This is a genomic window from Streptomyces sp. NBC_00258 (assembly GCF_036182465.1).
Taxonomy (GTDB): Bacteria; Actinomycetota; Actinomycetes; order Streptomycetales; family Streptomycetaceae; genus Streptomyces.
The window spans coordinates 10,388,092-10,443,838 of record NZ_CP108081.1 but is presented as its reverse complement, the minus strand read 5'-3'; the positions used below and the strand labels follow the sequence as shown (position 1 = coordinate 10,443,838).

Below are 55,747 nucleotides of genomic sequence, written 5' to 3'. Positions count from 1 at the left end.
GACGGCCATGGCTCCGGCGAACTGCGCGTCGTCGATGACCGGGTCGATGGTGGCCAGCAGCCACACGATGGCGCCGGTGAGGGTCAGCAGGGCCAGCCGGACCACCCGGCGCGGTCCGGCCGCCCGCCCCAGCCGGGAGGCGATCATGGAGGCGGCGAGCATGGTGACGGACACCGGGAGCAGCCGCAGCCCTGTCTGGAAGGCGTTGAACCCCTGAACCACCTGCAGGTACAGCGGGATGGTGAAGAACAGCCCCAGCAGGATGAGGTTCTGGCTCAACAGGGCCATCAGGCCGGAGCGCAGCGGGGGCTTGCGCAGCAGGGTCAGGTGTACGAGGGGTTCGTCACCGCGGGTCTCCCGCCGCCTCTCCCAGTGATGGAAGAAGGCAAGCACGGCGACTCCCGCGGCGATGACGAACAGCGTCGGCGCGAAGCCGAGCACGGTGAAGGGCGGGTTGCGGGGCTGCACCCATCCCCACGAGCCGCTCTGCAGGACGCCCAGGACGCCGAGCGCGAGCCCGGTCGCCGAAAGTGCGGCCCCGACCCCGTCCAGGCGGGGGCTCGGACCGGTTCTGGGTTCTTCCGTGATCGCCCGGTGGAAGCAGAGCACGATCAGCACGACCACGACCTCACCGGCGAACACCAGCCGCCAGGTGAGGTACGTCGTCACCCAGCCGCCCAGCAGCGGGCCGACCGCGATTCCGGCTCCGGCGAGTCCGCCGATGACGCCGTACGCGACGGCCCTGTCCCGCCCGCGGTAGGCCTCGGCCACGAGGGCCGCCATGGCGGGCAGCACCAGCGCGGCGCCGAGTCCTTCGATGACCGACCAGCCCAGCGCGAGAACCCACAGGTTCGGGGCCACGGCGGTCAGGGCCGATCCCGTGGCGTAGACGACGAGCCCGAACAGGAACAGGCGACGGCGTCCGAAGATGTCTCCGAGCCGGCCTCCTATGATCATGAAAGCGGCCATGACCAGTGCGTACAGCGTGATGACGGCCTGGATCGCGGTGACCTCGGTGTCGAAGTCCTCCACCAGCTGGCTGATGGACACGTTCATGACGGAGGTGTCCAGGACCATCAGGAACTGGGCCGTGCCCAGGACCATCAGCGCCCGCCAGTGCCTCAAGGTGCCCACCTCGCCCAGTCGGCCCGAGCCCCGGCGGAGTCCACCGGGCAGCGGCCGGCCGATGTCCTGCCGCCACCCCCATCGCACCCGAGGAAGCCGCCCCGCGCCTCACCCCGCACGGGCGAGCCGGACACCTCGCCGAAGCCCCCGGCCGGGCAGGCCACGAAGACGCAGCCACGGGCTCAGAGCAGCCGCAGCTCGCGTGCGCGGTGCACCGCGTCGTGGCGCCGGTTCACCGCCAGCTTCCGGTAGACGCTCTTGAGGTGGGTCTTGACCGTGTTCACCGACACATACAGATCGGCGGCGATCTCCTCCGTCGACATCATCTGGGCGAGCCGTTCCAGTACGTCGTGCTCGCGTCCGCTCAACTCCTCCACGACCGGTGCCGGCGGCTGGTCTCCAGGGCGGGCCCGCGGCGCGTCGCACGGCGGCGGTCCGGGGGTGAGCCAGCCCGCGGCCAGCCCGCGCAGCGGCACCGTGCCCAGTAGGGGCCGGATCCACGGCCCGGCTTCGAGGAAGGGGCGCCGCAGCCGCTCGCGCCGAGCCTCGTGGAGGGCATGGGCGACGAGTCTGCGCACGGTGGCGGAGTCCCCCGCGAGGTCCGCGGCCCGGGCCCGCACCAGCGAGGCCCGGACGGTCACCGCGGGGCCGATACGGCCCTCGGGGCGCACCTGGTCGAGCAGCCCGAGCGCCTCGACGGCCCGGCCCGCGGCGAGCTGGGCCCGCGCGGCTCCCACGACACACGCCGGCTGGTCGCCGGGCACCCCTTGCAGCAGGTCGGCGGCAGTCCCCGGCCGGCCCTCCGCCAGGTGTGCGGCCGAGGTCACCAGTGCCTTGTGCGCCTCCGACCAGGGTGAGACCACACCGGCGGGGACGGCCGGTTCCGCCGCTTCGAGCGCCGCGTGCGTTTCGCCGCGGGCCAGGAGCAGCCGCGAGGTGGCGAGGGCCCGCCCCGCCCGCGTCACCGGGTCCCGCATCGCGTGTTGGGAGTCGGCCGCCGCGTCGAGAAGGGCCTGGGCCTGGTCGAGTTCGTTGCGGTCGACGGCGACGGCTGCCAGGACGAGCAGCTCGATCCCTGAGCCGGACTCCTCCCTCAGGCTGAACCGCTCGGTCTCGGTGATCGCCGCCAGGGCCTTGCGTTCCGCCCGGCCGGGCCAGCCGTTCAGATAGTCGATCAGGGCCAGATGACCGAGGGACTCCTCGCGCGGAAGCGCCGTCGAGGCTCCCCCGGAGCAGGCGACCGCCGTGTTCAGGGCGTCATGTGCGTCCTCGAAGCGCCCGGCCCACAGCCGCGTCGAGCCGAGATGGGTCGACAGCAGGGCGGCGAGTTCGGGGTGCGCGTCGAGGAGCTGGGCGGGCACCTCCTGCTGGAGTTCCCCGGCCCTCTCCGCCGCCGTCTCCGCCCTTGCGGGAGAACCGGTCAGCCGGGCGGCCAGGGTCTCCAGCAGCGCGCAGCTCAGCCGGGCCGCAGCGAGGCCGGGTGGGCCGTCCCCCGCCGGCGTCCGCTCCTCCCCCGCCAGGCTCTGTTCGGCGTGCCGCAGGTGGGCCAGGCCATGGTCGAGATCGCTCCGTGCCAGCTCACGGGCCGCGCGGACGAGATCCGTGGCCGGGCTCGTGGCTTCGGGGCCCATCCCCGAGAACAGCTCGGCCAGATGGTCCGAGCGGAGACCGGTGAAGAGCTGACCGATGGCGAGGTCGTCGACGAGGGCACCGGCGGTGAACTCCCAGTCGCCCGCGGCGGCACCGTGGCCGAGCGTCTCCGCGAGGGATCCGGAGTCCCGCAGCCATGTCGCGGCCCGTCTGTGGAGTTCGGGCTCCAGGCCCGGAGAGCGCATCCGCAGATGGGCATGGAGGATCTCCCCGAACAGGGGGTGGAGTCGGTACCGGGCGTGCCCGAGGTACTCGACGAACGCGTTCTCACGGTGCAGTCCGTCCAGGATGGACTCGGCATCGGTGCGCCCGGTCAGCGCGTTCGCCAGCTCGGGCCCGAAGCGATCGAGAACGCTGACCCGCAGCAGGAGGTCCTGCGCCTCGGGGGTCTGCCGCTTGAGCACCTCCGCCAGCAGGAAGTCGGCCACCGTGGTGCGATCGACCTCGAACTCCTTCAGATACGTCTCCGGATCCGGGCTCTCCTGAGCGGCCAGGGCGCACAGCCGCAGTCCGGCGGCCCATCCCCGGGTGCGCTCCACGAGGGCCCGCGCGGCGGACACCGGAACGCGCAGCCCGTGCAGTTCCAGCAGCGCGGCCGCCTCCTCGGGGGTGAAGGCCAGCTCCGCGGCCCTGATCTCGGTCATGTCGCCGACGGCCCGGTAGCGGTGCAGTGGCAGCAGGGGTTCGGTGCGGGTGACGAGGATCAGGCGCATGCCCCGGCCCGCGTGGTGCAGGACGAACTGCAGCTGCTCCGCGATCTCCGGCGCCGTGACACGGTCGTACTCGTCGAGCACCACGATCACTGGCCGGTCCCGGTCGCTCAGGCCCGCGGCGAGGCGCGTCAGCAGCGTCTGGTCCACGCGGCTCGCCTCAGCCGGGGAGCCGACCTCGGCGGGCGGGGGCACACCGGAGGCGCTCAGGGCCTGGAGGAAGTACGCCCAGAACATGCCGCATCCCTGGGCCGTGGCGTCGTTGGTGAGCCAGGCCACGGACCTGTCCTCGCGCGCGGCCCAGTCGGCGGCCAGCATGGTCTTGCCCGCGCCCGCGGCCCCGCTGATCATGGTCAGCGGTGTCCGCAGAGCCTGGTCGAGGTGCCTGACCAGCCGCTCCCGGCGCAGGAACGTCGCGGGACGTGTCGGTATCGCGAACCGCGTGTGCAGGAACGGGTCTCCTTGGGGATCGGCGCACGACGTGGTCGGTTCCGGACCGTTCTCCTCCAGCCCAGCCATGGCGCTCACCACCACTGTTCGTCAGGTCACGGGCAGCGCTCCCCCTCAGCATCCCGCGGTTCCTCCGCATGTGCGCGCCAAACGGACGCCAGTGCTGTCTCCGGGGGGGGCGGCGACTGCATCCGCTGCCGAGTCCTGTGGGTTCGTACGAGGAACGTGCCCGCCCGCCGGCGCCCGCCCCGGTCATCCGTCGGGATGACGGCCGCGGTCTGGCCAGGCGCGTGAAGACCCGCGGGGCGTTCTCGGGGCGCTCCTCCGTCGGCCCGATCCCCTCGGCGACCGGGCCGACGTGATTGGTGTAGGCGGACATCTCCTCGACGGCGTACGCGGCCGGGCCGGGCTGTCCCGCCGACGCGAGCGCGCGGACGTACGGGAAGCCGCGCGGCGAGCACGTGCCGGCCGTCGGCCGACGGGCTGTCGCCGTGACCGCGCCGGAGCGGTCCGGCTTCACGGCCGTGGCCTGAACTCCCCGCCTGAAAAGGTCACTTACCACCGTCCCCGGCTCCACGCTCGTTACGATCCCGGCGTGTGCGCAAACATCATGGTCGCTGAAGACGACACGAAGCAGGCCGAACTGGTGCGCCGTTATCTGGAGCACGAGGGACACACGGTGACGGTCGTGGAAGACGGCCGTACGGCTCTTGAGCAGGTTCGGCGCAGAGAACCCGACCTGCTCGTCCTCGATGTGATGATGCCCCGGGCCGACGGCCTCGACGTGGTACGGATCCTGCGCGCCGAGGGCCGTGAAGTGCTGGTGATGATGCTGACGGCCCGCAGTACCGAGGACGATCTGCTGCTCGGCCTGGACCTCGGTGCCGACGACTACGTGACCAAGCCGTTCAGTCCGCGTGAGCTGGTGGCCCGGGTGCGTACGCTCCTGCGCCGCAACCGGAGCTCCGACGGGTCGGCCACCGCCGCCCCTGACCCCTCGTCCGCCGCCGGGGACGGGGCGCTGTCGGTGGGCACGCTCAGAGTCGATCCGGCCCGGCACGAGGTGTCGGTCGGGGGGACGCCGGTCGTGTGCACGCCCGGCGAGTTCCGCATCCTGGCCGCGATGGCGGCGGAGCCCGACCGGGTCTTCACCCGGCAGCGGCTCCTGGAGGAACTGCACGGCTTCGACAAGTACATCAGCGGCCGCACCGTCGACGTACACGTCATGAATCTGCGCAAGAAGATCGAGCGCGCCCCGCGGCGGCCGGACCGGCTGCTCACCGTTTTCGGCGTCGGCTACAAGCTGACGGATCCCGCGAGGACGAACGCGAGGAACGAGCGCCATGCGTCGTCGTGACGAGCGGGCGCGGCTGCCGCTCCGCAAGAGCCTGCTCGGGCGGCTGCTGACCGTGTCGGCACTGGTGGCCTCGTGCTCGGTCGCCGCCACCGCCTGGCTCGCCGTGCAGACGACCTCCGGCGCGATCCGCCAGGAGCAGGGCCAGAACCTCAGCGCCGACGCCGAGATCTACAACACCCTGCTGGGTTACGCGGCGACCCACCCGAGCTGGGAGGGCGTCGACGGCACCGTGCGCGAACTGGCCGGGAAGTCCCAGCGCCGGATCGTGCTGACCACCCAGGACAAGCGACCGCTCTTCGACTCCTCCGACGACTCGAACGGCACCTCGCCCGCCGCCCCGCTGCCACCGCAGGCCTCGGCGGTCGTCGACCCGCTGTCCGTCGACACCGTGCTGGTGCCCGACACCGCCTCCGCGGGCGCGGACCGCGTCGATCCACGCGCGGTGGGGCCGTTCCTGCTGCCCGCGCAGGAACGTACGCTCCTGCGGAAGGCCAGCGCCGACAGCGCGGAGTGCCTCGGTGCGGCGGGCATCGCCGCGGACATCGTCGAGAGCCCGAGCGGGCGGTCCCGCGTCCAGTTCGTGAGCAGTGAGACCGACCGCTCCATGGAAGTGAAGTGCCTGACGTCCTACGCGGCCGGTCCCACGCCGACCGAGAAGAAGGCCCTGCGCGCGCTGAACCAACTGACCGACGCCTGTCTGAAGCGGCAGGGCCGCACGGGCGTGAAACTGAACCTGGACCTGTCCTGGGACCGGGGATACGGGTCGGGAGGCACGGACACCGGCCTACCGGCCGCGCTTCCCACGACCGGCCTCAGCAAGCAGGAGGCGGATGCCCAGCAGCGGGCCGCGGAGCAGAAGGCGGTCGAGGAGAAGGCTGCGCTGGCGAGGGCGACCAAGGAGAGGGCGACCGACGACGGGCGCCTGCCTCCGGCTCACAGCAGCAAGCACGACCGGGCAATAGCCGCCTGTGTCGGCAGCGCCCGCCGTGAACAGCTCACGTCCTATGTCGCGGCGCCCGCGCTGCTGTTCATCGACAGCACCGAGGCCGCCGGCGTGCCCGGTTTCGATCTCTCACCGGCCAACACCGCACGCATCGCCGGGGTCACGGCCCTGGTCCTCGCCCTCACCGTCGGCGCCTCGGTGATCGCCGGAGCCCGGCTCGTACGTCCGTTGCACGCGCTCACCGGCGCCGCCCAGCGGATGCGGGACGGCATGGACTCGGCGCCCGTGCCGGTCGGCTCGGACAACGAGATCGGACGGCTGGCGGCGGCCTTCAACGACATGGCCGCACACCGGGCGCGGCTGGAGGAGCAGCGCAAGGTGATGGTCAGCGACGTCGCCCATGAACTGCGTACCCCGCTGAGCAATATCCGTGGCTGGCTGGAGGCGGCACAGGACGGTCTGGCCGAACCTGACCCGGCGTTCGTCTCCTCGCTGCACGAGGAGGCGGTACAGCTTCAGCACATCGTCAACGATCTGCAGGACCTGGGGGCGGCCGACGTGGGCGCGCTGCGCCTGCATCTGGAGCCGGTACGTGTGGACGACCTGCTCGGCCAGGTCGCCGCGGCGCACCAGGGTCTGGCCGAGACCGCGGGTGTCACCCTGGCGGTCTCCGCGGCGCCGCCCGACGCCCCTGGACCACCACTGCTCGACGCCGACCCCGTACGGCTGCGGCAGGCCACGAGCAACCTGGTCTCCAACGCCGTACGCCACACACCGTCCGGTGGCAGGGTGACACTGCGCTCGTACGTGACCGACTCAGGGGACCAGGTGGCCGTGGAGGTGTCCGACACCGGCAGCGGCATCCCCGCGGACGACGTCCCCCATGTGTTCGACCGCTTCTGGCGGGCGGAGAAGTCCCGCAACCGGAGCACCGGCGGCAGCGGCCTCGGCCTGGCGATCGTCCTCAAGCTCGCCGAGGCCCACGGTGGCACGGCGAGCGTGGTGAGCACGGAGGGACAGGGCTCGGTCTTCACCCTGTGGCTGCCGGTCACGCGGGACGAGACGGCTTCCACGGCCCCGGAAGGGACCACGAAGGAACGCGGAATTCAGGGGGCCGGGGAGACCCCTGGACAGCCCTGATGCGATGACCATGACCTTCTGACAGCTTCTTCACAAGTGGGCGCAAGTGTGGGGCCATGCCCGGAACCTGGTGCGGCTCGCCAACCAGGTACCACCAAGGCCGGGCTGGAACTGGAGCGATACATGTCCCGCCATCTCACCCTGCGTTTCGCCGTTCTGACCGCCGTCGCGACCGGCGCGATGCTCGTCCCGGTCGGCGCGGCCGTCGCCGACGACCCGACCCCCACTCCGACCGCGGCGACCGGAGAAGACAAGACCGCGGCCGAGAAGAAGGCCGAGGACGCCAAGAAGGCGAAGGAACTCGAAGCCAGGAAGGCCGCGGCTGCCAAGGACCTTCCGAAGGGCGGCGTCGCCGCGGGCGAGGCCCCGGCCGAAAACACCGGAACCGCCACCCTCGTGGGTTCGGCCACCGGCGCTCTGCTGCTCGCGGGCGCCGGCACCATCGTCCTGCGCCGCCGCGCCGCCGGACGCCACAACGGCTGACGATCGGCACAGCCCCACCAGGCACAACAGTGGCGCCGCCCTCCTCCGGGCGGCGCCACCTCGTATGCGCCTGGTCCCGCAGTCGTTCAGGTCCCTTGGTTCCGCTGGTTCTGCTCTGGAGTCCGTTGTGTCACCTGCACCCCATCCGGTAGGGGGCTTCGGCACCCTGCCGGCCCTTGCCCGCCTCGCCCTCGTCGTACCCGTGGTCCTCACCGTGCTCACCGGCTGTTCGTCCGCTCCCGACAAGCCTGCCCCGGCCTCCCCGAACACCCCTGCCGCCGCCGGCACCGCCTCACCGGGCGCTCCGGAGGCCACGGAGCCGGCCGTCCCCACCGAAGTCGCCATCCCCTCGATAGGGGTCACTAGTTCCCTGATGGAGCTCGGTCGCAACACGGACGGAACCGTGGAGGTCCCCCCGGCCGAGAAGGGCATGACCGCCGGTTGGTACATCGGCGGCTCCGTGCCCGGTGAAGTCGGTCCCGCCGTGATCATCGGCCACAACGACACCCGCTTCGGCAAGGCCGTCTTCCACGACCTCAAGAAGATCGCCAAGGGCGCGGACATCACCGTCACCAACGACCGCGGGGAATCGGCGCACTTCACGGTCACGGACACCGAGAGCGTCAGCAAGGACTCCTTCCCCACCCAGAAGGTCTACGGCCCGACGAAGGACCGCGCCCTGCGACTGGTCACCTGCGACGGAGACTTCGACGCCCAGGGCCACCCGGTGAACAACCTCGTCGTCTACGCGACGTCGGCCTGAGCCGTGAGCGTTGGTAGCGTCGGCGTGTGCCGTGCCGGCCGGTGCGGTGTGCCGCTCGACCGAGAGAGACCTTGATGTCCCCGACGATTCGCAGGGCAGTGATCCCCGCCGCCGGACTCGGCTCTCGTCTGCTGCCGCTGACGAAGGCGACACCGAAGGAGATGCTCCCGGTCGGCGACAAGCCGGTCATCGAGCACACCGTGCGCGAGCTGGTGGACTCCGGCATCACCGACATCACCATCGTCGTGTCCGGCGGCAAGAGCCTCATCCAGGACCACTTCCGCCCGAACCCCGCCCTCGTCGAGCAACTCCGCGCGGACGGCAAGACGAGCTACGCGGACGCCGTGGAGGAGGTCGCGGAGCTGGCCCGTCAGGGCCACATCACCTACCTGGACCAGTACGGCCCGTACGGCAACGGCACCCCGGTACTGAACGCCGCCCGCGCCTTCGGCAACGAGCCGGTGCTCGTGCTGTGGCCCGACGACGTCTTCGTGGCCGAGGTCCCCCGCGCCCAGCAGCTGATCCGCGCGTACGAGCAGACCGGCTGCCCGGTGCTGGCCCTGATGCCGATGGACCCCACCGAGTCCCAGCGCTATGGCGTGCCCATCGTCAAGGAGGACCTCGGGGACGGCCAGCTGCGCATCACCGGCCTGGTCGAGAAGCCCGATCCCAAGGCCGCCCCGTCGTCGTACGCGGCCATCGGCGGTTACGTCGTGACCCCCGGCATCATCGACGAGCTGCGTGAGCAGACCCGCCGCTGGTACGAACACAGGACCGGCGAGGTCTATCTGACCGACGCCATCAACGCCTACGCCTCCACCCGCGCGGTGTACGGACAGGTCATCAAGGGCCGCTGGTACGACACCGGCAACCCGGCCGACTACCTGGTCGCCCAGATGGCGTTCGCCCTCTCCCACCCCGAGTACGGCCCCGTCCTGCGCGGCCTGGTCGCCGGACTCGATGCCGACCGTCCCGTCGGCCGTGAGGCGGAAACCAGCGACTGACCGGACGATCTCGATCACCGTGTCGGTGGTGCGGTCCAGGTGGCTGCGGCCGTCGTCCGGCCGGGCCTCCGGGCTGATGTAGCCGGTCGGCCCGGCCTCTGCCCGAAGATCGAACACCGCCGGCCACCGTCACGGATGCCATGGCTCGCACACCCGTTTCGCAGTGAAGACCGGGCACACGGTGCATCCGTGACGGTGGAGTGCCTTCTCGGCCCCATGAAGACGCCTGCTCCGCCGTTCGTCGGACCCTTGCGCGCTCCGGCGGAGACATGGGGGCCGAACGCACCCTTCGCCGCAGAACTATGGTGTCCCACCACATGTGCTGTTGACCTGCACGTTCCTACGGTGTGCCGACACGTACCCGTCCCCACCGAAGACCGGAAGTGGTGCACATGGCCTCCGCAGCAACCGCTCCCCCACCCCCCGCCAGCCTCAAGCGCATCGTCGCCGCGAGCCTGATCGGCACCACCATCGAGTGGTACGACTTCTTCCTGTACGGATCCGCCGCCGCGCTCGTCTTCAACAAGCTGTTCTTCCCGGGTTCCGACCCGCTCGTCGGCACGTTGCTGTCGTTCCTGACGTACGCGGTGGGCTTCGCCGCGCGGCCGCTCGGGGCACTTGTCTTCGGGCACTACGGCGACCGGCTCGGGCGTAAGAAGCTGCTGGTACTGAGTCTGCTGCTGATGGGTGGGGCGACCTTCGCGATCGGGCTGCTGCCGACGCACGCGACCATCGGTACGGCGGCGCCGGTGCTGCTGACCGTGCTGCGCCTGGTGCAGGGCTTCGCGCTGGGCGGGGAGTGGGGCGGCGCGGTCCTGCTCGTGTCGGAGCACGGGGACGCGCGGCGGCGCGGCTTCTGGGCCTCGTGGCCGCAGACCGGGGCGCCCGCCGGGCAGTTGCTGGCGACGGGCGTGCTGTCGCTGCTGACCGCCGTCCTGTCGGACGCCGCCTTCACCTCCTGGGGCTGGCGCATTCCGTTCCTGCTGTCGGGTGTGCTGGTGATCGTAGGTTTGTGGATTCGTCTGTCCGTCGATGAATCGCCTGTCTTCAAGGCGGCCCTCGCACAGGCCGAGACGCGCAAGGCGACCCAGGACGGGGCCGCCGAGAAGCTGCCGCTGGTGTCCGTGCTTCGCCACCACTGGCGGGACGTCCTGATCGCCATGGGCGCGCGCATGGCGGAGAACATCAGCTACTACGTGATCACCGCCTTCATCCTCGTGTACGCCACGACCTCGGCCGGACTGTCCAAGCAGACGGCGCTGAACGCGGTGCTCATCGCCTCCGCCGTCCACTTCGCGGTCATCCCGCTGTGGGGCGCGCTGTCCGACCGCGTGGGCCGTCGGCCGGTGTATCTGCTGGGCGCGGCCGGTATCGGTCTGTGGATGTTCCCGTTCTTCTCGCTCATCGACACCGGGAGTTTCGGGAACCTGATCCTCGCCGTGACCGTGGGCCTGGTCCTGCACGGGGCGATGTACGCGCCGCAGGCCGCCTTCTTCTCGGAGATGTTCGCGACCCGTATGCGCTACTCCGGCGCTTCGATCGGCGCCCAGTTCGCGTCGGTCGCCGCGGGTGCGCCCGCGCCGCTCATCGCGACCGCGCTCCTTGCGGACTACGACAGCTCCACGCCGATCTCCCTGTACGTGATCGGGGCGGTCGTGCTGACGCTGATCGCGGTGGGCGTGGCGAAGGAGACCCGGCACCGCGACCTCGCGGATGTGGAGGCCGACGCCGGCCCCGAGGCAGAGGACGCAAAGACATCCGCCCGCGCCGCGGACGCCCATCGCGTCTGAGCCGGTGGTCCCGGACCGGCCCCCGTGCGCCCGCGCGTACGGGGGTCACCCGCATGTGGGGCGCTCAGTGCTGTCCGGTGGACGTCAACCGGTGCAGCCGCAGGGCGAGTTGGATCTCCAGCGTACGGGCCGGGCTCTGCCAGTCAGGGCCGAGCAGGCGGCCCACCCGCTCCAGGCGCTGCGCGACCGTGTTGACGTGGACGTGCAGCTCGTCCTTCGTGCGCGCGGGGCTCATGCCGCAGGCGAAGTAGGCGTCGAGGGTGAGCAGGAGATCGGTGCCGCGCTTCTCGTCGTACGTGACGACCTGGCCGATGGTGCGCTCGACGAAGCCGGAGATGTCCCTGCTCCCGGCGAGCAACAGCCCCAGGAAGCCGAAGTCCTCCGCGGCGGCGCCGTCTCCTGTACGGCCGAGCAGCCGCAGCGCTTCGAGGCATCGCTGCCCTTCGGCATAGGCCTCGGCCACGGTGTCCGGGCGGGCGGCGAGGTCCTGGACGGGCGCGGAGGCGCCGACGGTGACCGCCTCGTGCACGGCGGTACCCAGTTCCTTGGCCGTGCGGCGGGCCAGCTCCGTCGCGGTGTCGCCCGGGCGCAGGGGCAGCAGCAGAACGGTGCCACCGTCGCGTGCGGCGGCCAGTCCGTGCCGGGTGGCGGCGAGGTGGGAGGCGGCGGACCACAGTCTGCGGCGGGCGGCGGCCTCGTGGTCGGCGTCGGCGGCCGTGGCGTCGAGGCGGGAGGCCAGCACCACGTGGGTGGCGTCGAGGTCGGCGTCCAGGCGGGCGGCGCGCTCGCGCAGCAGCCGGGGATCGCGGTCCCGCGCGTCGAGCAGATCGTCCAGCAGCTCACCGCGGACGCGCTGTTCGGCCTCGGAGGCCGAGCGCCGGGCGAGCAGCAGGAGCGAGGTGACCATGGCCGCCCGCTCCAGAGTGCGCTGGTCGACGGGGTCGAGTCCCGGATGGCCGCGCAGCACCAGCGCGCCGAGCAGCTCGCCACCGGCGGTCACGGCCGCGACCCAGTCGTCCCCGTGCCGGACGGCGTGTCCCTCGGCACGTGACACCTCCAGGGCATCACCGGGTGCGGTGCCGGCGTCCGCGAACTGCACGCTGCCGTCGAGGATCTCGGAGACCGCGGCCGACACGTCGTGGACCCCGCCGCCGCGCAGCACGAGCTCGGCCAGCCGGTCGTGGACGTCGGAGGCCCGCTCGATCACCCCGCTGCGGTCACGGATGATCTCGTTGGCCCGCTCCAGGTCCGCCAGTGCCTCGCGGGTCTCGGTGAGCAGGTTCGCGGTGTCGATGGCGGCGGCCGCGAGAGCGGCGAACGAGCCGAGCAGCGCGATCTGTTCCCGCTCGAAGACCCGCGCCCGGCGGTCGGCGGCGAACAGGACGCCGATGACGTGCGGCCCGAGCATGAGGGGCACGCCGAGGATCGCCACCAGGCCCTCGTCCCGTACTCCCGCGTCGATGGTCCGGGTGTGCTGGAAGCGGTCGTCCTGGAAGTAGTCGTCGGTGACATAGGGGCGGGCCGTCTGGGCGACGAGTCCGCCGAGACCCTCCCCCATGCCGAGCCGCAGCTGCTGGAAGCGTGCCGCGACCGATCCCTCCGTGACGCGCATGTACGTGTCGCCCTCGGCCGGGTCGTTCAGGCTCAGGTACGCGACGTCCGTGCCCAGCAGGGAGCGGGCGCGCTGCACGATCGCCTGGAGCACGGCGTCGAGGTCGCGCAGCCCCGCCAGGTCGTGGGCCGTCTCGAAGAGTGCGGACAGCTCGGCCTCGCGTCTGCGGCGCCCCTCCATCTCCGAGCGCACACGCAGCGCGAGGAGCTTGGCGCGCTCCAGAGCCGCGATCCGGTCGGGCGGCAGCCCGTCCGCGCGGGCGAGCAGCACCGGCTGCTCGTACGCGTCGGCGGACGCGCCCCGGGCCAGCAGCTCCAGGAACGGCGCCTCGGCGCTCGCCTCGGAGCGCTCGGCGGACTGCAATTGATCGCGAGACATGTCCACCAGGATTACCCGTCGCACCGACAGCCTGACCAGCCCTGTGGACAACTCCTGCTCAGTGCGCGGTCCAGCCGCCGTCGAGGACCAGTGAGGTCCCGGTGACGAAGGACGCGGCCGGGCCGCACAGGTACGCCACGGCCTCGGCGACCTCGTCCGGTTCGATGAGGCGCTTGACCGCGCTGTCCTGCAGCAGGATCTCGCCGAGCACCCGTGCCTCGGGGATGCCGTGGGCGGCGGCCTGGTCGGCGAGCTGTTTCTCGACCAGGGGGGTGCGCACATAGGCGGGGTTCACACAGTTCGAGGTGACGCCGTGGGGGGCGCCCTCCAGGGCCGCGGTCTTGGAGAGGCCCTCCAGACCGTGTTTCGCCGCCACGTACGCCGACTTGAAGGCGGAGGCGCGGAGCCCATGGACGGACGACACATTGACGATGCGGCCCCACCCCTGTCCGTACATGTGCGGGAGCGCTCCGCGGATCAGCCGGAACGGGGCCTCCAGCATCACGGTCAGTACGGTGTGGAAGGTGTCGGGCGGGAACTCCTCGATGGGGCGCACCAGTTGGAGCCCGGCGTTGTTGACGAGGATGTCGGTGCCCGCCGCGGCGGACTCCGCGGCGTCCAGGTCGGTGAGGTCGAGGACGTGCGGCTCGACCGTGCCGGCGAGGCCGCGGGCCTGTTCGGTGAGGGCGTCCAGTCCGTCGGCGTCCCGGTCGACCGCCCGCACCTTGGCCCCGGCCGCGGCGAGCCGCAGTGCGCACGCGCGGCCGATGCCACCCGCGGCGCCGGTGACGAGGGCGGTACGGCCACCGAGGTCGAGGGACGGGGCGTGGGTGCCTGCGAGGGCGCTGGGCGCGGTCATGCCCCGACCCTAGGCACGGGCCAAGACCCGACCGATGTGGGCGCAACCCACACTTCGCGCTCAGGTCATGGGTTCGAACCACGTGGGCTCGTCGGACAGCGCCTGCTTGATCCGGAACAGTCCGTGCTCGGTCAGCTCCGGCAGCGCGTCCACGTCGAACCAGCCGACCTCCAGCGATTCGTCGTCGTTGACACGGGCCTCACCGCCGACGGCCCGGCACCGGATGGTGATGTCCATGAACTGGCAGACGTCGCCGTTCGGGTACGTGGTCGGCGTCAGGGCCTGTACGAGCACGACGCGCTCGGCGACACACCGGACGCCCGTCTCCTCGTACACCTCCCGGACGGCACAGACCGCGGGCTGCTCCCCCGGGTCCGTCATTCCGGCGATGACGGCCCACTTCCCGGTGTCGGCCCGGCGCCCCAGCAGCACTCTGCCCTCGTCGTCGAAGACGACGGCGGTGACGCCGGGGAGCCAGAGCAGTTGTTGGCCGGCGGTGGCCCGGATCGTACGAATGAAGTCAGGAGTAGCCATGGGCCGACCCTAACGGCCCGGTTTGGACGGCCCGGCGCATTCCGGACGCGTACAAGCAGCGCACTACCGGCGTACGGCTACGCGTCACCGGCGCGTCGACCGCGCACCCCGGCCGTCACGGCCCAGCCGAGGCCGCCCGCCGCGATCAGTACCAAGACCATTTCCGGCGCGATTCCGACCCGCGTGGCAGGCGTCTCGGAGGAACGCAGCGGCACCTTCTGGACGAGGGAGTCCGCCACGAACATGCCGGTCCGCTGGGTGATCTTCCCGTCCGGCATGATCACGGCGCTGACGCCGCTGGTCACCGGGACGGTGACGGTGCGGCTGTGCTCGACGGCGCGGATCCGGGACATCGCGAGCTGCTGGTAGGTCATCTCGCTGCGGTCGAACGTGGCGTTGTTGCTCGGCACGGAGATCATCTGTGCGCCATGGGTGACGGTGTCGCGCACGGCCCAGTCGAAGGCGGCCTCGTAGCAGGTCGCGAGGCCGACCCGGGTGCCCGCCATGGTGAACACGCCCGGTTTGGTGCCGCGGCTGAAGTCCTGGCGCACCATGGACGTCCAGTTGTCGTTGATGGCTCCGATGAGCGACCGCATGGGGAGGTACTCGCCGAACGGCTGGACCTGCCGCTTGTCGTAGGTGGCGCCGGGGCCCTTCTGCGGGTCCCAGAGGATCTGCTCGTTGTAGAGCTTGCCGTTCTTCTCGACGACACCACCGACCGAGATGGGGGCGCCGATCGCCTTGGCCGCCTTGTCGATCACGGCGTAGGCATCGGGGTTGCGGAACGGGTCGATGTCGGAGGAGTTCTCCGGCCACAGCACGAAGTCGGGCTGGGCGACCTTGCCCGCCTTGATCTGCCCGGCGAGACGCTCGGTCTCCCGGGCGTGGTGGTCGAGGACGGCGCGCCGCTGGGAGTTGAAGTCGAGGCCCGCGCGCGGCACGTTGCCCTGGATGACGGCGACGGTCGCGGTTCCGTTCTCGGCCTTGTCGCTGACCAGGGGCCGCGCGGCGAAGGCTCCGAGCACGGGGAGCAGGAAGCTGAGCAGCGCCACCGCGGCGGCACCGCGGCGTACGGCACCGGTGCGCCGCGTCTCGACGGCCAGGCGGACGATCTCGTACAGGCCGAAGCCGCACAGGACGACCGCGAATCCGAGCACCGGAGTGCCGCCCAGCGCCGCGAGCGGCAGGAAGACGCCGTCCGCCTGCCCGAAGGCGATCTTGCCCCAGGGGAAGCCGCCGAACGGGGCACGCGCGCGTGCCGCCTCGCCGGCGATCCACAGGGCGGCGGCCCACAGGGGCCAGCCCGGCAGCTTCGACACGGCCGCGATGCCGGCGCCGACGAGCGCGACGTACACCGCCTCGATGACGACCAGCGCGATCCACGGCCCGGGTCCGACCTCGACACCGGTCCAGACGAGCAGGGGCAGCAGGAAGCCGAGACCGAAGAGGTAGCCGAGACCGAGGCCCGCCTTCCAGGTACGGCCGCGCAGCAACCAGCCGAAGACCGCGAAGGCCGGCAGGGCCAGCCACCACAGCGTGCGCGGCGGGAAGCTGACGTAGAGCAGCACTCCGGAGAGTGCCGCGATGGCGGCCGGAGCGAGCCGCCGCATCAGCCGGACCACGCGCGAAACGGGCCGGGCCTGCGGTTCGAGCTGTTCCGGCTCGTCCACGGAAGTTGCTGTGACGGTCACCCCCGGAGTGTACGGCGGGTGGTCACGGCGCCGACAGCGCGGCCCTGATCACCTGCCCGGGCACTCCCCTCCCACCTGCTGCATCGTTTCTGCGCAACTCGTCCACAAACCGGCGCATCACCCGTTACGGTGTGCCGGAGCCTCTGACGTACGGGCCGTGGCAGGCCGGCCGGGCGGTCGGGGCCCTTCACAGGCCGGGGGCGACGGGGTGGGGTCCACAGGAATGGCGTCGGCGGCCGGTGCGGCGTCGGCTCACGAGAGACGCAGCGCGTCGGACGCGGTGGGCGTCGTCGTGCTGGGAGCCTGCGCGGCCTGGTCCCTGATCACGGCCGCGGCACACGGCGGACGCCCCGAAGGTGTGCTCCTGGCGGTGCTCGCCGTCGCCGCCGGTTACGCCTCGGGGCGGATCTGCGGAGAGCTTCTGCCGGTCGCCGCACCCTGCGCGGGCGCGCTCGCCGGACTCGGTCTGGCGGTGGCCTCCCCGCACACCACCCAGGGAACGCAGGTGATCTCGCCGCTCGGGCAGACCGGCGCCACCGCCGCGCTGCTGGCCGTCTCCGCGGGGTCCGCGTGCTGCGCGGCCTGGGCGGCCCGCCCGCCGGGACTGCGGCTCGTGCTGCGTCTGGTGGCCGCCGGTATCGCGGCGACCGCGGCCGTCCTGGGGTCGACGTCGGGCTTCGCGGCCTGTCTGGCGGTGCTGCTGTGCTCCCTGGCCGCCGACCGTATGCGGCACCGCGGTCTGGGGCTCGGCGGCCTCGCACTGGCCGCCGTCATGGTGACCGGGGCGACCTGGGCCGTCACCGAGAACGTGCTGCCGGACGGGCTCACCACGTCTCTTGAGGGGCAGCTCACCCCGCACCGCGTGCTGCTGTGGCAGGACGCGCTCGACATGGCGGGCCGGGAGCCGGGGCTGGGCGTAGGGCCCGGTCGGTTCTCGGAACTGAGCCCGACCGTCACGCAGTCGCTGCTGCCCGACGGCAAACCTCACTCGGCGCCCTTCCAGCAGGCGGCCGAACAGGGCGTGGTCGGCGTGGCCCTGCTGGCCGCGGTGTTCTGCTGGGTCCTGTACGCGCTGTGGCGGTCGCCGCGTCCGACGCCGGTCGTGCTCACGGCGGGTGCGGCCCTGACGGCACTGGCCGCGATCGCCGCGGTCGGCAACGCGCTGAGCTTCACCACGGTGACGGCGGGCGCGGGCCTGCTCGCGGGCCTCGCCACGGCACGTCCGATGCTCGAAGAGGTGCCGCAGAACGCGATGGAGCCCGGTGGACGTGCCCGAAAGGACCCTCTGTCGCCGTGAGGGCCGCGGGGCGCCGAAGCCCTTTCCGCGGTCAGCGGGGCGGGACCTGTCCCTGGGTCAGCGGGTCGTGCCCGAGGCGGCCGCCTTCAGCCGGCGACGGATGTCCCGTACGGCCGCTTCCGCGTTGTCCACGGTGATCGTGAACGTATGCCCGTCCCCGAGCCTGAGCACCAGGCCCTCGCCGCGCCGGACGACCACGGCGGTCCCCTGTTCGGGCCGCCAGCGGTAGCCCCATCCGCCCCACTGCCGCGGCGTCACCCGGGGCGCGAAGTCGGCGTCGATGATGTGCGACAGCGGGATGCGGCGGCGCGGGAGGCCCATGTGGCCGCAGCGCACCTCCAGACAGTCCTTGTCGACCTTCACGGCGACGTGCACGAACGCGAGGGTGCCGAAGAGCACCAGGAGTCCCGCGGCGATGCAGCCGACCACGGACATGACGAGGGGGGCGACGCCGGACGTCCAGGTCGAGTCGACGGCCAGCTCGATACCGAGCGCCAGACAGGCGGCACCACCACTCGCGAGCAGCCACTGCACACGATTGGAAGCGCGGCCGTGCCAGACCTCGGGGTGCGGGGCGTCGGCAGCGCCCGGTTCGCCGTGGGGGTGGTCCCTCATGCCAGAGAGCGTACTCAGGTTCCGCAGTGGGGGCACCAGGTTGCGGGCTGTAACTGCTCCGGGTGGACGCGAAGTGTCCGCTTCGTGGCGGGAGGCTCAGCGGGCGGGGCTCATCGCCTGCAGCAGACGGCCCTCGTCGTACGTCAACGCGGTCTCGGGCAGCGTCCCCTGGTGTCCGCCGAGCAGCACGGTGAGGCTGCCGTGGGCGGGCGCATCCGGGGCCGGGTGCTCGCCGATCCGGCGTAGCGCCTGGGCGGCCACCGCGCCTGCGGAGCCGTGCAGGACGAGCGGGGCGGCACCGGGCCGCTGCACGGCCGCACGGATCCGCTCGCCGACCAGTTCGTAGTGGGTGCAGCCCAGGACGACGGCCCTTACATCGTCGGGGGTACGTGCCGCGGCCGCGGCGATCGCGGCGTCGATGCCCGCCTGGTCCGCGTGCTCCACGGCGTCGGCCAGTCCGGGGCAGGGGACTTCGGTGACGGTCACCCCGTCGGCGAACTCCCGGATGAGGCCACGCTGGTAGGGGCTGCCGGTGGTGGCGGGCGTCGCCCAGATCGCGAAGGGTCCGCCGCCCGCCGCGGCCGGCTTGATCGCCGGAACCGTGCCGACGACGGGCACCCCCGGCTCGAGGCGGGCGCGAAGCGCGGGCAGGGCGCGCACGGAGGCGGTGTTGCAGGCGACGATCAGGGCGTCGGGCCGGTGCGCGGCAGCCGCCTCGGCGACGGCGAGGGCACGAGCCGTCACGTCCTCGGGTGTGCGGGGTCCCCACGGCATGCTGCCGGGGTCCGAGGAGAGAACGAGCTCCGCGTCGGGCCGCAGACGGCGTACCGCGGTGGCCGCCGCGAGCAGTCCGATTCCGGAGTCCATGAGCGCGATCTTCACCCGGTCACCATAGACGATCCGCCTCGACGGGCCGCCGGGGTGGGGCAGACTGCGACGGGTGAGCGCCCTTGTGTGGACCGCCGTCGGATCACTCGCCGCCTGGCTGTGGCTGCTCCTGGGCCAGGGCTTCTTCTGGCGTACGGACATGCGGTTGCCGCCGCGCCGGGAGCCGGACGACTGGCCGTCCGTGTGCGTCGTCGTACCGGCGCGGGACGAGGCCGCCGTGCTGCCCGACAGCCTGCCCTCGCTTCTCGCGCAGGACTATCCGGGGCGGGCCGAGATCTTCCTCGTGGACGACGGCAGTTCGGACGGCACCGGGGAACTGGCCCGTGAACTGGCGCGGCTGCACGGCGGGCTGCCGCTCACCCTCTCCTCGCCCGGGGAGCCGCCCTCGGGCTGGACCGGCAAGCTCTGGGCCGTACGCCACGGCATCGGCCTGGCTCGCGCGCGTGCACCCGAATATCTGCTGCTGACGGACGCCGACATCGCGCACGCGCCGGACAGCCTGCGGAAGTTGGTGGCCGCGGCCCGCACCGGGGACTTCGATCTCGTGTCCCAGATGGCCCGGCTGCGGGTGGAGAGCGTCTGGGAGCGGCTGGTGGTACCCGCGTTCGTGTACTTCTTCGCGCAGCTGTATCCGTTCCGGTGGATCGCTGTGAAGGGGTCGCGGACCGCGGCCGCTGCGGGCGGCTGTGTCCTGCTGCGTACCGAGGCCGCCGAGCGGGCGCGGATTCCGGACGCAGTCCGGCACGCCGTGATCGACGACGTCGCGGTGGCGAGGGCGGTGAAGGGCTCCGGAGGGCACATCTGGCTGGGGCTCGCGGAACACGTCGACAGCGTGCGCCCCTACCCGCGCCTGCACGATCTGTGGCGGATGGTCTCGCGCAGCGCGTACGCCCAACTGCGGCACAACCCGCTGGTGCTGGCCGGGACGGTGGCCGGTCTCGCCGTCGTGTACCTGGTGCCGCCCGTGGCGCTGTTCGTGGGCCTCGCGCTCGGCAACGCCGGGGCGGTGGTGGCCGGTGGGCTCGCGTGGCTGCTGATGACCCTGACGTACCTGCCGATGCTCCGGTACTACCGCCAGCCGCTCTGGCTCGCCCCGTCGCTCCCCGTCACCGCGTTCCTGTACCTCCTCATGACGGTGGATTCCACGGTGCAGCACTACAGGGGGCGGGGTGCGGCCTGGAAGGGCCGCACCTACACCCGTCCCGACGCGGCGCCCGAGCAGCACTGAGCGGTCGCGCGCGGGACCGGACGGCTCCTGTCGGTCACTTCCTGCCGGGCGTCCAGTTCATGCCCCACCCGTACGCGTAGTCGACGGTGCGCTGCGGGCTCACGCCGCGGTCGGGGACGAGGAAGCGGGCCTCGCGCTGGACGACGAGGTCGCTGCCGGTGTTGGTGATGAGAGCGAGCGCGCACACCGTCGAGGGGACCGTGCACTCGCCGAGCGAGAAGTCGACGGGCGCTCCGTTGAGCGGCTGCAGGGTCACCGTCGCGTCCAGGTCGGCGAAGGAACGCGCCCCCGCGTAGATGGTCACGAAGATGAGGACGCGGCGGAAGTTCCGTGTGTGGTCGAGGTTGATGCTGAGGTTCTCGCCGCTCGTCGACGCCCCGGTGCGGTCGTCGCCGTCGAGATGGATGAACGGCGGCTGATGCAGGGCTCCGAAGGCGTTGCCCAGGGCCTGGACGACTCCCTTGCTTCCGTCGGAGAGCTCGTACAGGGCGCACAGGTCGAGGTCGAGGTCCGCGTGCATGGCGACGGCCCGGCCCAGCTTGGCCTGCCATCCCGAGAACTGCTTGCGCACCTGCCAGTTGAGGTTCACTCGCATCACACCGGAGGTGCCGCCCTGCTTGGTCAGCGAGACGGACGGGGCCTCCTTGGTGAGCGTGACCTTGGTCAGGCGTACCGGGGCCGTGGGCGGGGCGGGCGGTGCGGGCGGCGGTGTCACCGGCGCGGCCGTTACCGGCGGGACGGTGACCGGAGGGGCCATGGGGGCGGACGGCGGGGCCACCGGGGCCGGGGCCGCCTGCTGCGGTTCGTCCACCGAGATCCCGAAGTCGGTGGCCAGTCCTGCGAGACCGCTGCTGTAGCCCTGTCCCACGGCGCGGAACTTCCAGGCGCCCTGGCGCCGGTAGAACTCCCCGAGTACGAAGGCCGTCTCGACACTCGCGCCCTCGCTGTCGAAGCGCGCGACCTCCGTGCCCTGCTGTGCGTCGAGAACCCGGATGTAGAGCCCGGGCACCTGCCCGAACGTGCCGCCGTCCGTGGACGCGGCGAGCACCACCGTCTCGATCCCGGGTTCCACGCGCGCGAGGTCGACGATCAGCGTGTCGTTGAACTGGCCGTCGACCTTCCGCTTGCCCTCGTGCCGCACCGCGCCGGAGGAGTGGTTCGCCTGGTTGTAGAAGACGAAGTCCCCGTCGGAGCGGACCTTCCCGGAAGCCAGCAACAGGGCCGAGGCGTCGGCGTCGGGTACCCCCGGTCCGGCCCGCCAGCCCAGCTCGACACGCAGTCCGGTCGTCGGCACCGGAACGTTCGATCCCTTAGGCATTGACATGTCCGCCCCCATCGGGTGTCTCCGCGCACGACAGCGCCTCGTCATGTTCAGTTCATTCGGTTCGTTGAGCCGTTCTGCGCCAACCTAATCCCCCGAGCGGCGAACGCCCATCACCCGGTGCGGGAGATCAACCGCCAACCCACGAGTAACCCACCCGGAACTCGGCTTTTACATGAACCGAGCACCGGACGCCGCCCCTTTTCACCAAGTTCGCTCGCATTGACGATCCCACGTCACTGCCGACACGGAAAACAACCCTCTTATCGGTCTCCCCAACCAGCACATCGTGGGCTTAACTTATGTGCCATGACCTCCCCCCGCTCCACCTATGGCGGCGGTTACTACTCCGCCTCCTTCCCGGACACTCCGATCTACGACTCTCTCGTGGCCGAGCGGGGAACCCCGCAGATCGCCCCGATCCGGGTCCCCGCGGCCTATGACACGGGCAGTCACCTGCCCGCGCTGCCGTCAGCACTGCCCGCACTGCCTGCCGCGCCCTCCCAGCAGGCTCCTTCGTACGCCTACCCGCAGGCCCAACAGCCCTCGCCGCTGCAACAGGCCGCGCCGTACATCCCTCAGCAGGCCGGTGCGCCGCGCGCCTACCCGGGCCCGCAGGCTCCCCAGCCGCAGCGTCCGATGGCCGGCGGTACGGGCTACGAGGCGATGCGCCCCGCCGCCCCGCGTCCCGCCCCGGCCCCGTACCAGGAGCCCTACAACAACCAGCAGTACCGCGGTTACTGAGGAAAATCGGCCGAGGTCGTCCGTGTCCGCTGGCACGATGACCTCATGTCGAAGTCGGTGCTGCACTCGATCCACGTCTATCCGCTGAAGGCGGCCGGGGGGCATGCCCTGCGCGAGGCCGTCGTGGAGCCGTGGGGTCTGGCGGGTGACCGACGCTGGGTGCTGATCGACGAGAACGACAAGGTCGTCACCCAACGTCCACAGCCGCGCATGGCGTTGTCCGCCGTCGAGCAAGGGCCCGACGGCGGTATTTTGCTGTCCGCGCCCGGCCGTGAGCCGCTCGCCGTCCGCGTGCCCGAGCCGACCGGGACGACGACGGTGGAGATCTGGAACGACAAGGTGGAGGGTGTCGCCGCCGACGCCTCGGCGCACGCCTGGTTCAGCGACTATCTCGGCATCGGCGTGCGTCTCGTACACCTGGACGACCCTGCCGTCCGCAGGCCCCTCGACCCGGCGTTCGCCCGGCCCGGCGAGACCGTCAGCTTCGCCGACGGCTATCCCCTGCTGCTCACCACGCTCGGCTCGCTCGACGCCCTCAACGCGCTGATCGCGCAGGGCGACCGGCCCGGCGAGGGCCCGCTGCCCATGAACCGCTTCCGGCCGAACGTGGTGGTCGAGGGCACCGCCCCCTGGGCCGAGGACGACTGGTCCCGGATCACCATCGGCGAGGTCACCTTCCGGGTCGCGAAGATGTGCGGGCGCTGCGTCGTGACCACCACCGACCAGAACACCGCCGAGCGCGGCAGGGAGCCGCTGCGCACCCTCGCCCGCCACCGCCGATTCGGCGACAAGCTGGTCTTCGGGCAGAATCTCGTGCCGGAGTCCCCAGGTTCGGTCCGCGTGGGCGATCCGGTCAGGCTCCTCGAATAGGCCCTCGCCGTGGGAACACCGACGCCCGGCATGCCCGTTGAGCCTGTGTGAGAAGTTCATGAGAGGCCGGGTGCGAGGGGTGACTTCGCTCTCTCTTCGCCGGCACCGCGCGTGAACGACTCCGGTGGGGGTTATCACGGACGCGGAAGGGGGTCGGGACGTTGCGGGCCATCAGGGGACTCTGGCGCTGGCGGCACAACCCGCTGCGGCGTACGACGGATCTCGCCGAGGCGTGGCTTGCGCTGGGGGCGCTGCTGCTGATCCTCGTGGCGGCACCTCTGGTCGGTGTCCTGATCGGCGGGCTCGCCCAGGACGCCCTGCAGCAGTCCGTACGCGAGCAGCGGCTGGACCGCCATCCGGTGACGGCGACTGTCATCAAGAAGGCGGACCGTACGCCGCTGGACCCCGATCCCGAGACCTCCTCGGGGCGTGACTCGCACACTCGTGTCATCGCCGACTGGAAGGCCCCCGACGGCACCGCGCGACGCGACACGGTCATGGCGGCCCTGAACTCCCCCCAGCGCGGCGACCACTTCACGGTCTGGACGGACCTGCACGGCCGAATAGTCGGCCGACCGCTGGACACGGCGACGGCGGCGACGCATGCGGTCCTGGCCGGGTTCGGTACGGCCGTCGCCTGCGCGGGACTCGTCGAGGGTTCCCGGCGGCTGGTGGTGTGGCGCATGGTGCGGCGCAGGTACGACCGCCTCGACCAGGCATGGTCGCAGGCAGGCCCGGACTGGGGCAGGACGGGCACGGGCAGCTGACGGCCTCACCGCTCCGGTCAACCGGCCGGCCCCGCGCACGCTACGGTGGACCGGCCGAGATGTTCGGCACCGTCGTGAGAGGCTGTTTCTGTTCCCCGTGCGCGGAGTTGACGCGGCCGGGTGTCGGGAAGAGCCTCTCAGGACCCGCGTACGACGAGGTGGGGGCACAGCAGCGCCATGGCACAGGGCACGGTCCAGGTGACGCACACCGGTACGTCGCGGTGGCGGCGCCGCACGGGTGAGTACGCATCGCTCGCCGCCGCCCTGGAGGCCGCGGCCGACGGCGACGTCCTCACCGTCGCCGCCGGAACCTACCGGGAGAACCTCGTCGTCCAGCGGGCGGTCACGCTGCGCGGCCCCGAGGGCTCACCCGGTTCCGTGCGCATCGCGCCCGTCGACGGGGTACCGCTCACCGTGCGCGCCTCCGCCGTGGTCCAGGACCTGCTCGTCGAAGGACAGGACTCGGCCGCGCCCGCCCTGCTCGTCGAGGAGGGCACACCTGAGCTGATGGACATCCGGATCGTCACCCGGTCCGCGGCCGGCATCGAGGTGCGCGGCGGCGCGCGTCCCACAGTGCGGCGCTGCACCGTGGACAACCCCGCGGGTGTCGGTATCGCCGTACTGGACGGCGGGGGCGGGGTGTTCGAGGAGTGCGAGGTCGTGGCGGCCGGTCAGTCGGGCGTCTCCGTGCGCGGCGGCGCTCATCCGCGTCTGGAGCGCTGCCGGATCCACCACACCTCGGGCGCCGGCCTGTCGGCGACCGGCGAGCAGTCCGCACTCGAAGCCATCGGCTGCGAGGTGTACGAGGTCAGGGGCAGCGGCGTACAGGTCACCACGCGGGCCACGGCACATCTCACCGACTGCGATGTGCACCGTACGACCGCGGACGGCATCACGCTCGACACGGACGCCGTCCTGACGCTCGCCGACTGCCGCATCCACGACATCCCGGAGAACGCTGTCGACCTGCGGTCCCGCTCGGTCCTCACCATGACCCGTTCCACCGTGCGCCAGTTCGGGCGCAACGGCCTGTCGGTCTGGGACCCGGGCACGCGCGTGGACGCCAACCAGTGCGAGATCCACGACAGTACGGGCGACTACCCCGCGGTGTGGGTCAGCGACGGCGCGACGGTGGTGCTCGACTCCTGCCGGGTGCACGACGTGCCGGACGCGCTGTTCGTCCTCGACCGCGGCTCGCGCGCGGATGTCGTCGACAGTGATATCTCGCAGGTCCGCAACACGGCCGTGTCGGTGAGCGACGGCGCGACCGCACAGCTCGACGACTGCCGGATCCGGGACGCCGCGACGGGCGCCTGGTTCCGCGACCACGGCAGCGGCGGCACGCTGAACGGCTGCACCGTGGACGGCACCCAGACGGGCGTGATCGTCACCAAGGGCGCCGACCCCACCATCGAGCGGTGCACGGTCACCTCGCCCGCGGAGGCCGGCTTCTATGTGTCGGCGGGCGGCCGCGGCAGCTTCCACGGCTGCCGCGTCACGGACAGCGGCGGCTACGGCTTCCATGTGCTCGACGGCTGCCGTACGACGCTGAAGAAGTGCCGTACGGAGCGGTGTGCGCGCGGTGGTTACGAGTTCGCGGACGCCGGCGGCGACCAGGCGTCCGGCACGGGACCCGTGGTCGAGGACTGCACGAGCGACGAGAGCGCGGGGGTGCGGGCTCCGGCGCAGGAGACCGCCGTACAGACCACGAGTCAGGCCCCCGGTCTGCTGGGAGCGATCCCTGGGCAGCGCATCACCGAGCAGGAGCCGCTCGTCGCGCCCCAGGAGCCCGAGCAGCCCGCGCGCTCGTCGACGGCCGTGCTCGGTGAACTGGACGCGCTGGTGGGCCTGGAGAGCGTCAAGCGCGAGGTGCGGGCCCTCACCGACATGATCGAGGTGGGCCGCCGCCGCCAGCAGGCGGGTCTGAAGGCGGCCTCGGCTCGACGCCATCTGGTCTTCACCGGCTCCCCCGGCACCGGCAAGACGACGGTCGGCCGGCTGTACGGCGAGATCCTGGCCTCGCTCGGGGTCCTGGAGAAGGGGCATCTCGTCGAGGTGTCCCGGGTCGACCTGGTCGGCGAGCACATCGGCTCCACGGCCATCCGTACGCAGGAGGCCTTCGACCGGGCGCGCGGCGGTGTGCTGTTCATCGACGAGGCGTACGCGCTCTCGCCGGAGGACTCGGGGCGCGACTTCGGCCGCGAGGCCATCGACACGCTCGTGAAGCTGATGGAGGACCACCGCGAGGCGGTGGTGGTGATCGTCGCGGGCTACACGGCCGAGATGGAGCGATTCCTGACCGTCAACCCCGGTGTGGCGTCCCGCTTCTCACGGACCATCACCTTCGGCGACTACGACGCCGAGGAGTTGCTGCGGATCGTGGAGCAGCAGGCCGAGGAGCACGAGTACCGGATCGCGCCGGGTGCGGGCGAGGCGCTGATCAAGTACTTCACGGCGATCCCGAAGGGGCCCGCGTTCGGCAACGGCCGCACGGCGCGGCAGACGTTCGAGGCGATGGTGGAGCGGCACGCGGGGCGGGTCGCCCAGCTCCCCGAACCGACCAAGGACGACCTCACCCTCCTGTACGCGGAGGACCTGCCGGACCTCCCCTGAGGCCCTGCCGCATCGGCCGCCCCACACGGGCGTCGAGCCTCACATGGATGCCGCGCCTCACATGGGCGTCGGTTCCAGCCTGGATTCCTGCGGCTCCTCGGGGCCGTTGTCCTCCCTCGGCCCCGGTACCTCCGGCCTGAGCCGTGCGAGCAGCTTCTTCCGCTCCTCGGCGAAGGCGGGGTCCGCCTGGTAGTCGGAGTGGCCGAGGATCGGCGCGGGAAGCGGGTGGTCCTCGGTGCGGCCGTACGCGAGCGGGTCCTTCAGGGCCTCGCGGTCGACCTGGGGGCCGCAGTCACCGGGCAGTCGCACGGGGCCGCCGATGGGGTCGGTGGCCCGGTGCAGGTTGCGCCAGCAGTCGACCTCGCGGTGCAGCCCGCTGAGCGCGTCGGGCCCGAAGTGGGCCGGGAACCAGCGCCCGTAGAGCCGCTCCAGGGGTGAGCCGTACGTCAGCAGCGCGACCCGCTTGCGCACCGAGGGCTTGAGCTGCCAGGCCGCGGCGGCCGCGAGGACGCTGCCCTGGGAGTGGCCGGAGAGGACGAGCCGCCGGCCCTCGGCGGCGCTGGTCCAGGTCGCCATGCGCCAGGTCAGGTCGGGCACTGCGCGCTCGGCATAGCAAGGGGGCGCGAAGGGGTGCGCCGCGCGCGGCCAGAACGTGCCGACGTCCCACAGGATGCCGATGGTGCGCCGGGCGGAGGGGTCCTTGTAGGCGCGGCGTCCCCAGGTGACGAACAGTATGAAGCCGACGCCGATCAGCCAGGAACCGAGCGCCTGCGCGGCCTCCGCCGCTCCCTGAACGACGGCGTACGTACCGTGCGCGGCCACGCCGGGGGTCTCGTCGGTGGTCATCGCGCCCACCAGTGCCAGGGCTCCCAGGAGCAGCGTCACGATGGAGGTGATGCCGATGATCCGGGGCGCCCGGTCGGTGAGAGCGGCCATGGCGCGCATGCGGGCGATGCGACGGGTGCGCTCGGCGTCAGCGGGCTCCTTCGGGTAGTCGAGTTCCACCGCGGCCGTCTCGATGCGGCGCAGTTGCACTGTGCGCCTGGCCAGCCAGCCGACGAGGGCCAGCAGAACGATCAGCAACGGCGGGATGACCGAGGCCTGCCAGGTCAGCAGGACGGGCGGGCCCTCGATCGTTCCTCCGGTGCCGTCCAGCCAGTCGGCGACGCGCTGGGCCACCCCGCCGGACATGACGCCGCCCAGGGCGCAGGCCAGCATCGCGACGGCGGGCCCGGCCAGGCCGCGCATCGCGGTACGGGGGTCCGGGTGGGCGCGGTACAGGAGGTGGGCCACCACACCGAGCACGATCACGAGCAGGCACTGGACGAGTGCGATGCCGCCGAAGATCGCGTCGCCGCCGGGCAGCCGGCCGTCCGACCTCCACTCCGGGCGCGACCAGCCTGCGTACAGGAGGGTGAGGGCGAGCAGAGCGAGCGAGCCGATGGGCAGCAGGCGCACTAGGGCGGCGTCGAGGTGCCGGTCGAGCCGGTGCTCACTGCGGCCGCGGCGGCAGACCACCCACACCACGAGGACCCCGCCCACCACGAGCGACGCCTCCACGATCCGGCCGAGCGCCTCCAGGGCGAGCGGCCCGCCGGGCTCACGGTCGTAGCGGGCGGCGGAGGTACCGACCGCCGCGACGATCGTCAGCAGGCCCGCGGCGGTGTGCGCCGCGCGGAGCCGGGCGACCAGCCGACGCCCGTACCAGAAGCCCGGACGCCCGAGCCCGGCCCGGCCCGCCTCATCGTCGGACTCGGCCCCGTACTCGATCGGCGGCTGGGACTCGTACGCGCTCCAGGTGCGGTGCGAGAGATACCAGAGGAGGACGGTGAGGGCCGCGGGCACCAGGGCGGCGAGGGCGAGCCGGCGGCCCGGCAGGCTCCACCAGCCGGCGTCCGGGCCGGCCGGGGAGAGGAACCCCAGCCAGGAGTGCTCCTGTGCGCACCCGCTGGTGCCCGCGCACTGCCAGGCGGCCAGGTCGAGGGCGACCTCGCAGGCGGCGGCGACCAGCAGCACCGTGAGGGTCAGGCCGGCGAGGCGGACGAGCAGGCCGTAGAGCCGTACGGTCCGCACCCGGTTGTCCCGCACCGTGGGCCGCATCCAGTGGGCGAGGTTGACCACCATGAACGGCAGGAGCAGCAGCCACAGCGCGCGGGAGCCGTTGCCGGAGGTGAGATTGCACCAGACGTACGCCTCGGGGACCGGCTTGCCACGGTCCTCGTCGAGTCGCTTCGCCGCCTCCTTCTCCGCTTCGACGTCGTCGGCGCGGCGGAAGACGGCGGCCGTGTCGTCGCCGGTGATCCGGACGGTGCGCGGATCGTTCAGCATCTCCTGGGGCGTCGTACCGCCGACGCCGTGGACCAGCAGTTCGAGTGCGGTGTCGGCCGTCGCGGGCCGTCGCTCGGAATCGTGCGCCTCGTGCACCTCGTGCGGCGAGGCATGCCTCTGTGGACGCTCCACTGTTCTGCTTCCCCCGTGATGCCCGTACGGCACGTGTCATGTTCAGGTACAAGGATCCCGCCTCCGGGAGCGTTGCGCACCACTCGTCACGGAATCTCCCCGATCCGTGTGACAGTGACGCACGGAAGATGGCAGCGTGACGTGCGCGCGTCGCCACAGGCAGTGGCGCGACCTGCGGTGACCCATGCGAGGATGGGGCATCCCATGGACCGGAGGTGAGGGTGAATGTCCTTGTCGGAGGGGGTTCGGGGACATGCCGGACGTGTCGAGGCGAAGGGAACCGGAGCGGACGTGAGTGAGAATCAGAACCTCCTCGCGGAGCAGCGGCGCGCTCTGATCCTCGACGAGGTCCGGCGGCGCGGCGGCGTCCGCGTCAACGAACTCACCAGGAAACTCGGCGTGTCGGACATGACGGTCCGACGCGATCTCGACGCGCTCGCCCGCCAGGGCGTGGTGGAGAAGGTGCACGGCGGCGCGGTCCCGGTGGTCGAGGCGAGCACGCACGAGCCGGGCTTCGAGGCCAAGTCGGGTCTGGAGCTGACCGCCAAGGAGGACATCGCGCGGGCCGCCGCGGCGATGGTCGCACCGGGCACGGCGATCGCCCTGTCGGGCGGCACGACGACGTACGCGCTCGCCAATCAGCTGCTCGACGTGCCGGATCTGACCGTGGTGACCAACTCCGTACGGGTGGCCGATGTCTTCCACGCGGCGCAGCGCACCTCGGGGCAGCGGCAGGGAGCGGCGACGGTCGTACTGACCGGTGGTGTGCGCACGCCGTCGGACTCACTGGTGGGGCCCGTCGCGGACCAGGCGATCGCGGCGCTCCACTTCGACGTGTTGTTCCTGGGTGTGCACGGCATATCGGTGGAGGCCGGCCTGTCGACACCGAACCTGGCGGAGGCCGAGACCAACCGGCGCCTCGTCCAGTCGGCCCGGCGTGTCGTCGTGGTCGCGGACCACACCAAGTGGGGCACGGTGGGCCTGAGTTCGTTCGCCGCGCTGGAACAGATCGACACGCTGGTCACGGACGACGGGCTGCCCGCCGGGGCGCGCGCGGAGATCTCCGAGCATCTGCGGCGGCTGGTGGTGGCGGGAGAGCCCGAGGACGAGAGCGAGACGGAGACGGACGCCTGACGGAGGCGGACGCCGTACCGCGGCGGGGCATCTGTGGGCGGTACAGACATCTGACAGACCGCCAGCTATGGTGACGATGCCTCGTCAACCGCCGCGTTGTGGGGCTGCGTTCGGATTCGTTCCCCGTTTGTTCCCGCGAGGAGGTCCGTACATGGCACACCGACTGCGTCCGGTGGGACTCGACTTCGTCGAGACCGCTCCCCTGCGTCTGGTGTTCGCGAGAGAGATCGCCTCGCCTCCCGAGACCGTCTATCGCGCGCTGGCCGAGGACGTGACCGGCTGGCCCGAGTGGTTCTCGGCGGTGAGAGCGGCCCGCCCGACCGAGGACGGGACCGGACGGCAGGTCCGGCTGAAGGGCGGGACACGCTTCGAGGAGACGATCCTCGCGGCGGAGCCCTCGGAGGTCTACACCTACCGCATCGACGTGACGAACGCTCCCGGCACCCGCGCCCTCGTGGAGGAGTGGCGCCTCACCCCGGACGGCACGGGTACGAGAGTCCAGTGGACCTGGGCCGCCGACGGAACGGCACCGTTCCGCCTCGCGATAAAGCTGGGCCGAGCGGGCCTGGGCCGGGCGTTCCGCGACGCGGTGACGAAGCTGGACCGGCGGCTGAGCCCCACGCACGCGCCCTGAAGGGGCGCGGGGCTGTTACATCATGCGGCTCCGCCGCGTGCGCGCGACCAGCCACGACGCGCCCGCAGACGCAGTCGCACGCGCAGCGAACTCCTCAATCCGGCCAGACCCCCGTCGCCAACAGCGACGAGATCGCCGCGGCGTACGGCTCGATGTCCAGCCCCTGACCGGCCACCCACTCGTCCGAGTAGTACTTGTCCAGATACCGGTCCCCGGGGTCGCACAGCAGCGTGACGACGCTCCCCGTCCGCCCCGCGGCCACCATCTCCGCCACGATCTTCAGCGCACTCCACAACCCCGTACCGGTCGAGCCCCCCGCCTTGCGCCCGATGGCGGCTTCCAGTGCCCGCACGGCGGCCACACTCGCCGCGTCCGGCACCTTCATCATCCGGTCGATGGCCCCCGGCACGAAGCTCGGTTCCATGCGCGGCCGGCCGATGCCCTCGATGCGCGACCCGCAGTCGGTGGTGACGTCCGCGTCGCCCGTGGTCCAGCCCTCGAAGAAACAGGAGTTCTCCGGATCGGCCACACAGATACGGGTGTTGTGCTGCATGTAGTGCACGTACCGGGCGATGGTCGCCGACGTGCCACCTGTGCCCGCGGTGGCGACGATCCAGGCCGGTTCGGGGTAGCGCTCCAACTCCAGCTGACGGTAGATCGATTCGGCGATGTTGTTGTTGCCGCGCCAGTCGGTGGCCCGCTCCGCGTACGTGAACTGGTCCATGAAGTGCCCGCCGGTCTCGGCCGCGAGGGCCGCCGACTCCGCGTACATCGTCCGCGGGTCGTCCACGAAGTGGCACTGTCCGCCGTGGAATTCGATCAGGCGGCATTTCTCGGGGCTGGTCGTGCGGGGCATGACGGCGATGAAGGGCACCCCGATCAGCTTCGCGAAGTACGCCTCGGAGACGGCGGTGGAGCCGCTGGACGCCTCGATGACGGGGCGGTCTCGGCGGATCCAGCCGTTGCACAGGCCGTACAGGAACAGCGAGCGGGCCAGGCGGTGCTTGAGGCTGCCGGTGGGGTGGGTGGACTCGTCCTTGAGGTAGAGGTCGATGCCCCATCCCTCGGGCAGCGGGAAACGCAGGAGGTGGGTGTCGGCCGATCTGTTCGAGTCTGCCTGGACCTTCCGTACGGCTTCTTTGAGCCAGTGCCGGTACTCCGCGTCGCTGTGATCGACATCGAGCGTGGCCATCGGCTCATGGGTGCGGGCCTGCTGTGGGGTGGTCACGGCGGGGCTCCTTCGGTTGTGCCGACGCCGGTTCACGCGGTCGGACACCTCGATCATATGCACCTTCCGCACGCTTCTCACCTGCATAAACACACCTTTGAGCACCTCAAAGGAACCCCTGGCGCAGCCTGCGTCGGAGGGTGGGGGGCGCATTCGCGCGAGTGCGCCGGAGAACACCCGTGACGTCGTCGTGCGCACTGGTGCTCGACACCGAAGGCGGGCAGACTGCACCGCATGGGACGCCGGTCCGGGCGGGGATGCACACTGGAGCGGGATCCTCCCGGATCACGGCGGGGCACGACCGAAGCGCACAAGGGGGCGGGGCACATGGCGGAGCCGGAGTTCACGGCCACGGGCGTGCGGATCGGAAAGAGGCTGCGTTCGCTCACCCGGGCCGGACAGGTCCGGATCAGCGACGGCAGGCTGGAGTTGCTGACCAGTTACGGCAGCGAGATCGACAGCGCGCCGGTGCAGGCGGTCCGGGCGTCGAAGCCCTGGTTCGCCCATGACGACCGGGCATTGGCGGACGTCAACGGCACGCGCTATCTGCTGACTCTGGGGGACCACGACCCGGCTCCGGGGGAACCGGGCCCACCGGCGGCCAGCCGGTTCATCGAGGCCGTGCGCAAGGCGGCGGGGCGCGGGCGCTGAGAGCCCTCACGTTGTCGGTCCGGTCACCAAAGGCACCGCCAGGGACACCGCGAGTTGCGAGACCGCACCTCCTGCGTCACGCTGTTCTCACGTCACTCTGGGTTTACCGGCGATAACGCTGCGAACCAGCCCGCCGGGCACCAACCGCAGGCGGTCGTTTGCGCGCAGGCCGCTTGCTGGATCCGTACTCCGTCTTCTTCCGGACCTCAATTCGGGGAGTCGCAGCCGTGATCAGCCAGCCAAGCAGGCATTGCACGGTAGAGCTCCAAGCCCTGCCGTCGCGGATCGGCCAGGTCCGCAGAATCGTATCTGCGCAATTGCGCTACTGGCATCTGGATCCGTTGATAGACCGGGCCGCGCTCGGTGTGACAGAGCTGTTGACCAACGTCCACCGGCACGCAGTGCCCGACAAGCTGTGCACCGTGGAGATCGAGCTGCTGCTCGACCGGCTCACGGTCTCGGTGCACGACAACGACCCGCGCCTTCCCGAGGTGCGGGACGCCGACTCCTCCGCGACCTGCGGACGTGGTCTCGCGATGGTCGCCGCATTCAGCGAGAGCTGGGGTGTGCGGCCGGACGGCGAGTCGGGCAAGGTCGTGTGGTTCACCCTTCCGGCCGCCTCCACCACGGCGGGTCTGCCGGCCTGCCCACCGTACGGCGCGGCCGCCGAGTCGCCCGCCCGCAGTTTCGCGGAGGTGGAGCACGCCGCTGGCACGCTCAGGACCGGACACGCTCCCGCCCGGTCGGCCGTTGCCGGCTGACCGGGCGGTGACCGGGGCTTCTGCCTCCGCTCGGTGGCGAAGGCCCGCTGTCCGGTCCGCTCGGTGGCGAGGGCGTACCAGTCCGTCCACTCGACGGAGCCAGCACGCCCACCCGTCTACTCGGTGGCGATGGCACGCAGTACGTCGAGGCGTGCCGCCCGCCGGGCCGGGCGCAGTCCCGCGAGAGCTCCGGCCGCGACCCCCACGAGGGCCACCACGGTGAGCTGGAACGGCGGCATCGCGAAGGCGAAGGCGCTGTCGGACGCTCCGTCGGATGCCTTGACGAGCACCCAGCCGAGGAACCCGCCGAGTGCGAGTCCGCCCACCGTGCCGAACGCGGCGACCAGCACCGACTCCCAGCGGACCATGGCGCGCAGCTGCGCCCTGGTCTGCCCGACGGCCCTCAACAGACCGAGTTCGCGGGTGCGTTCGTGGACCGCGAGGGTCAGTGTGTTGGCGATGCCGAGCAGTGCGATGAGCACCGCGAGCGCGAGGAGCGCGTAGACCAGGGTGAGCATCATGTCGATGCCGCCGGCCGAGGACTGCGCGTACTCGTCGCGGGTCTGCACCTCCGGATTGCCGTACGCCGCCGCGGCCTTCTCGACCGCCGCCTTGCCGTCGGCCGCGCTCACACCGTCCTCGAAGGTGACGGCCACGAGCGTGTCGGAGTCCTGGGTACGGTGCGGGGCCCAGGCGTCGCGGGTGATGACGTAGTCGCCGGCCAGCTCGGACCGGCCGTAGACCGCGCGGACCGTGAAGGTCTGCTTCTTGCCGTCGGTGAAGGCCAGTTGGGCGGTGCCACCGGTCTTGAGACCCTGCTTGTCCGCCTCGTTCTCGGTGATGGCGATGCCGTCGTCGCCGAGGTCGCGCATCGAGCCCTGAACGTCGCCGAGGTCGAAGGTGCGCTCCAGCGCGACCGGGTCGGTGACGGTCAACGCCCGTCCCTTGCCGTCGACTTCGGCGACACCGCGGCCGAGTCCGACGGCCGTGTCGACCTCGGGCCGCTCGGCGATCGCGGGGGCGAGCCGCGGGCTCAGTCCGCTGCCGCCCGCACCGAACGACGGGGTGCTCACCGCGACGTCGCCCGCGAAGGACCGGGACACCGTCTGGTCCATGGTCGCCTTCAGCGAGGCTCCGAAGACGGTGAACAGTGAGACGACGGCGACACCGATCATCAGCGCGCTCGCGGTGGCGGCGGTCCGCTTGGGGCTGCGCAGGGCGTTGCGCCTGGCCAGGCCGCCGGTGACTCCCCGCAGCTTGTCGAGCGGGCCGCCGAGGACGCGTACGGCGGTGGTCGAGGCGACCGGGCCGAGGACCACGAAGGCGGCGAGCGCAAGGATCGCACCAGTTCCGGCGAGCCACAGGGAGGGGCTGGCGAAGACGCCGACCAGTGTGACGGCGACCGCCAGTGCCGCGAGAGCGGAGCCCACGACGGCACGGGTGCGGGACGCACCTGACTGGTCGACGGCCGTCTCCCGCAGGGCTGCCAGTGGTGCGGTGCGCCCGGCGCGTACGGCGGGCAGCAGCGCGGAGCCGAGGCAGACCACGATGCCGACCGCGAGCGGAAGGCTCATGGACAGCCCGCTGACCACCAAGTCGCCCTCGGGGAACGGGAATCCGATGGCCGGGAACAGTGCCTGGAGTCCGGCCGCGATTCCGATGCCGCCCGCGAGACCGGCGGCGGACGCGACCACGGCGACGACGCTCGCCTCGACCAGGGTCGACGCGGTGACCTGCCGTCGTGAAGCACCCAGAGCGCGCAACAGGGCGTTCTCGCGGGTGCGTTGGGCGACGACGATCGCGAAGGTGTTGTGGATGGAGAAGGTCGCGACCAGCAGCGCCACACCGGAGAACACCAGCAGGAACGTGGTGAAGAGCGACAGGAACTGACCCGAGATCATGTCGGTGTTCTCCGTGGCCAGCTCCTGGCCGGTGATCGCCTCAACTCCCTTGGGCAGTACGGGAGTCAGGGCGTCGACGAGCTCCTGCTGACCGGTGCCGGGCCCGGCCCGCACCAGGATGCTGGCGGCCTCGCCGGGCTTCGCGGTCAGGTACTTCTCGGCGTCGGACCGCGTCATGCCGGTGTAGGTCACCTGGGCCATGCCGTCCTCGCCGCCGAAGGTCGCGAGGCCGACGATCGTCACCTTGACGGGGTCGGGGGTCCGCAGGGTCGTCGTGTCACCGATCTTCAGATCGCCCTTCTCGGCGGCGCCCCGGTTGACGACGACCTCGCCGGACCTCGACGGGACGCGGCCTTCGGCCAGTTGGTACGAGTTGAGCTTCGGGTCGTCGATCCAGTTGCCCGCGAGGGTGGGCGGGCCCTGGCCGCCGATGGGCTTGCCATTCGCGCCGACGAGCTGGCCGGCGCCCTGGATGTCGGGCTCGGCGGCCGCGACACCGGGTGCCTTCTCGACGGCCGTCACCAGGCCGGTGTCGACGGGCTGCCGTACGCCCTGGCTCTCGCCCGGCGTGGTGATGGTGCCGGCGCTGCGGACGACGGCGTCGGTGCCGCTCGTCGCGTTGCCGAACATCGTGTCGAAGCTGGCGCGCAGGGTGTCGCCCATGACCAGGGTGCCGGCCAGGAAGGCGACGCCGAGGAGCACCGCCAGGAACGTACCGGCGAAGCGGCGTTTGTGGGCGCGCAGGGACGAGACGCTGATGCGCACGGAGGCGTTCATGCCGGCGGCGCTCCCTTGCTGTCGAAGGCCTTCATACGGTCCAGGACCTTGTCGGCCGTCGGGGCTTCCATCCGGTCGACGAGCCGGCCGTCTGCGAGGAAGACCACCTCGTCGGCGTGTGCGGCGGCGACCGGGTCGTGGGTGACCATGACGACCGTGCGGTCCATCTGGCGTACGGCCCGGCCGAGGAGGTTCAGGACCTCCTCGCCGGAGCGTGAGTCGAGGTTCCCGGTGGGCTCGTCGGCGAAGACGACGTCGGGTTGTCCGGCGAACGCCCTTGCCACGGCGACGCGTTGCTGCTGACCGCCGGAGAGTTCGGAGGGCCGGTGGTGCAGCCGGTCGCGCAGGCCGACCACGTCGACGAGCGCGTCGATCCACTCCTGCGACGCACCGTCGCCCCGGCCGCCCGCGAGGTCCCTGGGCAGCGTGATGTTCTCCGCGACGGTCAGCGTCGGCACCAGGTTGAACGCCTGGAAGACGAAGCCGATGCGGTCGCGCCGCAGCAGTGTGAGGCGGCGGTCGTCCATGCTGCCCAGCTCGGTGTCGCCGATGAACGCGGCGCCCGAGGTGAGGGTGTCCAGGCCGGCCGCGCAGTGCATCAGGGTGGACTTGCCGGAGCCCGAGGGCCCCATGATCGCGGTGAAGCGTCCGGCCGGAAAGGTGACGCTCACTCCGTCCAGGGCCCGGACGGCGGTGTCGCCGTTGCCGTACACCTTCACGGCGTCGGCGACACGTGCCGCGGTCCGCGTGGCCCTGGTGGCGGTCGCGGTGCTCATGCCGCACCGCCCTTGCCCGTACGGCCGAAGTCGGTGCGACCGAAATCGGTGCGTCCGAACTGCTCATCCAGGACGGAGAGCCGACGCCAGTACTCGTCCTCGTCGATCTCGCCGGAGGCGAAGCGCCTGCCGAGCATCGCGATCGGCGAGTCGCCGGTCGGGCGGACGTCCGTCGCGGTGCGGTCCATGCCGCGCCACGGGCCGCGACGGCCACGCCACACGGTACGGCGCAGGACGGTCACGACACCGATCACGACGGCCGCCCAGATCAGCGGGAAGAGAAGGATCCACGGGCCGGGCCCGCCGTCCCAGTGCGCCAGGGTCTGCATCTGAAGTCATCTCCTCGGTGGGTGTTCCGGTGATGCTTCGAGACTCGCGCCGGGAGGGGGTCCGGGTCGTCGTACGGCCAGCGGCAGTACGCGTACCTCCCCGGGAGTACGAAAGGGGCTGTGGGCTGCTCCCTCGACTCTGTACCTACTAGTATGTACAGTGATTTCATGAGCACCCCGGAGCGATTGATCGAGGCCACCCGCGAGCTGTTGTGGGAGCGGGGGTACGTGGGTACGAGCCCGAAGGCGATCCAGCAGCAGGCCGGGGCAGGTCAGGGCAGCATGTACCACCACTTCGCGGGCAAGCCCGACCTGGCGCTCGCCGCGATCCGGCGCACGGCGGAGGAGCTGCGCGCTACCGCCGAGGGAGTACTCGGCGGTCCTGGTTCTCCGTACGAGCGTGTCGAGGCGTATCTGCGACGCGAGCGCGATGTGCTGCGCGGTTGCCCGGTCGGGCGGCTGACCATGGACCCGGACGTCATGGCGAGCGAGGAGCTGCGCGCGCCCGTCGACGAGACGCTGGACTGGCTGCGGGAGCGCCTCGCGGGGATCGTCGAGGAAGGGCAGGAGCGGGGCGAGTTCGCGCCCTCGCTGGACGGCGAGGAGATCGCCGCGACGGTCGTCGCCACGGTCCAGGGCGGCTATGTGCTGGCGCGCGCGTCCGGCTCGACCGCCGCCTTCGACACGGGAGTTCGCGGACTGCTGTCGCTGCTCGCCCTCAACTCCCCTGCCCGTACAAGCGATTAGGGCCCGTTACAGCCGTTGAGCTCTGGGCCGTTGAGCTCTGGGCCGTTGAGCGTTGGAGGCATCTGTGTACGCCATGCAGTACGAGATAACCCTAGCTGAATGGGCACTACGCTATAGAGTTTGGCGGACTCCATGACCTGCGAAAACGCCAAAGCCCCGCCCACCTCAACACAGTGAGGTGAACGGGGCTTCGTCCCTCCGCCCGCTCCCCTAGACACGGGGGATGGGGAGGCGGATCGGACAGAGGGGCGGAGCGAGCAGGGTCCCGGTGGCCGACCTCAACGACTCCAGAACCCTGCCGCCCCACCGCGCGCCGACTGAACAAGCAGCGGGGGCGCGGGTCTGTGGGGCCGTCAGGCTTCTACTTCGGCCCAGCACTCCAGGCACGTGTACGTCTTCTTGTCCTGCGACAGAACCATGGGCCTTCCACAGCACGTGGGTTGCCTACTCATCCGTCGACTCAATGCCGTAGACGCTGCGGAGGATGTTGCGGAGCCGGGCGGCATCAGCGACTGCCGAGGCGATGCCCTGGCCGGCCAGTGCCCGCCGCATGGCCTCCTCGCGCCACCCGTCAGGCAGGGTCGTGAAGCGTGCGGCGAACTCGACGCCGGAACGAGCCTGCCGATCCCAGCCGTAGCTTCGGGGGTGCCAGCGTGCGCCACACACCGCGCCGTAGTGGTCCGCGGCCTCGTGAAGCTGCTGGATTCGGGGCGCCTCGCGGTCCGGGCGGAGCCACGGCTTACCCACGCGACTGACGGAGTGCCCTTCGGCCATGGCCCAGTGGACGGCTGCCTGATCATGAGGCGTCAGACCGTCCCACAAGCCTCGCTCGGTGAGCTGCTCCAAGATGGCCGGTCCAACGGACTTCGCCATCCGTTGCACCTCGCCCCACGGGTGGGTTTCCCACTTCTTCAGCCCCTCCGCCGTGAGTGCCAGCTCCGTCAGGCCGTTGTCGAGTTCAGTGAGGGTCATTCCTCGTCCGCCTTCCGCTCGGAGCTTCCGGGCGCGAGACGCCATGCGGTCATGCTGACGATCCGGAAGCGGTCATGGTCGGGGTGACGACGCAGGTGCTCCCGAGCCCAGTCCTGCGCTTCGTCGGTGCCCTGCCCTACGGGGTCTGCCTCGATGCACGAGGCGCATTCGACCCATCGGCGCTCGGGGAAGTCGCCGACCTCCAGGCGCATCGGCAGGTCGGCTATCTCCAGGGGTAACGAGGTGTAGTCCGTGGGGATCATTTCTCCGCCGCCTTCCGACGACGCTCAGCCGCCTTCTTCTTCCAGTCGTGCGGGTGACGCCTGATTTCAATCGCGAGATCCACCGCGTGCGACAAGTCGTAAGCCGGACTCTTCGGGTCCGTGGCTTCCACCCACTGTCGGCCGCATGCTCCGCAGACGTCGCAGCCCGGAACCGGCTTCGGTTTTTCAATCACCGGATCCGGCAGTTCAACAGGCGCTCTGAGCGTCCTCTCCAGTGCCATCCCTACACCTCCGCCGCGTGCCTTGATGCACCGACCGTACGAGCAGAGGGGAAGGGAATTCCACGAGATTCTACGGAATTCTATGCGGGTTCATCCGAGAGGGAGCTGAGAGCTTCCGTGATGCGTGCGCGTGCTTCCGCTCCGACGACAGCATGAGCCGACATCCTCGCGAAGGCGTTCGCGTACTGCGCCACTTCTCCGGGCGCCGTGACAGTGATTGCAGCCGTCAGCAGCTCGACGTGAACGCGTCCCTCGTCGAAGAGAGTGAACGTCTCCAGAGTCCACATGTTGCGCGTGGCTCCCGCGGGCACGATGCCGACCGACACCGACGGGAACGCCATCGCAGTCAGCAGATGCCCGAGTTGGCCGGCCGTCGTTTCGGCGCTTCCGATGACGTGGGTCAACACGGACTCTTCGAGGAGGAACACGAAGCGACGGCCGCGCTCCCTGACGATGTGGTTCCGCGCCACGCGGGCATCCGCCGCGTCCTCGACGTCGTCCGGCGTCCCGTGGAAGTCAGAGATCGACTTCAGGAGTGCGGCGGCGTACTCGTGCGTCTGGAGGAACCCCGGGACCACGCTGGAGCTGTAGACGCGGAACGTCTCCGTACGCTCGTACAGCGGGACCCTGGACTCCTGAAGCCGTCGCATACCAGTGCGCTGGACGCGCTTCCACTCCAGGTACATGGAGTCAGCGGTCCGGTTCTGTGCGACGAGGTCAGGCGCCTTGTCTTCGGCTCCGCAGGCACGGCACCACGTCCGAATGTCATCGTCGGACGGTGGAGTCGTCGCGTTCTGCAAGCGCGAGACCTTCGACGGTTGCCACCCTGTGAGCGCCGCAACCTCCCTACCCGACAGACCAGCGTCACGGCGGATCTCACGCAGCCGCTCAGCAATGGAGCGGCGTGCGTTGTCCAGGCTGGACGACGGGTAGGGAGATTGCATGGGTCGGGGCCGTCAGATCCGGTAGTCCTCGTGCGGGATGGCTCGCGTCCAGACGGCTTCGAACGCTTCGACGTGGCGCTTCACAACGTCCGCAGCGTCCTCCATGACGTCCTCGACGAAGGCGCCGTCACCGGAGAACAGGCTGAACCGGATCAGTTGGTCGTCGAAGATCCACAGATCGTTCCCCGGGATCAGGAGGTCCGACGCGAGCCGACGAGGCAGCCACCGGACCTCTTCGCCGGCCGCGATGTTCTGCGGCGTGCACGAGTGCTCGAACCGGATGTAGTCGGCGACAGGCTCCGACACGACGCGCGCCCGCCGCATGACGACCCCACGGCCCACAGCATCGGCCACGGTGTCGTGAAAGCTGTTCCACCAGGAGGAGCGGTCCGCCAGGTCGTATCGGCGCCCCGCCTTCCACGCTGCGAAGTCCTCGTCCTCGTCGGCCACGCCGTAGACGTCGCGCGTCTCCAGGTGAACGGCTGAGCGACGGCAGGACTCCATAAGCTCAGCGAACGGTGGCACCTTCGGCAACATCGCACGCCTCCCTGATCGCCTGAATCATGCGGAAGGGTAGCCGGATGACCCCCTCATTGTCGGGGATCGGTCCCGTTGCCAGGCATTCCGCCTCTAGTGCGGCGTCTGCCAACCAGCCTTGGAACACAATCTCCTTCTCCTCGTGCCGGACCCACGCCGTCGGGCAGTGGTCGCCGTTGGTCTCAGGGTCCTTAGCGATGAACCGTAGCGTCATGACCAGTCTCCTTGTCACGCAGATTGCGCAATGTTCTACGAACATCACGCCAACGGGTATCCACCGTCAAGAGCGCCTGTCGCATGGGCAACTGCCGCCCAGCGTCACGGCTGTGCATCCCTCGCTGCCACCTGCCGCGTTGCACGCACAGACACCACCTGCCCGACAACGGCGGCAGCCGCACCGCCTATCGCTCCCACGAGATAGGCAATGGCCTTGATGATCTCGGCCGCGCTGTTGGGGCTCGCGATGGGCTCCGCGGGCTCGTACGGCCCAGGAGGGTCCACAGCCGACTCACTCGGCACTGGGGCGTCCGACGTGGCTGTTGTGGACTCCGGCGTACTCGCTGGCGGTAGTTGGTAAGACGGTTCGCTGATGACGGTCTGCGGCCTCGTCGGCAAGCCAATATGCGGATCGCTGCCGTCGCCGGGTAGCGGGGAAAAGACAGCGACGACGACCACGGCAAAGAAAAGGCTGAGGCCGATCCACCGCAGCCGCCGGCCGAGCCGAACGCGGTCCTGCGCCTTCCCGCTGTCGTCCCCCATGCAGCGACGATAGGCCGCATCCTTCATGAACAGCAGGGGTCCAACCTCGCCGCTTCAGCACTCGCACGGCAGGTCACTCGTCGTCGAACCCAAGCTCCGTTTCCGGCCTACAGAACTGGCACACCTCCAGGTTCCCGTCAGTGATTGCTATGCGCGCCTCCATCGCGTTGACGGCGTGCGCGAACTGGCCGGCCATGTAGCAGTCGGCCGTGTGCACCGACGAGGGCACCGGGCCGTCAGGGGTGCGCACGCGTTCCAGCTTGAACGGCTTGGACGGTCGCCTTGTCCGCCGCGCGGGTGGAGGAGCTTGCCGGCGTTGTCGTCGACCGCGTAGCAGTCCACGACGAAGCCTGTGTACTCGTCTCGGTGCCGTACGGGCTCGCCCTGGACGTCGCCAGGGCCGTGTACGACGAAGTACTCCATCCACGCGACCGCCATCCACCCGAGCGAGCGGGAGCGGTCGTGACCGGGGGCGCGCACAGTGACGTGCGGCATCCGGTGTCCTAACCAGTGAGGCGGGCTCGCCGCGAGTTGATGTCAGAGACATTCCCCGAGTGCCTCGCGGTTGTCGCCGGCTTGCTCGTCGGGTCGTCGACCTTCAGCTTCAGCGGGCGCGATCCTCCGGCGTGGCGCCGAACTTCGAGGAGCGCATGCGGACTTCGCTCAGGTACTCCCACTTCCCCTTCGTCCACGCCGTGTGGTGCATCAGTGCAGCGTCGAGGAGGAACGCCCAATCGGTTTCAAGGAAGTTCACGGCCATCGGTGAGACGCGCCAGGTGCGCCACCACTTGACCGTCACAGGGTGCCACTCCTCGTCACCGGGGAGGACGCCCTCAGGGAGGTCAGGGCCGCGAAGTTCACCGTCGTTGACGATGACCGTCTCCGGCTCAGCGGCGTTGCGCCGACGACGCTTGATTGGGTCCTTCGGGGCGGGTCCGCGACCAGCCATGGCACCTCCCGTTCTGTAACGAAGCCCACACGGAGAGCAGTTGAACGCGCGTGGGGAAGTTGTTAGGGTTCGATGCTGGAGACCAATCCTCCGCTACGGGCGCGACGGGCCTCACAGCGGAGTTCAGAGTCTGGTTACTTGCACGATCTTCGAGATTCGTACTTCGCGCCAACGGGCCCCCAGGCCCCTAGGACGCGGCCGTCGAGGGCGCATCTCGGTTTCGACCACTGTCATGTGGTCGGGCCGAGCGCGCCCTTTTTGCTCGGTTCCCGACCACCCGTAAGGGAAGGGTCTACGGACCTGATGGAAATCTATGGTTGGGCAGCCGTGATCGTGGCGTTCATCGGTGCCCTGTCCTGGGTCCTCGTGACGGCGCTGAAGAAGGTTCCCGCCGTGTGCAAGGAAGCCAGCAAGGCGGTACGAGCTGTCCGCGAACTGCAAGACGAGATCCGCGGTCCGCAGCGCCAACAGGTCACGGAGTCGCCGTCAGTCGACGAACAACGAGGCTGACGTCCGCAAGGATTGACGGGGTGTCGCCATGCCGGCGCCCCGTCATTGCGATGGGGCAACGCCTGACCTTTCGACTACTGCCCCTTCTCCCAGACACGGATGGTCACATCGATCGTCACGGCATCCACGTTCAGGGCCTTCACCGTGACAAGCACACTGCGTCCCTTATCTGTGCGCAGACAAAAACTGCGCCCAACTTTGACAGACAGGCCAGATTTTGACTGCGTTTTGGATAGGAGCGCACATCCAGCAGCATCCGGCTCCTCCCCCTCAGGGACTAGAGCCAGAGGGTTGTAGTCGTCAAAAACTGCTTCCTGCCCATCACTAGTCTCCACGAGGCCGATATCGGTCGTAGTGCTAACCGTTGTCTCCGGAGGTGTCAGATCCAGATCGTAGTCCCGCACAGAGGTAATAAGCAGTGGCCCCGACCAGCGCTCAGTGACAGAACCAGCGGAGGGCGTCTTTCCATCGGAAGTTTCAGACGAATCAGGAGTCTTGGGCGTAGCGGTAGTGGTCACCGTCGTAGTTGCCGTCACGGTGGCAGCGCTCCCGGCAGGCGAGTCAAACCCTGCCGCCGGTAAGCCGATGTACCCGGCCAAGAACGTCAAGACCCCAGTTGCGGCAGTGATCAGAGCAGCAACGGCAACCCAGTGCTCCGGAGGCTTCTTCGCCCGTGATGCACCGTTGGTAGTTGGGTCGGAATACGTCATGGCCATCCCCCGATGCGAGCCTGAATCCCCAGAGTCGCATCCATCTCCGCTTCCGTACCCTCTTCTGTCGAGAATTGCTGACACGCATCCTGGACCCACTAGCACACGGTAGGGCTCTGGTCAGAACTGGTTCAGCGTAGGCCGCGAGCAATCACACGAAGCAGGGCAGAAACATCCCCAAGGATTGACGGCGAGTGACCATGTCGGCGCCCCGTCATTGCAATGTACCGACCGGTCCCGTAGATCTCTACGGCCGTACCGTCGGGGCGTCGGATGCGGCGTCCCTGTCGGACGTCCGCGCGGCCCCAGATGTGCAAGCCGTCGCCGGACGGGGACACCTCTACGTAGGTGGCGCCCGCGTCGCGAACGATGGCTGCGGCCCACGGGGCGAGTCGCCCGGTGATCGGATTCAGGCAGTGGTCCAGGTCGATGCAGACCACGTCATCGACGTCGGAGAGGACGAAGCCCAGACCGACGCCCGCCACGGACTCCGCGGCGTTTTTGTGCGTACTCCACGTGCCGGCGTCAGTGCTTGACGCGGCCCTGCCGGTCGTCGTCAGCGGACGCTTGTCGGAAGCTCGACGCACCCACCTGTCGCGGGTCGTCAGCTCGACGGGGAACACTCGCTTCTTCTCCGCGCGGTGCGCGGCGACCCGGCACCGTGTGGAGCACGTGCGGGCGTCGGCTCGCGCGGCTAGAGGCATGTCGCCTCCGCAGTGCGCGCACAGTCGCTCCGTCTTCATCATGACTCCAGCCTAGCAAGCGGCGTGTAACGGCTACAGGCTTTTGACCAGGGAGTTTCATATCCGTCAGGTACAGCCGGCGAGTAAAAAAACGCTTAGCCGCTCGCGCGGCGCTCAGACACCCCCAGGAGACCGTGTGCGACCCGCTCGCGGCCGACCAGCGCCGCAGGCTTAGCCGTTACATCTGGGATCCCCAGACCCGTACAGGGCGCGAGGCCCAGCACCTTTACGGTCGGCAAAGATCCCGATCGGGGGTCACCCCCCTGGCTATCATGGTCAGTTGATCTTCGCAGCGAAGCCGGCGCGAGGCTCGCGACGCTCGCCGTCGGACAGTTCGCCGCGGATCTCCAGGCGGCTCGGCACGAGTGTCAGGGTGACCTTCGTGACCTCGTCCTTCATACCGACGACGATCTTCGGTGCTTCTGCGAGTCGACCAACGTCAACGCCTTTGATGATCACACGCGTGACGATCACTCCATCCTCGCCCGTGTCGTCTGCCTCCTCCATCACCACGTGTGCGCCACTCATGGGCTAGTCCTCCACTGCGGGCGTTGTGCGCTCGGGCGAGCACCTGGCGCTCCTGCTACCGTTGTTGACTGCTGGGATGCATATCAGCCGCGACCATGCGTGGACCCACATGGACGCTCTCACCACAGAGAGCCGCAGCCTCAGACCGTTGTCGTCTGTCGGTAGGGTCCGATCGCGTGCTTCACAGATGGACGACACGAGCCCTGAAAGGGCCGTCCTGTGCCTCTCACTCTTTCCGACGTGGCGACAACGTCCACGAGCGCCCTTGCCATCGTGGTCGTCGTGCGCGACTTCCTCCACTGCGCAACGCTCGTGCTGCTCACACGCAGCACTGCCCCCCTCACAGCGGGCCGCCATCATCCGCGCATGGCGCGGACAGTGACCCGTTTGTCGCTGTAGAGTTTCGTTTGCTGCCCACGGCACCGCCAGTCGGAAGGCTGGCCGTTGAGTCCAAGGTGCCTGAGTTGAGGCGTACACAGTGCGCCTAACCGAACCGCGCTCTGTGGAGCAACGAGCAGTAGTAAGCGGCCCATTACGGCCTCGACGACCCGTCTCGGGAGACGGACCCGGTGTGCGCGGACACCGCTGGGGATTGCAGGCAGCCGCCTGCGTCGTTGGGGATGCCGATTTCGTGGCTTCGAACCCTTTCGCAAGCGGCATCCACCGTCTCGAAAGGGTTCCACCCGTGTGGGCCGTTCTAGAACAAATCGCCGTCGGTACGCCTTGGTTGCTGCTCTGCGTCATCGGCATGATCGCGCTCGCGATCCTTCTGTCTCTCCTGATTTCGCTCCGCAACGCAGAGACTCAAGAGCGCCCGGAAATCATCAGGGCACTTGCAGAACTGATGCATTTCTGGCGGAGGCGGTAGGCAGCAGCCTTCGAGGAAGCGGCTGACGGAGGACATGTAGACCGTGCCCACCTTCAACGCCACATAGGCACCGCTTGAGTCTCAGTCCTCCAGGGCTGGGTGCATACGCTTCGGCCTCGTTGTACTGAGCTTGTTCCGCTTTGACGGACACCATCGGCGAGAACTTCAAGGTCACGTCGAAGATGCAAGTCAACGTCGCCGGCGCGGAGTACGTCACACCCGACGAAATCGGCACGACGAATGAGCCGGAGCAAGGTCAGTTCGTAAAGCTCGTCCTAAGAGCACGTAACACGATCATGAGCGGAATCTGTTTGAGGGTGCTGGTGGCGGACGAGGCTACGCTCGACAGCGCGGTGGGCGCCTGGGCGCTTGATGCAGGGCTCGGGCCTCGTGAGACAGCAATCATCTGTGGATGGCCAGATGCGGGCCGCTGTCGGACGGCGGACACTTGTGGGTGGGGGCTTTCCGAGTGGCGAGGTGATGGCAGTGGCTCCCACCCGCGAGAACGCCCTTGACCACGTCGTCGTGATGATGTTCGAAAACCGGTCCTTCGACAACCTGCTCGGCCGCCTCTACGAACCCGGTGAGGTCGATGCCTTCGACGGTGTCGCGGGGAAGGACCTGGCGAACCCGATACCGGACTGGGCCGACGACGGACCGGAGCGCGGCAGCGTCCACTACGATGTCGCCACCTCGATGAACACCCCGAGCCTCGATCCGGGTGAGGAGTACCCGCACGTGAACACGCAGCTGTTCAACGTGCTCGACAAGCCTGGACAATCCGCGTTCGGCCCGCCCTACAACGCGCCACCGGCCGGCACGCGGCCCACGATGGACGGGTTCGTCGCCGACTACATCAGCACGTGGTGGGCCAGCACGGGCCGCCAGCCGTTCTTCCAGGAGTACCGGCAGATCATGGCGGGCTACACGCCCGAGCAGATGCCGGTGATCTCATCGTTGGCCAAGGGTTTCGCGACCTTCGACCACTGGTTTTGCGACGTGCCCTCGCAGACCTTCACCAACCGGTCCTTCTTCCACGCCGCCAGCGCGTCGGGGCAGGTCGTGAACATGGGGGACGGCTCGGACTTCGTAGGCGACAACACGGCCGAGACCCTCTTCGACCGCCTCGACGCGGCAGGCCTGGACTGGCGGGTGTACTGCGACCCACCCTCGCGCTACTCCCTCACCGGACTCATCCACGCCCCCCGGCTACGGCCCCGTTTCGCGACGAACTTCTTCTCCACCGACCAGTTCTTCGAAGACGCCGAACACGGCGAGCTGCCCCGCTACTCCTTCATCGAACCGCAGATCATCGGCTGGGACCACAACGACATGCACCCGCCATTCTGGTCCGCAGCCCCGGGCCTGGTGTGGGATCCCCCCTCCAGCGTCCTCGGCGGCGAGGAGCTACTCGCCCGGATCTACGACGCCGTACGCTCCGCGTCCTCCCTGCACGGCTCGAACCACCTGAACACGACCCTCCTCGTCACCTTCGACGAGCACGGCGGCACCTACGACCACGTACCGCCCGGCACCGCACCCGCACCCACCGCCGGCGCCCCCGCGGGCCAGTTCGGCTTCCGCTTCGACCGGCTCGGCGTACGCATCCCCACGATCGCCGTCTCGGCCTGGGTCCCGCCCCGGACCGTCGTCAACGAGGAGCACTGGGCCACCTCCGTCATCGCCACCTTGCGCGAGAAGTGGCGCCTCGGTCCCCCGCTCACGGCGCGCGACGCCGCCGCCCGGACGTTCACCGACGTGTTCACACTCGATTCACCACGAACCCCGGAGGACTGGCCCGAGCCGGTCGCCCGGCCCGTTCCGCCCCTGCACGAATCCCTCGTGCCACTGGACGCACCGCTCGGAAGCCACGCCAGGGCGGTGTTCGCCGGCGCTCTCGCCCTCGGCACCGAACTCGAGGTGCCGGCGCCGCCCGTCGATCTGAGCACGGCCACCGGAGCCCAGGCCCTCGACGCGGTCCACGGACTGCTCGACGACCTCTTCCCCCGGCTGAAAGGCTGAACCGCGCAAGAACAGACGGGCCAAGCTCACCGCCGACAAACTCGTCGCCCTCGCCAAGCTCGGCGTGGACTGGGCGTAGAGCTCGCAACACGATCATGATCGGTGCTTCTTCAGCCGCCTCCAGCATATGAGGGCGCAGGCCAATGAAACGAAGGCGTCGTGGAGTTCGGTGCGGCGTTCCCAACGGACGGTGAGGCGCTTGAACTGGTGGAGGAGCGCGAAGGTCTGCTCGACGACATAGCGGAGTTTGCCCAGACCCTTGATGTTCGGGGAGCCCTTGCGGGAGATGACCGGCAGGATCCGCCGCTTGCGCAGCTCTTCGCGGTGGGAGTTGGAGTCGTAGCCCTTGTCGCCGAGCAGCGAGTCGGGGCGGCGGCGCGGGCGGCCGGGGCGGCCCGCAACAGGCGGGATGCCGTCAACCAGGGCGAGGGTCTGGGTGACGTCGTTGACGTTGGCAGCGGTAGTGATGACCTTGAGCGGGGTGCCGCGTCCATCGCAGATCAAGTGGTGCTTGCTGCCCGTCTTCCGCCGGTCGACCGGCGACGGACCGGTATCGGCTCCCCCGTTACCTTCTTCGTGGCCTCGCGATGAGGCTCCCGGCCTTCGGCCCCGGCATGACTTCGCCCCCTCGTCGACGATGATCGAAAAAGTGGTGTCACCGGGATCGAAGGCATTGGCAGACCGCTGATTAGAGGCTCGAGCGCCGAACCGGGACCCGGGGAAGGCAGTCTCTTCGTAACGTGGATGCCGGCACGCTGATGCCGCAGGTGAGGGCCGGGGAGAGCACGAGCACGGGAGCGAAGGGTATGGCGGACGAAACTGGCGTCGGTGTCTATCTGGGGCTGGATGTCGGCAAGGGCGAACACCACGCCACCGCCGTCAACCTCGCGGGGAAGAAGGTGTTCGACAAGCCGCTGCCCAACAACGAGCTGAAGCTGCGGGAGCTCTTCGACAAACTCCGGGCCAAGCACGGAACGGTGCTGGTTGTCGTTGACCAGCCGGCTTCCATCGGGGCTCTGCCCCTGGCAGTCGCCCGGGATGCAGGCTGCCAGGTCGCCTATCTGCCCGGCCTGACGATGCGGCGGATCGCCGATCTTTACCCTGGTGAGGCCAAGACCGACGCCCGTGACGCTTTCGTCATCGCGGACGCCGCCAGAACGATGCCTCACACCCTGCGGACGATCAATCCCGACGACGAGACCGTCGCCGAGCTCGCCATGATCGCCGGGTTCGACGACGACCTGGCGGGCGAGTCCACCCGGACCGCAAACCGACTCCGCGGCCTGCTCACCCAGATCCACCCGTCGCTCGAGCGTGTCCTGGGCCCACGGATCCAGCACCCGGCTGTGCTCAGGCTGCTGGACCAGTTCGGCTCACCGGCCCAGATCCGCAAAGCCGGAAGGCGACGGTTGATCACCCTGATTCGGCCGAAGGCGCCGCGGATGGCCGAGCGGCTGGTCGAAGACATCTTCACCGCACTCGACGAACAGACTGTCGTCGTTCCGGGCACCGACGCTGCCGCGCTGATCGTCCCCAGCCTCGCCAGCTCTCTCCAGTCCGTCCTTGACCAGCGCAAACTCCTCGCCGCCCGGATCGAGGAACTCCTGGAGGCCCACCCTCTTTCCCAAGTCCTGATCTCCATGCCCGGCATCGGGGTCAGGACCGCGGCCCGCATCCTCATCGACGTTGGCGACGGCAGCGGCTTCGCCAGCGCCGGACATCTCGCCGCCTACGCCGGCCTGGCACCCGTGACCCGGAACTCCGGATCGTCCATCCGCGGCGAGCACCCCTCCAAGCGTGGCAACAAACAACTCAAACGGGCCTTCTACCTCGCCGCGTTCGCCTCGCTCTCCCAGCCGGAGTCACGTGCCTACTACGACCGCAAACGACGCGAGGGGAAACACCACATCGCCGCTCTCATAGCCCTGGCCCGACGTCGCATCGACGTCCTCTTCGCCATGCTCCGCGACGGCACCTTCTACCAACCACCCACACCAGCTACGGCTTGACGAAAGCCATAGAGGCACTTTTTCGCGCGGATGTGGGAGCCGTCCACACACGCGCGCGACCAGTCGAGTTCGCCGGCCGCGTTCAACTCGGCGAGCAGGATGCGGTGCAGCTGGTCGAAGACACCGGCCTGCTGCCACCGTTCCAGGCGCCGCCAGCAGGTCTGCCCAGAGCCGAACCCCAGCTCCAGCGGCAGCAGTTGCCAGGCTATGTCGTTGCAGAGGACGTACAGGATGCCCTGCAGACACAGCCGGTCCGCCACCGGCAGCGGCCCCGGCGCCCGCTCCGGCCAGGGCGGCAGCAGTGGCTCGATCAACACCCACAAGTCGTCATCCACGATCCACGGCCGAGTACTCACACCCACCCGAACGGCCGAATCGTCACGTCGGTCACGCCCGGCCAGGGCACTTCACCAAGATCGTGTTACGAGCTCTAACGCTGAAGAACGTCGGCAAGGCTCCAGCGGAGTTCTCCGCGTACGGCCTCATGACGTGGGAGGACGAGCAGACGGCCGCGCAGGACGCTACGACGCTCGAAAGCGTCGGCGAAGGGCCGGACTTGGACGCCACCTACAAGCCGGGGCAGTCCGTGACAGGCAGCGTCATCCTCGACGTCGCCCGGAAGAGCGGGATCGTCAGCTACGTCGGTAGCGAGGATTCGGAGGCCGAAGAGCCTGTCTTCACGATCGAGTTGCCCAAGTCCTGAACGTCGTCAGCCCCGCTCCCGGGAATCATCCTCCGGGGCGGGGCTGTGTCGTGTGGCTCAGATCCTGATCGGCGTGAGCTTCAGCTCCGCATTGTCGACGTCGACGAGGAGTCGACCGCCGTACTCGCTGATGGCGAACGGGCCGAAGAGCTGCTCCTCGCCCACGGCGAGTGACTCAGTCCGCGGACTGACGCTGAAGCCGTCGACAGTGCGCGCCAGACGGAACGTCACCGTGCGGGCAACGGTGCTGCCTGCGTTCTTCACGATGATGCCCGTCCGCCCGTCGTTGTCGACGTAGTGGTTGTTCACCGGGTCGCCGGTCGTCGGCGTGAGCGCGACGCCGGAGCGGCTCGCGGACGTTACGGGTACTGCTGCGCGTGGCATGTGGCCTCCGTGAGTGTCTCCGGCAGCCTCTGCCTCCGGCGGAGCCTTGTGACCGGGCCTTCCGGTCGCCGGATACGTCGGGACGGCAGGATTCGAACCTGTGGCCTCCCGCTCCCAAAGCGGGCGCTCTGACCTGGCTGAGCTACGTCCCGAACGGCGTGCACTGCGACGTCGGTTGATGCATACTCAGATCGACGCCACCTCCGCTTGATCGCGGGGCGGCCCTGGCCCACTCCCTGTGGGCCAGGGCTGAACCCCGGAGGAGGGAGGTGGAAAGGTGGAGACTTTGGCCTTCGCCCTAGTGCTCGTATTGGCAATCATCGTTGCCGTAAAGCACTAGCCAGTCAGTGTGCGCGGCTCTTCAGGGAGCCGCGCACCGTCATGTGAGCCCCCGGCGCGACTCGAACGCGCGACTTCCGACTTACGAGGTCGGCGCTCTGGCCAACTGAACTACGGAGGCGTGGTGCCGCACGAGGGATTCGAACCCCCAACATCCTGATCCTGAATCAGGCGCCTCTACCCAGTTGGGCCAGTGCGGCGTGACGTCGAGCCGCTCCTTCGCCTTCACCGGTATCCCGGGCGCACAAGGCATCGACGTTCTCGGGGAGGTGGTTTTCCTGCCGAAGGCAGCCCCGTACCTATGCGCCGTCGCATCATCGAAACGGGCGTAACCCCGTTCTAGCCTCGAAGTTTCGTGACGGTCCGCCGACGGAGTCGGTGGACCGTTTTTGTGCCGTGGGCTGAGGCTGTGCAGGCCGAGGGCCCGGGTGTCGCCTCGGGGTGGCGCCGGAATCCACTGCTCCGGGTGTTGAGGTGCTGTCGAAGGGACGGGGAATCCGCTGGTCAGCCAGTGTCAGGCAGTTGGGTGAGCCGGTCGAGGGCGGCGGTGATGTGGCCGATCCAGGGCCAGTGCCGAGCCAGGCGGAGGATTCGCCGACGGCCGGTGGTCACGAGCTGTCCGGCCGCGGTGAACAGGCGGAGCCGTAGTCGGCGGGGTTCCCGGAGCCTGGCCTTGCCGGTCAGAGCGAGCATCGGCATCCAGGCCAGCAGGTCGAGAGCGATCTGCACGATCTCCAGCCAGATCCGGTTCTGGGCCGTGCGGTGCAGGGGCAGGTTGCGCAGGCCGGTGGCCCGGGCGGCGCGGATGCGGTCCTCGGCCCGGGCCCGCAAGCGGTGACGGCGCTCGAGCTCGGCGATCGGCCGGCCCAGGATGTTGGTGGCGAAACAGGTCAGCCGCATGCCGTCCGCATCCGTGAGCCGCAACTGGGCTCCGGGGTGAGGTCGTTCCTTCCTGACGATCAGTCGCATGCCCTTGGGCCAGCCGTCCAGAACGTCGCCGGTGAGTTCAGCGACCCAGGCGCCGTCGCGGATCTCGCCGTCCGCCTCGACGGCCGCAGTCCAGGCCGATGCCGGAACCTTCAGCACATGCTGGTGGATCGCCTCGGGTAGGACAGCCACCGTCCCCGCTGAGCGAGCCAGGCGACGAAGTCGTGGGTGCCGCCCGCGGAGTCGGTGCGGATCAGGGTCCGGCGCCCGCGCCGGTACTTCTTCGGCAGCTGGGCCAAGGCCAGTTGGGCGGCGGTGATGTGGTCGGTGGTCGTGTTCGATCCCGCATTGCCCGGTCTGAGCAGGGCCGCGACCGGTTCACCCGTGCCGCCCCGTCCGTGGTCGACGAACCCCATCAGCGGATGGTGGCCGTAGGTTCGCTTCCACGTGGGTGCGGCGTCCTCCTTGTCCGAGTGCGCGATCACCAGCACCCCGTCGAGGTCCACGGTCACCGTCCCGCCCGCATCAGGCGCTTCCCGGTCGACCAACCGCCAGACATGTCGGCGGGCTTCAGCCCGCGCGGCACGGATGGCCCGCAGGGCTTTCTCCCCGGAGGCTGCGAGGGCGTCGATGAGGCGGGAGACCGTCGGGTCGGAGGCCACCGGCCCGAACACGGCCGGCTCGGCCCGCAGCATGGCGACATCCGCGAGGCAGTCCCCGCCCAGCGCGACCGCCAGGGCCACGTCCAGCAGGATCTTGCCCGGGTCGTGCACCGCCCGAGCCTTCCGCCACGGCGGCAGCGCCGCTGATATCGCGGTGTCCAAGCCAGCCTTGCGGACGGTCTCGACCAGCAGCACGCCCCCGGCCTGCGAGACCACCGCCCGGCCGCCGCCCTCGATGCGGACACGCGGGTACGACCCGATACGCTTCTTCACCTGGAGAGTGCTTCTTTCCGTGCAGCCAACAGGACCCTAGACAAGTCCCATCGTTGCAGGTCAGGAGCACTCTCCGCTTATTTGATCAAGCCTCGGACACCCCACCTCGTGAAAGCGCGAGGTTAGAAATAGGGGGTTAGTTTGGCACTTTGGACCCGAGAACGGCTCAACTGGCTACACAGAGCTACAGCATAGCCAACTCTCGTCACTCACTGGAGTTACCCACAGGACCCTGTGGACGATGGGGACGGCGCTCGACGTCACCTAAGCACTGCCGCGACGGTTGAGCGCAGGCGCTCCTCCCTCGAACCCTCGTCAGGCCGTTACCGACTCGTCACCTTCGCCTTTGATTTCACCTGCGGCGTGGTTAGTCAGTCGATGGAGTAGCCCACTCAATCGCGCACCGGACATCGCCGACGAACGGCTTCCCGCGGAGTCCACGGGTCACGGTCACTTTGTCGATGGCCAGACGGATCAGGTCACGTCGCATGGCGTCGTCTGCCGCCTCCCATGCCGCGTGCAACATGTCGGAGTCGTCGAAGATCGTCAGGTCGACGGCCCCTCCAAATTCCGCGGCCCGGTTCTCCGCGGTGACGAGATCCGCCTCCGCCTCCGCCACAAGCCGGGGATAGAAGCGCCCCATAGCGCCGTCGTAGATACCGGCCTTTCGGTCCTCCGCGAGCCGCTCCAACGACTTCTCGGCAGCCTTCAGAGATGCCAGAGCCTGGCGGTGCTCTTCGGTCTCCTCGGGCTTCGTGAGGGCAACCCAGCGCTCTGCCACGGCAATCATGAGTGGGTCAGCGTTGTTAATGTCGGAGCCAACGACTGCGCCTAGCCACTCCTCAAAGATGTACGTCTCAATCAGCGACCGCATGGCTGACATCGGCTCAGCGCACGGCTTGCCGACGGTGTAGTTGTAGCAGCGGTACGAGCGCCCGTGAATCGCTGTTCCTCCTCCGCAGCTTGCACAGCGGAGGAGTCCCGACAGCAGGTGCTTTGCCTTACCGCGTTGATACTCGGGAGCCACTGGAAGGTGTCCCGATACTGCTAGTCGTGCGCGCTTGACTAGGTCCGCAGATACGGGCTCAACGGTCTCCGCGAGGACATGGACGCGTTCGCCCTTCGCGTTCCGGTGAGGGACAGAGCGCCCGCCGCGCGTCAGAGCTACCGCCTGCCATCCCTCGTACACGGGAGACTGCACCATGCGGTGAATCGTCGACCCACCCCAGGAGATTCCATCGGGTGACGGGATCCGTTCTGCGTTAAGTTCCTGCGCGATGGTGCGCGCCGACTTACCTTCGGCCGTCGCTTCGAATATGCGGACGAGCGTCGGCCACGTCGATGCTCGTCCCAACTTGCGCGATTCCTTGTCGACGATTTCGAAGCCATACGGCGCAGCACCCAACCACGCCCCCTCGTCGCGTTGTTGGGATTTCGTATCCCGGACACGATGGGACAGCAGCGCGGAGTATTCGCGGGCTTCTTCTACGCGGTTGATGATGTCGCGACGGTCGCGCGGGTCGGCTGAGTCGAGGCGTTCATAATCGAAGACAATCCGCTTCCCCGCGTCGAGGAGCGGGATAACGGATCCAGCCCCCTTACGAGAGAAGCGGTCGGCCGCGTAGCACCACAGTGCTGGTACTTCATCGGCGAGCAGCGCGCCAATGGCCTTGTCGAACTTCGGGCGTACCGTGTCCGTGTAGGCACTCAGATTGTCGGCCCAGACTTTTCGGACGGTGTAGCCATTCTCGTCAGCCCATCGACGCCCGCGTTCCTCCTGGGCACGGAACGTCAGCGCCCGCTCCCGCTGTCGAGTGATGGCGGACTTCCGCAAGTACAGATCAATCTCTTGTGTCACAGCCCCTCCCCTGGGCACAGAAATCATACATGCCGTAGTGTCTCTGCAGCTCTGCCCGCCGACTACGACATGGACATCATCCGCGGCCGGGTGGCCCGCGTCGGACACCTTCTCGATGGCTGGGACGGACTCGGCCTCAAGGCCTACTTGCTGCGCGAACGCGGAGTGCACGGTTCACAGGTCAACCAATACGCGCCGTTCTATCTGTGGCACACGCCCGAAGGCATGAACTCCTTCCTCTGGGGGCCGGGATTCCAGGGCCTCGTGAACGATTTCGGGCGCCCCGAGGTGCAGCACTGGACGGGTCTCGCGTAC

The 55,747-nt window shown here is 69.7% G+C and carries 53 protein-coding genes, 3 tRNA genes and 3 pseudogenes (2 of these 59 running past the window's edge); 24 read left to right on the top strand and 35 right to left on the bottom strand.

Going from position 1 to position 55,747, the window contains the following annotated elements; translation table 11 throughout:
* Together OG718_RS46370 and OG718_RS46365 are read right to left on the bottom strand one after the other, a co-directional pair.
* On the bottom strand, positions 1–1,125 hold the 5' portion of the coding sequence (locus OG718_RS46370) for an MFS transporter (RefSeq protein WP_328846989.1). 507 nt of this gene lie to the left of the window's left edge; the window shows 1,125 of its 1,632 coding nt (coding positions 1–1,125); it begins with the start codon at positions 1,123–1,125; its stop codon lies beyond the left edge, outside the window.
* 182 nt (positions 1,126–1,307) lie between these two features.
* Positions 1,308–4,004 carry a LuxR C-terminal-related transcriptional regulator gene (locus tag OG718_RS46365; RefSeq protein ID WP_328846988.1) on the bottom strand — a complete coding sequence of 899 codons (2,697 nt, stop codon included), beginning with the start codon at positions 4,002–4,004 and terminating at the stop codon, positions 1,308–1,310.
* Between the two features lie 541 nt (positions 4,005–4,545).
* Between OG718_RS46365 and OG718_RS46360 the strand changes: the two genes are divergently transcribed.
* The 6 genes from OG718_RS46360 to OG718_RS46335 all read left to right on the top strand — a co-directional run bounded on the left by OG718_RS46360 (position 4,546) and on the right by OG718_RS46335 (position 11,415).
* On the top strand, positions 4,546–5,292 hold the full coding sequence (locus OG718_RS46360) for a response regulator transcription factor (RefSeq protein ID WP_143634139.1): 747 nt from the start codon (positions 4,546–4,548) through the stop codon (positions 5,290–5,292).
* Positions 5,279–7,375, top strand: a complete 2,097-nt coding sequence (locus tag OG718_RS46355; RefSeq protein ID WP_328846987.1) for a sensor histidine kinase — start codon at positions 5,279–5,281, stop codon at positions 7,373–7,375. Before OG718_RS46360 ends, OG718_RS46355 begins: the two co-directional genes overlap by 14 nt.
* 123 nt (positions 7,376–7,498) lie before the next feature.
* Positions 7,499–7,858, top strand: coding sequence for a hypothetical protein (locus OG718_RS46350; RefSeq protein ID WP_143633442.1), 360 nt, complete (start codon positions 7,499–7,501; stop codon positions 7,856–7,858).
* 127 nt (positions 7,859–7,985) lie between these two features.
* The gene (locus OG718_RS46345; RefSeq protein WP_373466294.1) at positions 7,986–8,621 is read left to right on the top strand and encodes a class F sortase; all 636 of its coding nucleotides are present in this window, start codon (positions 7,986–7,988) and stop codon (positions 8,619–8,621) included.
* Positions 8,622–8,695: 74 nt separating this feature from the next.
* Positions 8,696–9,625 carry a UTP--glucose-1-phosphate uridylyltransferase gene (locus OG718_RS46340; protein ID WP_143633439.1) on the top strand — a complete coding sequence of 310 codons (930 nt, stop codon included), beginning with the start codon at positions 8,696–8,698 and terminating at the stop codon, positions 9,623–9,625.
* A gap of 392 nt (positions 9,626–10,017) precedes the next feature.
* A complete protein-coding gene (locus OG718_RS46335; RefSeq protein ID WP_328846986.1) occupies positions 10,018–11,415 on the top strand; it encodes an MFS transporter in 1,398 nt (465 codons plus the stop codon).
* Between the two features lie 64 nt (positions 11,416–11,479).
* Here the strand turns inward: OG718_RS46335 and OG718_RS46330 are convergent, their stop codons facing one another.
* The 4 genes from OG718_RS46330 to lnt form a co-directional block, all read right to left on the bottom strand.
* A complete protein-coding gene (locus OG718_RS46330) occupies positions 11,480–13,405 on the bottom strand; it encodes a helix-turn-helix domain-containing protein (RefSeq protein WP_143633435.1) in 1,926 nt (641 codons plus the stop codon).
* Positions 13,406–13,463: 58 nt separating this feature from the next.
* Complete coding sequence (locus tag OG718_RS46325) at positions 13,464–14,264, bottom strand: 3-hydroxybutyrate dehydrogenase (protein ID WP_328846985.1); 801 nt, start codon at positions 14,262–14,264, stop codon at positions 13,464–13,466.
* Positions 14,265–14,324: 60 nt separating this feature from the next.
* Positions 14,325–14,798: an NUDIX hydrolase gene (locus OG718_RS46320; RefSeq protein WP_143633431.1), complete on the bottom strand. Its 474-nt coding sequence runs from the start codon at positions 14,796–14,798 to the stop codon at positions 14,325–14,327.
* Positions 14,799–14,875: 77 nt separating this feature from the next.
* Entirely contained in the window at positions 14,876–16,489 is a 1,614-nt protein-coding gene (gene lnt / locus OG718_RS46315) for an apolipoprotein N-acyltransferase (RefSeq protein ID WP_143633429.1), read from the bottom strand.
* Between the two features lie 223 nt (positions 16,490–16,712).
* On the opposite strand from lnt, the gene OG718_RS46310 reads away from it, so the two are divergent.
* Positions 16,713–17,786, top strand: coding sequence for an O-antigen ligase family protein (locus OG718_RS46310; protein ID WP_143634137.1), 1,074 nt, complete (start codon positions 16,713–16,715; stop codon positions 17,784–17,786).
* 57 nt (positions 17,787–17,843) lie between these two features.
* On the opposite strand, the gene OG718_RS46305 is transcribed toward OG718_RS46310, so the two are convergent.
* A complete protein-coding gene (locus OG718_RS46305; protein ID WP_143633427.1) occupies positions 17,844–18,401 on the bottom strand; it encodes a hypothetical protein in 558 nt (185 codons plus the stop codon).
* A 96-nt stretch (positions 18,402–18,497) separates the two neighbouring features.
* Positions 18,498–19,283 carry a glutamate racemase gene (locus OG718_RS46300; protein WP_328846984.1) on the bottom strand — a complete coding sequence of 262 codons (786 nt, stop codon included), beginning with the start codon at positions 19,281–19,283 and terminating at the stop codon, positions 18,498–18,500.
* Positions 19,284–19,341: 58 nt separating this feature from the next.
* Between OG718_RS46300 and OG718_RS46295 the strand changes: the two genes are divergently transcribed.
* Positions 19,342–20,517, top strand: coding sequence for a glycosyltransferase (locus OG718_RS46295; RefSeq protein WP_328846983.1), 1,176 nt, complete (start codon positions 19,342–19,344; stop codon positions 20,515–20,517).
* 34 nt (positions 20,518–20,551) lie between these two features.
* Here the strand turns inward: OG718_RS46295 and OG718_RS46290 are convergent, their stop codons facing one another.
* Complete coding sequence (locus OG718_RS46290; RefSeq protein ID WP_328846982.1) at positions 20,552–21,835, bottom strand: TerD family protein; 1,284 nt, start codon at positions 21,833–21,835, stop codon at positions 20,552–20,554.
* Positions 21,836–22,147: 312 nt separating this feature from the next.
* Between OG718_RS46290 and OG718_RS46285 the strand changes: the two genes are divergently transcribed.
* The 4 genes from OG718_RS46285 (at position 22,148) to OG718_RS46270 (ending at position 26,832) form a co-directional block, all read left to right on the top strand.
* On the top strand, positions 22,148–22,582 hold the full coding sequence (locus tag OG718_RS46285) for a DUF6643 family protein (protein ID WP_143633421.1): 435 nt from the start codon (positions 22,148–22,150) through the stop codon (positions 22,580–22,582).
* 45 nt (positions 22,583–22,627) lie between these two features.
* Complete coding sequence (locus tag OG718_RS46280) at positions 22,628–23,452, top strand: MOSC domain-containing protein (protein ID WP_306941395.1); 825 nt, start codon at positions 22,628–22,630, stop codon at positions 23,450–23,452.
* Between the two features lie 161 nt (positions 23,453–23,613).
* Complete coding sequence (locus tag OG718_RS46275; protein WP_143633417.1) at positions 23,614–24,219, top strand: Rv1733c family protein; 606 nt, start codon at positions 23,614–23,616, stop codon at positions 24,217–24,219.
* 177 nt (positions 24,220–24,396) lie between these two features.
* Positions 24,397–26,832, top strand: coding sequence for a right-handed parallel beta-helix repeat-containing protein (locus OG718_RS46270; protein WP_328846981.1), 2,436 nt, complete (start codon positions 24,397–24,399; stop codon positions 26,830–26,832).
* Between the two features lie 57 nt (positions 26,833–26,889).
* Here the strand turns inward: OG718_RS46270 and OG718_RS46265 are convergent, their stop codons facing one another.
* Positions 26,890–29,292, bottom strand: coding sequence for a hypothetical protein (locus OG718_RS46265; RefSeq protein ID WP_443055275.1), 2,403 nt, complete (start codon positions 29,290–29,292; stop codon positions 26,890–26,892).
* Positions 29,293–29,583: 291 nt separating this feature from the next.
* Between OG718_RS46265 and OG718_RS46260 the strand changes: the two genes are divergently transcribed.
* Together OG718_RS46260 and OG718_RS46255 are read left to right on the top strand one after the other, a co-directional pair.
* Positions 29,584–30,426 carry a DeoR/GlpR family DNA-binding transcription regulator gene (locus OG718_RS46260; RefSeq protein WP_306941392.1) on the top strand — a complete coding sequence of 281 codons (843 nt, stop codon included), beginning with the start codon at positions 29,584–29,586 and terminating at the stop codon, positions 30,424–30,426.
* 151 nt (positions 30,427–30,577) lie between these two features.
* Positions 30,578–31,060 carry an SRPBCC family protein gene (locus OG718_RS46255; RefSeq protein WP_143633411.1) on the top strand — a complete coding sequence of 161 codons (483 nt, stop codon included), beginning with the start codon at positions 30,578–30,580 and terminating at the stop codon, positions 31,058–31,060.
* Positions 31,061–31,154: 94 nt separating this feature from the next.
* Here the strand turns inward: OG718_RS46255 and OG718_RS46250 are convergent, their stop codons facing one another.
* Complete coding sequence (locus OG718_RS46250; protein ID WP_143634133.1) at positions 31,155–32,252, bottom strand: PLP-dependent cysteine synthase family protein; 1,098 nt, start codon at positions 32,250–32,252, stop codon at positions 31,155–31,157.
* A gap of 363 nt (positions 32,253–32,615) precedes the next feature.
* On the opposite strand from OG718_RS46250, the gene OG718_RS46245 reads away from it, so the two are divergent.
* Positions 32,616–32,939, top strand: a complete 324-nt coding sequence (locus OG718_RS46245; protein ID WP_055610419.1) for a hypothetical protein — start codon at positions 32,616–32,618, stop codon at positions 32,937–32,939.
* 227 nt (positions 32,940–33,166) lie between these two features.
* Positions 33,167–33,700 carry an ATP-binding protein gene (locus OG718_RS46240; protein ID WP_143633409.1) on the top strand — a complete coding sequence of 178 codons (534 nt, stop codon included), beginning with the start codon at positions 33,167–33,169 and terminating at the stop codon, positions 33,698–33,700.
* A 116-nt stretch (positions 33,701–33,816) separates the two neighbouring features.
* Here the strand turns inward: OG718_RS46240 and OG718_RS46235 are convergent, their stop codons facing one another.
* The 3 genes from OG718_RS46235 to OG718_RS46225 are packed head-to-tail and all read right to left on the bottom strand — an operon-like array spanning position 33,817 to position 37,483.
* Entirely contained in the window at positions 33,817–36,378 is a 2,562-nt protein-coding gene (locus OG718_RS46235) for an ABC transporter permease (RefSeq protein WP_328846979.1), read from the bottom strand.
* Entirely contained in the window at positions 36,375–37,154 is a 780-nt protein-coding gene (locus tag OG718_RS46230; RefSeq protein ID WP_328846978.1) for an ABC transporter ATP-binding protein, read from the bottom strand. Before OG718_RS46230 ends, OG718_RS46235 begins: the two co-directional genes overlap by 4 nt.
* Positions 37,151–37,483 (bottom strand): SHOCT domain-containing protein, encoded by a 333-nt coding sequence (locus OG718_RS46225; RefSeq protein WP_143633403.1) that lies wholly within the window; start codon positions 37,481–37,483, stop codon positions 37,151–37,153. The genes OG718_RS46230 and OG718_RS46225 overlap by 4 nt, the downstream gene beginning before the upstream one ends.
* A 153-nt stretch (positions 37,484–37,636) precedes the next feature.
* Here OG718_RS46225 and OG718_RS46220 point away from each other — a divergent pair, with 153 nt between their 5' ends.
* Complete coding sequence (locus OG718_RS46220) at positions 37,637–38,230, top strand: TetR/AcrR family transcriptional regulator (RefSeq protein ID WP_328846977.1); 594 nt, start codon at positions 37,637–37,639, stop codon at positions 38,228–38,230.
* Between the two features lie 444 nt (positions 38,231–38,674).
* Here OG718_RS46220 and OG718_RS46215 read toward each other — a convergent pair whose 3' ends face one another.
* The 9 genes and pseudogenes from OG718_RS46215 to OG718_RS46175 all read right to left on the bottom strand — a co-directional run bounded on the left by OG718_RS46215 (position 38,675) and on the right by OG718_RS46175 (position 42,206).
* Complete coding sequence (locus OG718_RS46215) at positions 38,675–39,202, bottom strand: hypothetical protein (RefSeq protein WP_328846976.1); 528 nt, start codon at positions 39,200–39,202, stop codon at positions 38,675–38,677.
* Complete coding sequence (locus OG718_RS46210) at positions 39,199–39,465, bottom strand: DUF7848 domain-containing protein (protein ID WP_328846975.1); 267 nt, start codon at positions 39,463–39,465, stop codon at positions 39,199–39,201. The genes OG718_RS46215 and OG718_RS46210 overlap by 4 nt, the downstream gene beginning before the upstream one ends.
* Entirely contained in the window at positions 39,462–39,707 is a 246-nt protein-coding gene (locus OG718_RS46205) for a hypothetical protein (protein WP_328846974.1), read from the bottom strand. The genes OG718_RS46210 and OG718_RS46205 overlap by 4 nt, the downstream gene beginning before the upstream one ends.
* A gap of 80 nt (positions 39,708–39,787) precedes the next feature.
* Positions 39,788–40,357 carry a DUF5753 domain-containing protein gene (locus OG718_RS46200; protein WP_328847952.1) on the bottom strand — a complete coding sequence of 190 codons (570 nt, stop codon included), beginning with the start codon at positions 40,355–40,357 and terminating at the stop codon, positions 39,788–39,790.
* Positions 40,358–40,447: 90 nt separating this feature from the next.
* A pseudogene (locus OG718_RS46195) lies at positions 40,448–40,651 on the bottom strand (helix-turn-helix domain-containing protein); the annotation flags it as partial.
* Positions 40,652–40,663: 12 nt separating this feature from the next.
* On the bottom strand, positions 40,664–41,155 hold the full coding sequence (locus OG718_RS46190) for a DUF6879 family protein (protein WP_328846973.1): 492 nt from the start codon (positions 41,153–41,155) through the stop codon (positions 40,664–40,666).
* 4 nt (positions 41,156–41,159) lie between these two features.
* Positions 41,160–41,402, bottom strand: coding sequence for a hypothetical protein (locus OG718_RS46185; RefSeq protein ID WP_328846972.1), 243 nt, complete (start codon positions 41,400–41,402; stop codon positions 41,160–41,162).
* A gap of 104 nt (positions 41,403–41,506) precedes the next feature.
* Positions 41,507–41,947, bottom strand: coding sequence for a hypothetical protein (locus OG718_RS46180; RefSeq protein ID WP_328846971.1), 441 nt, complete (start codon positions 41,945–41,947; stop codon positions 41,507–41,509).
* Between the two features lie 73 nt (positions 41,948–42,020).
* A complete protein-coding gene (locus OG718_RS46175; RefSeq protein WP_328847951.1) occupies positions 42,021–42,206 on the bottom strand; it encodes a DUF6233 domain-containing protein in 186 nt (61 codons plus the stop codon).
* Between the two features lie 23 nt (positions 42,207–42,229).
* On the opposite strand from OG718_RS46175, the gene OG718_RS46170 reads away from it, so the two are divergent.
* Positions 42,230–42,454: a hypothetical protein gene (locus OG718_RS46170; protein WP_328848015.1), complete on the top strand. Its 225-nt coding sequence runs from the start codon at positions 42,230–42,232 to the stop codon at positions 42,452–42,454.
* Positions 42,455–42,551: 97 nt separating this feature from the next.
* Here the strand turns inward: OG718_RS46170 and OG718_RS46165 are convergent, their stop codons facing one another.
* Entirely contained in the window at positions 42,552–42,896 is a 345-nt protein-coding gene (locus OG718_RS46165; RefSeq protein WP_328846970.1) for a phage terminase small subunit, read from the bottom strand.
* 303 nt (positions 42,897–43,199) lie between these two features.
* Between OG718_RS46165 and OG718_RS46160 the strand changes: the two genes are divergently transcribed.
* Positions 43,200–43,406: a hypothetical protein gene (locus OG718_RS46160; protein WP_328846969.1), complete on the top strand. Its 207-nt coding sequence runs from the start codon at positions 43,200–43,202 to the stop codon at positions 43,404–43,406.
* Between the two features lie 74 nt (positions 43,407–43,480).
* On the opposite strand, the gene OG718_RS46155 is transcribed toward OG718_RS46160, so the two are convergent.
* The 3 genes from OG718_RS46155 to OG718_RS46145 form a co-directional block, all read right to left on the bottom strand.
* Positions 43,481–44,116: a hypothetical protein gene (locus tag OG718_RS46155; RefSeq protein ID WP_328846968.1), complete on the bottom strand. Its 636-nt coding sequence runs from the start codon at positions 44,114–44,116 to the stop codon at positions 43,481–43,483.
* Positions 44,117–44,247: 131 nt separating this feature from the next.
* Positions 44,248–44,862, bottom strand: coding sequence for a DNA primase (locus tag OG718_RS46150; protein ID WP_328846967.1), 615 nt, complete (start codon positions 44,860–44,862; stop codon positions 44,248–44,250).
* A 273-nt stretch (positions 44,863–45,135) separates the two neighbouring features.
* Complete coding sequence (locus OG718_RS46145; RefSeq protein WP_328846966.1) at positions 45,136–45,387, bottom strand: hypothetical protein; 252 nt, start codon at positions 45,385–45,387, stop codon at positions 45,136–45,138.
* A 571-nt stretch (positions 45,388–45,958) separates the two neighbouring features.
* On the opposite strand from OG718_RS46145, the gene OG718_RS46140 reads away from it, so the two are divergent.
* Together OG718_RS46140 and OG718_RS46135 are read left to right on the top strand one after the other, a co-directional pair.
* Complete coding sequence (locus OG718_RS46140) at positions 45,959–46,255, top strand: hypothetical protein (RefSeq protein WP_328846965.1); 297 nt, start codon at positions 45,959–45,961, stop codon at positions 46,253–46,255.
* 486 nt (positions 46,256–46,741) lie between these two features.
* Entirely contained in the window at positions 46,742–48,277 is a 1,536-nt protein-coding gene (locus OG718_RS46135) for an alkaline phosphatase family protein (protein ID WP_328846964.1), read from the top strand.
* A 93-nt stretch (positions 48,278–48,370) separates the two neighbouring features.
* Here the strand turns inward: OG718_RS46135 and OG718_RS46130 are convergent, their stop codons facing one another.
* Entirely contained in the window at positions 48,371–48,916 is a 546-nt protein-coding gene (locus OG718_RS46130) for an IS5 family transposase (RefSeq protein ID WP_328847950.1), read from the bottom strand.
* A 167-nt stretch (positions 48,917–49,083) separates the two neighbouring features.
* Here OG718_RS46130 and OG718_RS46125 point away from each other — a divergent pair, with 167 nt between their 5' ends.
* Complete coding sequence (locus OG718_RS46125; RefSeq protein WP_328843381.1) at positions 49,084–50,286, top strand: IS110 family transposase; 1,203 nt, start codon at positions 49,084–49,086, stop codon at positions 50,284–50,286.
* Positions 50,287–50,309: 23 nt separating this feature from the next.
* Here OG718_RS46125 and OG718_RS46120 read toward each other — a convergent pair.
* Positions 50,310–50,624, bottom strand: a pseudogene (locus OG718_RS46120) (transposase); the annotation flags it as partial.
* A gap of 80 nt (positions 50,625–50,704) precedes the next feature.
* Here OG718_RS46120 and OG718_RS46115 point away from each other — a divergent pair.
* Positions 50,705–50,989, top strand: a complete 285-nt coding sequence (locus OG718_RS46115) for a hypothetical protein (protein ID WP_328846963.1) — start codon at positions 50,705–50,707, stop codon at positions 50,987–50,989.
* 57 nt (positions 50,990–51,046) lie between these two features.
* Here the strand turns inward: OG718_RS46115 and OG718_RS46110 are convergent, their stop codons facing one another.
* The 6 genes and pseudogenes from OG718_RS46110 to OG718_RS46085 form a co-directional block, all read right to left on the bottom strand.
* Complete coding sequence (locus tag OG718_RS46110; protein ID WP_328846962.1) at positions 51,047–51,373, bottom strand: hypothetical protein; 327 nt, start codon at positions 51,371–51,373, stop codon at positions 51,047–51,049.
* 77 nt (positions 51,374–51,450) lie between these two features.
* Positions 51,451–51,525, bottom strand: a tRNA-Pro gene (locus OG718_RS46105).
* Positions 51,526–51,759: 234 nt separating this feature from the next.
* A tRNA-Thr gene (locus OG718_RS46100) sits at positions 51,760–51,833 on the bottom strand.
* A gap of 1 nt (position 51,834) precedes the next feature.
* Positions 51,835–51,912 (bottom strand) — tRNA-Leu (locus OG718_RS46095).
* Positions 51,913–52,216: 304 nt separating this feature from the next.
* Positions 52,217–53,574, bottom strand: a pseudogene (locus OG718_RS46090) (IS1380 family transposase).
* A gap of 367 nt (positions 53,575–53,941) precedes the next feature.
* On the bottom strand, positions 53,942–55,432 hold the full coding sequence (locus OG718_RS46085) for a recombinase family protein (protein WP_328846961.1): 1,491 nt from the start codon (positions 55,430–55,432) through the stop codon (positions 53,942–53,944).
* 69 nt (positions 55,433–55,501) lie between these two features.
* Here OG718_RS46085 and OG718_RS46080 point away from each other — a divergent pair, with 69 nt between their 5' ends.
* Positions 55,502–55,747 carry the beginning of a DUF4865 family protein gene (locus tag OG718_RS46080; protein WP_443055273.1) on the top strand. It continues 294 nt past the right edge of the window, so 246 of the gene's 540 nt are visible here — the first part of the coding sequence; the start codon lies at positions 55,502–55,504; its stop codon lies off the right edge, out of view.

Bases quoted from the DNA above. Each gene is read 5' to 3' on its own strand.
- OG718_RS46255 (WP_143633411.1), top strand. From the start codon at position 30,578: ATGGCACACCGACTGCGTCCGGTGGGACTCGACTTCGTCGAGACCGCT.
- OG718_RS46230 (WP_328846978.1), bottom strand. From the start codon at position 37,154: ATGAGCACCGCGACCGCCACCAGGGCCACGCGGACCGCGGCACGTGTC.
- OG718_RS46160 (WP_328846969.1), top strand. From the start codon at position 43,200: ATGGAAATCTATGGTTGGGCAGCCGTGATCGTGGCGTTCATCGGTGCC.
- OG718_RS46210 (WP_328846975.1), bottom strand. From the start codon at position 39,465: ATGATCCCCACGGACTACACCTCGTTACCCCTGGAGATAGCCGACCTG.
- OG718_RS46335 (WP_328846986.1), top strand. From the start codon at position 10,018: ATGGCCTCCGCAGCAACCGCTCCCCCACCCCCCGCCAGCCTCAAGCGC.
- OG718_RS46325 (WP_328846985.1), bottom strand. From the start codon at position 14,264: ATGACCGCGCCCAGCGCCCTCGCAGGCACCCACGCCCCGTCCCTCGAC.
- OG718_RS46305 (WP_143633427.1), bottom strand. From the start codon at position 18,401: ATGAGGGACCACCCCCACGGCGAACCGGGCGCTGCCGACGCCCCGCAC.
- OG718_RS46215 (WP_328846976.1), bottom strand. From the start codon at position 39,202: ATGACCCTCACTGAACTCGACAACGGCCTGACGGAGCTGGCACTCACG.
- OG718_RS46205 (WP_328846974.1), bottom strand. From the start codon at position 39,707: ATGGCACTGGAGAGGACGCTCAGAGCGCCTGTTGAACTGCCGGATCCG.
- OG718_RS46290 (WP_328846982.1), bottom strand. From the start codon at position 21,835: ATGCCTAAGGGATCGAACGTTCCGGTGCCGACGACCGGACTGCGTGTC.
- OG718_RS46190 (WP_328846973.1), bottom strand. From the start codon at position 41,155: ATGGAGTCCTGCCGTCGCTCAGCCGTTCACCTGGAGACGCGCGACGTC.
- OG718_RS46280 (WP_306941395.1), top strand. From the start codon at position 22,628: ATGTCGAAGTCGGTGCTGCACTCGATCCACGTCTATCCGCTGAAGGCG.
- OG718_RS46125 (WP_328843381.1), top strand. From the start codon at position 49,084: ATGGCGGACGAAACTGGCGTCGGTGTCTATCTGGGGCTGGATGTCGGC.
- OG718_RS46250 (WP_143634133.1), bottom strand. From the start codon at position 32,252: ATGGCCACGCTCGATGTCGATCACAGCGACGCGGAGTACCGGCACTGG.
- OG718_RS46165 (WP_328846970.1), bottom strand. From the start codon at position 42,896: ATGGCTGGTCGCGGACCCGCCCCGAAGGACCCAATCAAGCGTCGTCGG.
- OG718_RS46225 (WP_143633403.1), bottom strand. From the start codon at position 37,483: ATGCAGACCCTGGCGCACTGGGACGGCGGGCCCGGCCCGTGGATCCTT.
- OG718_RS46285 (WP_143633421.1), top strand. From the start codon at position 22,148: ATGACCTCCCCCCGCTCCACCTATGGCGGCGGTTACTACTCCGCCTCC.
- OG718_RS46185 (WP_328846972.1), bottom strand. From the start codon at position 41,402: ATGACGCTACGGTTCATCGCTAAGGACCCTGAGACCAACGGCGACCAC.
- OG718_RS46350 (WP_143633442.1), top strand. From the start codon at position 7,499: ATGTCCCGCCATCTCACCCTGCGTTTCGCCGTTCTGACCGCCGTCGCG.
- OG718_RS46110 (WP_328846962.1), bottom strand. From the start codon at position 51,373: ATGCCACGCGCAGCAGTACCCGTAACGTCCGCGAGCCGCTCCGGCGTC.
- OG718_RS46320 (WP_143633431.1), bottom strand. From the start codon at position 14,798: ATGGCTACTCCTGACTTCATTCGTACGATCCGGGCCACCGCCGGCCAA.
- OG718_RS46330 (WP_143633435.1), bottom strand. From the start codon at position 13,405: ATGTCTCGCGATCAATTGCAGTCCGCCGAGCGCTCCGAGGCGAGCGCC.
- OG718_RS46235 (WP_328846979.1), bottom strand. From the start codon at position 36,378: ATGAACGCCTCCGTGCGCATCAGCGTCTCGTCCCTGCGCGCCCACAAA.
- OG718_RS46360 (WP_143634139.1), top strand. From the start codon at position 4,546: ATGGTCGCTGAAGACGACACGAAGCAGGCCGAACTGGTGCGCCGTTAT.
- OG718_RS46220 (WP_328846977.1), top strand. From the start codon at position 37,637: ATGTACAGTGATTTCATGAGCACCCCGGAGCGATTGATCGAGGCCACC.
- OG718_RS46180 (WP_328846971.1), bottom strand. From the start codon at position 41,947: ATGGGGGACGACAGCGGGAAGGCGCAGGACCGCGTTCGGCTCGGCCGG.
- OG718_RS46155 (WP_328846968.1), bottom strand. From the start codon at position 44,116: ATGACGTATTCCGACCCAACTACCAACGGTGCATCACGGGCGAAGAAG.
- OG718_RS46365 (WP_328846988.1), bottom strand. From the start codon at position 4,004: ATGGCTGGGCTGGAGGAGAACGGTCCGGAACCGACCACGTCGTGCGCC.
- OG718_RS46270 (WP_328846981.1), top strand. From the start codon at position 24,397: ATGGCACAGGGCACGGTCCAGGTGACGCACACCGGTACGTCGCGGTGG.
- OG718_RS46310 (WP_143634137.1), top strand. From the start codon at position 16,713: ATGGCGTCGGCGGCCGGTGCGGCGTCGGCTCACGAGAGACGCAGCGCG.
- OG718_RS46145 (WP_328846966.1), bottom strand. From the start codon at position 45,387: ATGAGTGGCGCACACGTGGTGATGGAGGAGGCAGACGACACGGGCGAG.
- OG718_RS46340 (WP_143633439.1), top strand. From the start codon at position 8,696: ATGTCCCCGACGATTCGCAGGGCAGTGATCCCCGCCGCCGGACTCGGC.
- OG718_RS46150 (WP_328846967.1), bottom strand. From the start codon at position 44,862: ATGATGAAGACGGAGCGACTGTGCGCGCACTGCGGAGGCGACATGCCT.
- OG718_RS46200 (WP_328847952.1), bottom strand. From the start codon at position 40,357: ATGCGACGGCTTCAGGAGTCCAGGGTCCCGCTGTACGAGCGTACGGAG.
- OG718_RS46245 (WP_055610419.1), top strand. From the start codon at position 32,616: ATGGCGGAGCCGGAGTTCACGGCCACGGGCGTGCGGATCGGAAAGAGG.
- OG718_RS46355 (WP_328846987.1), top strand. From the start codon at position 5,279: ATGCGTCGTCGTGACGAGCGGGCGCGGCTGCCGCTCCGCAAGAGCCTG.